Consider the following 55725-nt stretch of genomic DNA (forward strand, 5'->3'; position numbering starts at 1 on the left):
TCCACCACGGTTCGATGGCCACGATCGGCGAAACCTGGGAGCAGTTCATCACATGGATCGAGGCGAACGGCTACGAACTCTCCGGCATCTGCCGCGAGTTCTACCTGGTGTCCGAGCCGCAGCCGCAGGAGAATTGGGTGACCGAACTGCAGCAGCCGGTGGTTCGACGTCAGGACGCCTGAGCGAACTCCACGAGGGCGGTGCACTGGCAACCGCCGGTGACTTCCTCGCATTCGAGCACCAGGAAGTGACGAACGTACTCGAGATCCATGCAGTCCGGCTCCGTGCACTCCGCACCGCCGACCGCGTGGATCACGAGTGTGCCGTTGCAGGTATCGAAGCGTGCGGACATGCGAATCCCTTTCTGTCGTATCTCTCTACCTCCTTGATATCACCGGGCTTCGACAAGTTCGGGAGAAGACGAGCGTGTTCGACGCCTGAGCTGGGTAGCAGCCATGATGGTCAGAGCCGGAATCCAGGCGTATCCAAGCGCGGTCCTGATGACCGTCCGGTCACCCAGCCACGCTCCGACCGACACCAGTACACCCGCCCACACGACTGCGGCCAGCAGGCTGAGCGCCGTGTACTCGCGGTGCCGCAGTGAGGACGTCGCGACCAGCCGGGGCGTGATGGTGCGGATACCCCCGATGAGGTGTCCGACGATGGCGACAGCGCGCGGCCTCGATCGCGCCTGTGTGGTCAGCCCGAGCACGACCCTCATCACCGCGGCAGGCAGCGCCGACTCCGCTCGTCCGAGACCCAACACGGTGCCGGTGCGGCGACTGTGCCAGAACGCCCACTGCGCACCCATGCTCGACGCCACCGCCGCGGTGACGACGGCAGGCAGCCACGGCACCACACCGATTGACGTCAGCACCCCGAGCGTGATCGGCACGCTGTTTCCCGGTGTGAAAAGACCGAGCAACGACGCGGACTCGAATGCCAGCAGTGCGAAGACGACGGCAAAGACGACCCACACGGGCACGGACGACAACCGGTCCACATCGAGGATGTTCAGGTTCATACCTGTCGAATCTCGTCGTCCGGAACGCGGAAAACACCACGATCGACCCACGGACCGACGGTAGGGCTGGCCCTACCTCGGGCCGTGGGTTCACAGTGCCGACAAGCCGACGACACCCGACTTAGGCTGATCCGCATGAACGAGGCACTACCGATTCCCCTGAATCCGCTCAGGGCATGGATCTCGCCGAACTGGTGGCTGGCGGTGGCGTCGCTGCTGGCATCGACGGTCGCCGGGCTCGGCGGCTGGGTGATCCTGGGACTGCTGGTACTGGCGGTGTGCGCATTGCCGTTTGCGCTCAGTGGTGTGCTCGTCTTCGCGCTGACGATAGTGGCGCTCCGGTGGATGGACCGTGCAGCGCGTGCCGGAATCGGTTTCACCGGTGGAATTTCCATCGAGGGCCCAGAACTGACCGTGTACCCGACCAGTTGGCGCAGGTTCGTCTGGTGCCTCCGCGATATCGGATTGTGGAAGTCGTTCTGCTACTGGCTCCTTCGGATTCCGGTCTCGGCCGTTCTGCTGTTCTTGCTGCCGGCGCTGTTCGTGGTCCTGCCGGTTCTGGCGGCGGCACCGGTCGCCTGGATCGTGACGAACCCGGTCGGCAATCAGCTCGAAATCGGAGATCGGGTGGGCTATCCGTTCGTCGCGCTGGTCGGCTTCGCCTCGCTGGTGACCTTCGTCGCGGGGGTTCCACTGCTGCTCACAGCTCTGGCGCGGCTCGACTGGTGGAGTGCCGCAGCCCTTCTCGGCCGATCCGAATCCAGTAGGAGGGTCGACGAATTGACGGTGAGTCGTGCTCGCGTCGTCGACGCTGCCGATGCCGAACGCCGCCGCATCGAACGCGATCTGCACGACGGGGCCCAGCAGCGTTTGGTATCGGTGGCAATGTCACTGGGGCAGGCGAAGTCGCGCGCCTCGGCGACGGACGATGCGGTACTGAAAGGACTGCTCGACGATGCCCACCGGGAGGCCAAGAACGCGATCGGCGAGATCCGCACCCTCACGCGCGGTCTGCATCCGCCGATTCTGACCGACCGCGGTCTCGACGCCGCTCTGTCGTCCGTCGCGGCGTTGTGTGCGGTACCGGTCACTGTTCGTATCGACCCCGCCCTCTCCGGTGATCGACGCCCGGACGCGACGGTCGAGTCGACGGTCTACTTCGTCGTCTCCGAGGCCCTGACCAACGTGAGCAAGCACGCGAAGGCCGCCCACGTCCGAGTCGATGTCTCGAAAGTCGAGTCCGCCGTGCGAGTGACGGTGGTCGACGACGGTTGTGGGGGAGCGCATCCGGCACCGGGGGGCGGTCTGGCCGGGCTCGAGGACAGGCTCAGCGGAATCGACGGAACCATGTCCATCACGTCGCCGTCCGGCGGCCCGACGCGGCTCGAGGTGAGCATCCCGTGCGAGTGATCATCGCCGACGATTCGGTTCTGTTGCGAGAGGGTGTGGCTCGCCTGCTGATCGATACCGGAGCAGACGTGATCGGGAAGGTGTCCGATGCGTCGGAACTGCTCGCGGCCATGTCCGCTGCCGATCCGCTTCCCGACGTGTGCGTGATCGACGTACGCATGCCGCCGACCTTCCTGGACGAAGGTCTGCGCGCAGCGCTGGTCATTCGCCAACGGTGGCCCGCTGTAGGAGTTCTCGTGCTCTCTCAGTACGTGGAGGAACGGTACGCAGCCGAACTCATCCGGCAGAGCACGGACGGCGTCGGATACCTTCTGAAAGACCGGGTGGCCGACGTGGACGAGTTCGCCGATGCCGTGCGGGCCGTTGCGACCGGTGGAACCGTCATCGATCCCGAGGTGGTGCAGCAGATCCTGGCGCGGGCCCCACGGTCGGATCCACTCGATTCGCTGACCCCGCGGGAGCGGGACGTGTTGACCGCCATGGCCGAAGGCAAGTCGAACGCCGGAATCGCCGCTGCATTGGTGGTCGGTCAAGCTGCCGTGGAGAAGCACATCGGAAACATCTTCGCCAAGCTCGGGCTACTCGGAGACAGTGCCGATCACCGCCGCGTCATGGCCGTCCTACGATATCTGGGAGCGATTCAGTGAAGAAGTCATTGTGGCGCAACGTCGTTGCGGTGTCGGTCGCCATAGCTGTCGTGGGCGTGGCGGGTGCGGCGACGACGGCCACGATTGCCTACGGATTCACCATGCCCAAGATGCAGTCGTTCGACTACGCCACCGACGCAGCGATCACCGGAAAGAATCTCTCGCTCACGACCGGTTTCGCCCACGTGTCGGTGTCCATGAGTCCCGACTCGGAGGTGCACGTGCGGGCCGACGGTTCCTATCGAGGCGACACTCCGACCGTCGACATCAGTGACGACGGGTCGAACATCGCTGTGGAATGCTCCTACCGGAAGCGCAGCAGTTGCGACATAGGTCTCGAACTACGGATACCGTCGGGCCTGACACTCGATATCGATGGCACCACAGCCGATGTCGAGCTCGTCGACGTCGACGCGCAGACATCGGTGTCCACCTCGGCGGGTTCGGTGATCTCTCGGGGATCTGCCGGAACCCTGAACATAACAACACGATTCGGTGACGTGGACATCACCGATGCGGCCGTGTCGGCACTGGAGGTGGACACGACGTTCGGTCGGGTCGCCGTTGATTCCAGGCTGCCGCCGGATTCGTTACGTGTGCAGAACATGCAGGGCGACAGCATGATCGAACTCCCGCCGGCCGAGTTGTACGACGTCGAGGCGACGTCGGAGAAGGGAGATGTCGAGATCGACGTCGTCGACGATCCGAGTTCTCCGAGGTCGGTATCGGTCAGCAGTGAAGAAGGCCGGATTTCGGTGCTGCGGAGATAGCTCCGGTCGAGGACCGCCGTTCAATGACTGCGTCGCCACGCGCTGAACGACCGTACCGAGGATGTGGTGGGTCGGAACAGCCACGGCCACGGATGCAACTCGACCGGGGCTATGGCGTCGGCGATGCGGGAGAAGCCGGGAACGGGTGCCCAGGTGGTAGCCAAGGAGCGTCCGGAGAGCTCGTCGGACACTCTGCCGCGACGTACCTCCAACGGGCGGGTCGACGCGATCTCGCCGAGCGTCTCGGCGAGAAAGACCAGCCTCTTGCCGGAGAGCCTGAGTTTCCGCAGGAGTGGCTCGTCGAAGACGAACACCGCGGGTCGATCGGTGTCGGCGGCCAGTGCCGGGTCTGCGGTGCCGAGTGACTCTGCCGTTATCCACACCTGTTCTGCGCCAGTGCCTTCCATGTGGGCGGGGCCGGCGGGAATCGGTGCCTTGTTCAGATCGGGACCGTCGACCGCCGGGCCTAGCTCGTCGTCGGGCCAATTCTCGATGGGGCACGCATCTTTCAATGCGCAGTTGCGGCACAGGGACGGTGCTCGCTTGTTCACCTGCCACCGGCTGAATCCGTAGACCTTGCCGCTTCCGGTACCGACGGTCCACTGCCAGCCGAGGCGGTTGGCTGCGCGGGAGCCGTCGAGTAGATGGGCGAACATCTCGTCTTCGCCGTCGCGCCACGTCGCCCCGGCACGGACTGCCCACTGGGAGGCGAGCCACATGCGGGTTTGGTTGACCAGCCAGCCGTCCTGGTGCAATTCACCCACCACCGAGGACATGCAGTTCATCTCCTCGGGCCACGGCTGCGCGGTCCAGCCCTGGGGTCGCGGCTGCTCACGGCGTAGCGAACGACCGAGATCGGATCCGGTGCGCGCGTAGAGATGACGCGCGTATTCCTGCCACATCAGTTCGTCGCGATAGCGGGAACGGTCGCGTGGGGGAGCGTCGGCGACCGCGTCCCATACCTCCCGCAGCGTCAGCAGCCCGTGTCGGATGTACGGCGACATGCGGCTTGCGCCTCGGCGATTCACCGGTAGAACGGTGCTGCGATCGCGCGCGTATCCGGTGATGTCGAGTCCGGCCAGCGCGGTATCGGCAGCGGACTGCCCGCCGCGAATGCCGCCGGCCGTGATGGCATCCGGACCCTCGCGAGTCAGGTCCCCCAGATGCTCGGCGACCCAGTCGACGACGTCCTCGGTGGTGGAGCCGTCGGCAATCGACGGGGGAGCTGGAAGCGTGGGCATGGCGTCGGACTTCCCTGTCGTAGCGAAAGGGAAACGCGGAGTCGTCAGGGGCGCGGCAGGCGGCGATGCAGTGGATTGGACGTGGTCCTTGTTGCGGATCTGCCGGCCGGAGGTAGAGACGAGACCACGGCAGGTGTATCCGCAGTGGCGCGCGAGGCGTCGTGTGCCTTCATCGCAGCGCTGTTCCCACGTCCGAGAGCAGGCGAGGAGATCTGTCGTGCGGCCGCGTCGCCGCACTCCGGGCACGTCACCTCGGATGGCGCGTCCGCCATGGAGAATCTCTGCTCGACGGGGGCGCATCGTCGCGCGCAACGAAAACTGTAGGTGGGCACGCATCCGAGGGTAGTCGGAGACGAGATATCAGCAACGTTCCGGCACAACGTCATACAAGGTTTACATGCCATATCCGACCGGATGGACCGCGACGGTGCAATGATCGAGGCAGGAGAATCCGCGCAACCGGAGGTGCTTCGTGCCCGAACTGCTGTTTCCGCTCGACTCGACGAAGAGTTTCACCGAGCAGGAGGTCGTCGGCCACAACCGATGGCATCCCGATATCCCGGCGGCGGTCACAGTCAAACCCGGTACGTCCTTTCGTGCCCACTGTCGCGAGTGGTTCGACGGGGCCATCCACAACGACGATTCCGCCGAGGACATCCTGAATGCGCCGCTCAACAACGTGCACACACTGTCAGGGCCTTTCCACATCGAGGGTGCCGAGCCCGGTGACCTGCTGATCGTCGACATCCTGGACGTGGGTCCGATACCGCAGGAGGATTCGGGTCCGCTGGCCGGCCAGGGTTGGGGCTACACGGGGATCTTCGCCAAGCAGAACGGAGGCGGATTTCTCACCGATCGATTCCCCGATGCGTACAAGGCGATCTGGGACTTTTCCGGTCAGACCACCACATCTCGCCACGTGCCGCACGTGAAGTACACCGGCATCACCCATCCCGGGCTGATGGGGACCGCGCCGTCGGCTGCCCTGCTGGCGAAGTGGAACGCCCGTGAAGGTGCGTTGATCGCGACAGATCCCAATCGGGTTCCGCCACTGGCCCTTGCACCCGAGCTCGACGGTGCAATCCTCGGTTCCTTGAGCGGCGACGAATTCACCCGTGTCGCAGGTGAAGCCGCACGTACAGCGCCGCCCCGGGAGAACGGTGGAAATCAGGACATCAAGAACCTCACCAAAGGAACCCGCGTCTTCTATCCGGTGTTCGTGCCGGGCGCGAAGTTGTCCTTCGGTGATCTGCACTTCTCGCAGGGTGACGGGGAGATCACGTTCTGCGGTGCCATCGAGATGGGTGGCTTCATGGACCTGCACGTCGACCTGATCAAGGGCGGTATGGAAACCTACGGGGTGAGCGAGAACGCGATCTTCATGCCCGGAAACACCGCGCCGCAGTACTCGGAATGGATTGCCTTCTCGGGTATTTCGGTGACCGTGGACGGCGAGCAGAAATATCTGGACTCCGACCTGTCCTACCAGAACGCATGTATGCACGCGATCGACTACCTCACCAAGTTCGGCTACAGCCCCGAGCAGGCGTACCTGCTACTGGGATCGGCTCCGATCGAAGGACGCCTGTCCGGGGTGGTGGACATTCCGAACTCCTGTGCCACCGTGTACATCCCCACGGCGATCTTCGATTTCCCGATAGCGCCCTCTGCGAGCGGACCGTTCCAAATCGACCCGGGAATGGGTGCTCCGAGGGCGCAGTTCTCCTGAGGCGCATGGGCGAATGCCGCAACTGTGGATGCTCGAGGACATGGAACCCTGGCCTGACGAACCAGCCGTAGGTGCGGTGTTCTCACCCACGACGTACTGGGCTTCACCAGAGCAGATGGAACTTCCCCCGCAGGTGTGCGCCGAGGTGCCGGCTCGGGTTGAGGCCGTGCATATCGATGGCAGAACGGAGAGGATCGCTCACCCCGGTGACGGCTTTACCGCCATGATGGGTGACGAAGACCCGATAGGTGATGTGTTGTTGCACGGCTGCTTGGTGTGGGACAGATACCTGTGGTTGGACCACAAGACGAGCCCGCGGGGCAACCTTCGAGTGGTCGATCGCGCCGGCTTTCTCGCGCAACGTGAGGCATGGATCGCGACTCGTCACCCAGGCGTGTTCAGTGTGGCACCGTACGGCGCGTTGGAGTACTACCAACGGGGTTCGTTACCTAAGGGATTCGGAGTTCGATGGGACGCATCAGTCGTCGAGACTGTTGCGTTCGATGGGTGAGGTTTCTCGGTCGTCGTGCTGGTCCGCGGTGATGATCTGGTCGACGCGGACCGATCGGGACTCGACGTCGGTGAGTTCGAGGAGGTCCGCAACGGTATCAGTGCTGCCTCCGAGATATGCGCACGGGAAGTCGAAGTGCTGAGCCACGCACCATGCGTGGTCCGCGGGCCACCAGAGATTCGGCGACAACCCACCAAGGGTGTCCGCTGCGCGTGAGACGGGACCTCGAACCAGGAAGTAGTTGTAACCGGCGATATTCGCGGTCGGTGCCGTTTCGCGAATGTCGTCGAGTCCGGTGTTGCCTTCCCAGACCGCGAACCAGCATTCGTTCGGTGTGTTCGTGGTTCGGGCGAGTACCTCGATGATGGAAACCAGCTGAACATGCCAGGCTGCAACGGTTTTCGCCGGCGACAAGGGGTTCGGCCTCCCGTTACGAGCGGGATAGTCGATGAGCGCATAGGCGTCGAACACAGTGGGGACCAGCGAGCCCACGGTGGTTTCGGCGACGACTTTCAGACTGTCATCTACCCTGCCTGCTTCCGAGACATCCTGTTGCAGATCAGCGTTCGACCATTCTGTGCCGGCAGTATTCACTGGCTGTACCAAGGTTGTGGTCTGGCAGGATCGTCGATGACAGTGTCGACTCGAGGGTCCGCGAGAACGTCCTCGATCGCCGCTGAGCTGGCACCGATGGTGGCGAAGTGAGGGTCGACGTCGTTTGCAATGCACCAGGAGCGGTCGCCGGGCCAGACGAACGAGGGAATCGGCAATCCTTCGGGACGCGGGGGATCGAGTGCCTGCTCCCACTGCTGTAAGTCCAGGGCAGGTCCCCTGAACAGAAACGCTTCCCGTTCCGGGAGGGCAATTCGCGCGGCACCATGAACCTCGAGTCCGCCCCAGCCTTCCCATACGCAGAAGTAGCAGTCCTCCGGTTTGGTCGTGTGCTTCGACAGCGTAGCGACGACTGTCGCCAATTGTTCGGTCTCCGAACGCTCGTCGTACGGAGCGTCTGCTTCGCCCTCACGCTGACCGGGGTACGTCGGATCGGGAATGAACCGTAGCCGCGCATAGCTCGGGTACCCCAGCGGACCTCGGACCGCGAGGTCCCACCAATCGCGCTCTGCGTGAACGAGCCAGTCGGCGGCCGAAGGATCGCTGGACGCCCGCACGGTCATTGTGTGTCCTTACTCGTTCCGGTCGATACAGAGCCTCAGCCCGCGAACCGCTCCAATGCATATGTCACCACGCTACCGATCTGCGGTACGGCCATACGGAGAACGTCTGTTCGAAATTTTGTCGGTGGGTCGCGATAGATTCTGTGCATGCTTTCGGGGGACGGCGGATCAGGGGTGGACGGCATCGAGACGGTGCCGCCCGCCCCCGAGGTGTCCGATCCCGAACTGTCGGCACTGGTCGACCGAGTTGAATCCGCGATCGCGGAGTTGGCCGGGCAGGCGTCGGTGTCGTGGACGAACGCGGACCGGCGCGCGGTGATCCAACGGATGGAAACGGCGACCAGGTCGCTGACCGCGTACTCGTACACCTGGCTCAACGAGCTGATCTCTCAGCACGGCCTCGATGTATACCCGGGATCGGTCCCGTCGTCGGTGGCGTGGATGCTGCGGATCACCCCACGAGCAGCCGGAGCACGGGTCCGTCTGGCTGCCGAGTTGGGTGACCGCACCGCCTTCTCCGGGGAAGTCCTGCCGCCGTTGCTGCCGCACACTGCTGCTGCGTTGCGGGCGGGGTTGCTCGATGCCAAGCATGTGCAGATGATCCGCGAATTCTTCCGCCATCTGCCCCGGGATGTCGATCCGCAGACGCGCGAGCTCGCCGACGAGCAACTGGCGGGCTACGCCTCGACCAGGCGACCCGACGATTTCGCACCGTTGGTGGCGCACCTGGATTCGATCCTCAACCCCGACGGCGACCACGACGAGGACGAGGACGAGGACGGAAAGCCGAGGCCACGGAAGCGGCGGGATGCGTTCTTCTACCTCGGTGAGCAGGGTGCCGACGGTATGTCCGAAGGAAAATTCTGCGTCGACCCCGAACTACGGGCCTACCTCGAAGCCCTGTTCTCCAAAGCCGCGAAACCGGGCGTGAACAATCCCGCCGACCCGACGTCCGTCGTCCATGACGAGAGTGAAGGGGACGACAGTGCCACTGCGCCGCAGCCCGAGTCGACGTCCAGCGATGCAGGGTTGTGGGGCAACACCGGCTGTGACGGTGACGGTGACGGCGGATGCGGCGAGAGTTTCGAATGTGGTTGCGGCACAGTGCCAGATGACACGCGCGACCCAGATGACACGCCTGACCCAGATGACACCGCCGACGACGACACTGTTCAACGACACAACGCTGCCGCTGGATCCGATACCGACGATGCAGGTCCGAACACGGCAGCGCAGGACAAGACTGCAGCACGCGACGCTGCCGCCGCGCGGGATATCCGCACCCAACGCGAACGCCAACACGACGCCCTGAAACTGGCGCTCCGTCAGACACTCGCCTCCGGCACCCTCGGCACCCACCGCGGCCTACCCGTCACCGCCATCGTCACCATGACCCTGAAAGACCTCGAAGCCGGCTGCGGCTACGCCATGACCGCCACCGGATCACGGGTGTCGATCCGCGACGCGATCCGCATGGCCTCGCACGCCCACCACTACCTGACGATCTTCGACGATCACGGCCGAGCCCTGTACCTCGGCCGCTCCAAACGCATCGCCTCCGCCGACCAACGGATCGTGCTCATCGCCCGAGACCGCGGCTGCAGCTTCCCCTCCTGCACCCGCCCCGCAACCTGGTGCCAAGCCCACCACGTCACCGACTGGAACACCGGCGGCAACACGGACATCGACGGATTGACCTTCGGCTGCGACATGCACCACGCACTCGTCGGCACCGGACCCGGCAAATGGGCCACCACCAAAACCGGAGCCCGACATCGCTACCCGGGCCGCACCCTGTGGCACCCACCCGCCGGAATGGATCCCACACGCCGAGGCCTGATCAATCACGCACACCACCCAGAAGAAGTCCTCTACCCACCCGACAACCACAACCACAACCACAACGACACCGGCGACGAAGAACCACGACAACCCGCCTGACGGTCCGAACCAGTCTCAGGGCACAGCACTGCCTGGAGCCAGCGCAACGCGCGGCCATGTCGAGCGTGCGCGTACGTCCGGACGGGCGGCGTGCTGTAAGCCGAGAGATCGACCCAGCTCGAGAGGTGGCTCCGGTCGACGCCCAGCCTCGAATCCGTCGCCATCCGAGCAACATTCAGGCCCGGATGCTCGGTGTCGTACGTTGCTTCGGCGGTCCCGCTATGCGGGGAAATCCGCACTACGAGAGAGTGTCTCGTTCGATCGTATGTCGCTCAGGTTCTGTTCCAACGCGTCGATGACGGCGTCGTACCCGCTGTTGCCCAGGATCAGTCGGCGTGGCGGCGGGTCCTGGGTCATCGCTGCGATCACCGCATGGGCACCGCGATGCGGATCTCCCGGTTGCACCCCGTTCATGTCGACGAAGGCGGCCCGCACCTGTTGCACCATGTCGTGGTACTCCGGAATCACCTCCGCGACCGGCTCTTCGGCGAATCCGGCGTACGCGTTCGTGCGGAAAGCCCCTGGTTCGACCGCCAACACGGAGATGCCGTGCTCGGCGACCTCCTGGCGCAGCGCATCGGTGACGGCCTCGATCGCGTATTTCGTGGCGCTGTAGTAGCCGAATCCGACCGCCGCCACGAGTCCGGCCACCGAGGACACGTTGACGATCCACCCGCTTCCGCGGGCGCGCATACCTGGTAGCACTGCGCGGGTCACGGACAGTACGGCGAAGAAATTCAGCTCGAACATCGCCCGTATCGAGGTCTCGCTCATTCCCTCGATCGATCCGTACCAGCCGCGGCCGGCGTTGTTGACCAGCACGTCGATACCGCCGAAGTGCTCTTCGGCTGTTCGTACTGCTCGTGCAACCTGTTCCGCGTCGGTGACATCCATGGGCACGACGAGAACGCGGTCACCGTACTGCTCGGCCCACGACGTCAGTTCCTCCGGGCGCCGGGCGGTGAGTACCACGCGGTCTCCCGCCTCCAGCGCCACCTCGGCGTAGGCCATGCCGAAGCCGCCCGGTGTGCCACCGGTGATGAACCATCGCTTGCTCATGGCTCGATCACCAAGCGGTCGATCAGCGCGCCGTCCAGCGTGAAGCGGTAGTGCAGGTCGACGACTCCCCCGGGGAAGTTGCCTTCCAGGTGCTGCACGACGTCGACCGTCGAGCCGGTCGTGGTCGCCCCGGTGAACTCTGTTGTGTAGGTGTATTCGCTCTCGCTGACCGAGGCGGTCAGCCATGCCTCGATCTCTTCACGGCCGGAGTGGTCGTGGCCCTCATCGGTCACCACGGCGTCCGCGGTGAACACGGTGAGCGCTCGCGCGCCCTGTCGGGCGTCGAGTGCGGTCATGAACGTCTTCACGTTGTCCGGGAGTCCATCCCATTCTGTTGTCATGACCCCACGGTGATGCTTCCCCCAAGGGGAATGTCAACACTGGGTCTGCACCGGTATCCGTGCCCGACACTCGGTCCCGGCTTCCTGTTGACCTTGCCCTAGGGGGAAACTTCACGATGGGCCCAACCGACAACGCGAACGGTGCTACGGACAGGAGGACGCCATGGGCGCACAGGTCTCGATCGGCGACTTCGCAGTGATGACCAGCCTCAGCAGAAAAGCGCTACGCCACTACCACGAGATCGGGATCCTCGAACCGACTCTCGTCGACGCACACACCGGTTACCGCTTCTACGACACCAGCCAAGTCGATCACGCACACATCATTCGCCGATTCCGATCGCTCGGCATGTCCATCCCGGACATCAAGGCGCTGCTGAGTGCAGACGACGCCGCGGCCCGCACCGCGATCCTCACGAGTCATCTCGAACGGATGGAGATGCAGCTACAGCACACTCGCGATACCGTCGGCGCGCTGCGCGAACTACTCTCGCCCGTGCACGCACCCGCCGAGATCGAACTGCGCCTCGAGCCGGCCCTCGCCGTGTGGTCCATCGGCACCACCATCGAGGTCGCCGAGATCGACAGCTGGTTCGCGGTGACGGTCGGGAAACTGCGAGATGCAGTCGCGGCGACAGGCGACGACTCCGAGGTCGTGCCGGGCGGCCTGTACGACCGGGCACTCTTCCTCGAATCCCGGGGCGAAGCAACGCTGTTCGTCGCAGCTCCAGGATCGGCGGACCCTCCGGACGGTATCCGGGCGCAGGCCCTACCCGAGGCCCAGTTCGCGGTCCTCACACACTCCGGCGGTCACGAGGGCATCGACCGCAGCTACGCGGCCCTGGGGACGTACGTGAACGAACGACTGGTGAGCGGCCGAGGACCGATCCGCGAACATTACCTCGGCGCAACGCCATCGGAGCCGTATGCGTTCACCGCAACCGAAATCTGCTGGCCCATCTTCGGTACCGCTCCAACGTCGGAATGATCCTCGCCGAGTCGGGTGGGGACAGGCCCTGGACCGAAAGCCGTTGACTCTGATCAGCGGACGATTTCGTAGCGGGCGAGCCACAGCCCGGGCAGTACCTGAGTGTCCTCGGTGTGCACGAAGCCGAAGGCCTCGTACAACGTGCGTGCCGGTGGATTGTCTCGCCCGGTGGCCACACGCACGCGTTGTGCGACAATCGATTCCAGCATTGTGCCGACCAACGCCCTACCGATGCCTCGCCGATGGGCGTATGGAGCAACGACCAGGCGGTCGATCTCAGCCTCGGACCACGCTGCAGCCCCGAGGATGTCGTGCTGGTCCTGCGCGACGAGCCAGTGGACCTGCGCAGCGCACAGATCGTCCACCGACTCGTGCAGCAGCGGGATTCGCTCGTCGCCGATCAGTCGCGCCTCGACTGCATACGAACTCTTCTGCACCGCGAGAATCCGTTCGGCGAGCCCCCGATCGGCGGCAGGGTCGACGCGGACGATCTCAATAGCGACTACCGGCGGGTGCAGGCAGAGCGTCCAGTGCCGCAAGGTGATCCGGGCTCAAGGTCAGCGTCGCCGCTCCTGCGTTCTCGTCGAGACGCGACGTGCGTCGAGTACCGGGAATCGGCACCACGTGCTCGCCCTGCGCAAGAACCCAGGCCAAGGCCACCTGTGCAGGCGTCGCACCGAGGTCGTCGGCGACACCCGCGATGGCGTCGACGATCACGAGGTTCGCATCGAGGTTGTCCTGGCTGAAGCGTGGCAATCGCGATCGGAAATCGTCTGCGGCAGGGGTGGTTCCGCGGAAGTTGCCGGTGAGGAATCCGCGGCCCAACGGTGAGAACGGGACGAACGCCGCACCGTTGTCCTGCGTCCACTTCAGCGACGTGGCAAGGTGATCGCGTGTCCACAGCGACAACTCCGACTGCACCGCCGAAATCGGATGCACCTGCTGGGCCCGATCCAGCTGCTCGACGCTGAATTCCGAGACCCCCAGTGCACGCACCTTTCCTGCCTGCACGGCCTCGGCCATCGCGCCGATGCTGTCCTCCACGTTCACTTCTGGGTCCGGACGGTGGAGGTAGTACAGATCGATATGGTCGACGCCCAAGCGGCGCAGCGAATCGTCGATGGCCTGCCGAAGGTGATCGGGCTTGCCGTTGGGGCCCGAAATGACGGGTTCACCGGCGTCGCCGACGTGGGAGACGAGACCGCCCTTGGTCGCGAGGATCACCTCGTCACGCCGGTTCCCGATGGCTTTTCCGACAACTTCCTCGTTGGTGAACGGCCCGTACACATCGGCCGTGTCGATGAAGTTCACACCCAGATCGAGGGCATGACCGATCACTCGATCGGGGCTCTGCGTCTGATCGTCGGCCTTGTATGCCCAGGTCATCCCCATGCATCCGAGGCCTATGGCACCGACTTCGGGGCCGTCGTTCCACAGGGTTCGGGTCGGTACGGTGCGTGCGCTCATGCACTCGACGATAGAGAAGAAAAACCGTTGTCGCCCGCATTCGATGGGCGGCTAGCATCGCCACATGGCTCTTCCACACTCGAAGGTGTATTTCGGCGACCGTCTGGTCGACGCGCAGGACGCGACGCTTGGAGTCGCCACTTCGGCCGTTCTGTACGGGCTCAGTGTCTACACCGTCTTCCCGGTGCAGGTGGACGGTGATCGGCGTACCGCGTTCCGGTTGCTCGATCACTATCAACGCCTCGTTGAGTCCTGCAAGATCATCGGCATCGACACCTTCGCGTCGCAGTGGACCTTCGAGAGGTTCGTCCAGGCGACGCGCGACGTGGTCGCCGCCAACGCTCCGACGACCGAGGTCTACGTTCGGGCCACCGTCCACGTGGACGAGTCGATCCCGGGAACGCGCGTGCGTGGCCTGCACACCACCGTGTCCATCTTCCTGTACGACGCCACCCCCATCGTTCCGCAGAACGGAATGCGTCTGAAAACGAGTGTGTGGCGACGCATCCCGGACAACGCAATTCCCTCGCGCGCCAAGGTGAACGGAGCTTACGTCAATTCTGTTCTGGCCAAACAGGATGCGATCGACAGTGGCTTCGACGACTGCATCTTCCTCGACATCAACGGTCACGTCTGCGAGCTCAGTGCCGCGAACATCTTTCTCGTCCGTAATGGAACGCTCATCACCCCTGACGTCACCAGTGACATCCTCGACGGCATCAACCGTCGGACGCTCCTGACGCTCGCGCGCGAAGAGGGGCTGACGGTTCAGGAGCGCACCGTCGACCTCACCGAGCTGTACATCGCCGACGAGGTCTTCGTCTGCGGCACCTCGGCGGGAGTTGCGCCGGTGTACGAAATCGACGGTCGCGCAATAGGAACGAAGGAGTCGGGCCCGGTGACGCTCACCCTGCGAAAGCGTCACCAGGCTGCGCTCACCAGCGACGAAGTGCACGGCTGGGTGAGTGTGCTGTGAGTGCTAAGCCGGACAGGTGGAGGTGAGTCCGGCGATCAATGCTTCGGAGGCAGGCTGTTCGAGTGGATCGGCGGCCGGGTTGGGACCGGCCGTGGTCCAGGCCATCGATACCTGACGCTGACCGTCCGGGCTCGAGAACGCGTAGGTGCGGTAGCCGAAGCCGTTGCCGCGGTTGCCGAACACCAGCTCACCCGAACCCGGGTTGCACGTGTCTCCGCCCAGCAGCAGACCGAGTCCGTACGTCGACGGCGTCACGACCTGCATCTCGTCGATAAGGTTCTGCGGGATCAGTGTGCCGTCGAAGAGTGCTCTGAAGAAGGTGTTCATGTCGCCGACGGTCGAGACCACGGCGGCACCGGATGACCAGATGCCGGCGTCGTAATCGGTGACGTCGGTGTAGGTTCCGTTCTCGAGGACATAGCCGTGCAACGCGTTCTCGTCCAGAGCGGAATCGGTGGGGTACGTCGTGTCGGCCATCTCCAGCGGATCGAAGATCCTGTCCTGCAACGCTTGTCCGATGGACTTGCCGTCCAGTTCGGCGACGATCCGTCCGAGAAGAACATAGTTGGTGTTCGCGTAGCTGAACTCCTGGCCTGGCTCGCTCGTCCAGGGCATGGCCAGAGCCTGCGCGATCAACTCGTCGTCGGCGACGGCGTCGTTCGCACGGGCGGCAATCTGCTCCGCAGAGTCGAATCCGGTGAAGTAGTCCGGAACCCCACTGGTGTGATCGAGCAGTTGGCGGACGGTCACCGGCTTGGGTAGCACCCCGGGAAGCAACTCGTCCACCTGCTGATCGAGCTCGAGTTTCCCCTCGTCGACCAGTTGCAGCACGACGGCCGCAACCATCGCCTTGGTGACGCTGGCGATCCGGACCGGGTCGTCGGCCGACGCCGCCTCGGTGCCGTCGCGCTCGACGAGCCCTGCGGCTCCCGACCACGAACTCTCGCCGTCGCGTACCTGCGCGACCGCGGCGACGGAACCGGCGTCGACCAGTGCGTCCAATGCTGCCTGAACGTCGTCGGTCTCGATGGTTCCGCTCGAGGGTGCGGTGGTGCTCGGCTCGACGGTCGACGGCTGATCGGTCGACGAGCACCCGGCGACCAGCAGGGACGTCGATACTGTGAGGGCGGCGAGGATTCGTAGCTTGCTCATGTCGTCGACGCTAACGACGCCACGCAGATGATTTCAGTGTCAAATGTCAGTGATTTTCGATGAGTCAGCGACTCACCTGGCAGAAGCGGAGGGTGTTCGAGAACGGGTCTATGACCGTCATGGTAGGACCGCCCGGCGCGTCGTGATCGATTCCCGGTCGGCTGCGTGGGTTGTTCTTCTGGAGCAGTTCGGCATTGAAGGACGCGACATCGGTGATCGGTATCCAGACGGAGGTTCCCGGAGTGCCGTCGCCGTAGTGTTGGGACAGATCCAGGGTGCAGTCCCCGCGCGAAAGACGGATGTACAGCGGCAGATCCGGCTCGAATCGATGTTCCCATTGGACCGAAAAGCCCAGATAGTCCAGATAGAACGCACGCGCTTCGACGTCGTCGAAGATGCGCAGAATCGGAACAGCGGGGCCGAATGCCGTCATGGCATCGAGTGTGGCACGTTCGGCGCCGCCTACACCAGGGCTGCGCTACTGCTTACCCGAATCCAGCAGCACCTCGGCCGCAGCCTTTGCTGCAGTGGCAGATTCGGTGAGTTCGGTGATGGCTGCGGTGGTTTGCGCACCTTCGGCGAGCAACGCGATCTGCAGTCCCACCGACGGAGCGCATCCGGCTTCGACGGCCAATCGAGTGACGTAGTCGATGAAGTTCTTCTTGTGCTGCTGTGCCGCGTCGGCGACCTCGGGCATGGTTGTACCCAGTTCACCGAACGAGTTGATGAAGGCGCACCCGCGGAAGTCGTCCTCCCGGAACCAGTGGTCCAGAAAGTCGAAGATCGACAGCAATTTCCGACGAGGTGACTCGTAGGCCGCGGCCTCGGCGTTGATGCCGTCGTTCCACTGCCGAGTACGACCACGAAGAACCTCGGCGACGATGGCGGTTTTCGAGGGAAAGAGCGTGTACAGGCGCTTGAGGGAGATACCGGCCTTGGCGCGCAACTCGTCCATCCCCACCGCCTGGATACCGCGCGCGTAGAACAGTGCGTCCGCGGCGTTCACCACCTGGGCGCGTCCGATTTCCGTACTGGTCATCGCATACCCCTTGCCGAGAGAACCAACGTTCTCTACTGTAGTCCACATACGCAGAGAACGACCGTTCTCCCGCTCGATGATCAGGACACAGGAAGGCAGGATCATGGCGTACATCAACGTCGGAACCGAGAACTCCACCCCCGTCGAGGTCTACTACGAGGATCACGGCTCCGGTCAGCCGGTCGTCCTCATCCACGGCTACCCACTCGACGGCAACTCCTGGGAACGTCAGTCACGGGCGCTGCTCGACGCCGGCTACCGCGTCATCACCTACGACCGCCGCGGCTTCGGCCAATCCAGCAAGCCGACCGTCGGATACGACTACGACACCTTCGCCTCGGACCTGGACAAGGTTCTGACCGAACTGGATCTGCGCGACGTCATCCTGGTCGGATTCTCCATGGGCACAGGCGAACTCGCTCGGTACGCGGCGAAGTACGGCACGGATCGCGTCGCGAAGTTCGCATTTCTCGCCTCACTCGAGCCGTTCCTGCTGCAGACCGACGACAACCCAACCGGAGTTCCGCAGTCGGTGTTCGACGGCATCGACAGTGCCGCGCGGGAGGATCGCTTCGCCTGGTTCGACAATTTCTACAAGGATTTCTACAACCTCGACGAGAACCTCGGGAGCCGTATCAGCGAGGCGACGGTACGTGCGAGCTGGAACACCGCGACCAACAGCGCGCCCGTGGCCGCCTACGCCGTCGTGCCCACGTGGCTCGAGGACTTCCGCGGCGATGTGGAGAAGGTACGCGCATCGGGCAAGCCCACGCTGATTCTGCACGGCACGGCCGACAACATCCTGCCGATCGATTCCACCGGCCGTCAGTTCCACAAGGTGTTCCCGGAGGCCACGTACGTCGAAGTCGACGGCGCACCGCACGGACTGCTGTGGACGCACTTCCAGGAAGTCAACGACGCGCTGCTCGCGTTCGTGAAGTAGAGGCAAACGCAGAAAGGGACGGCGAAATCGCCGTCCCTTTCTGCGTCGGACTAGACCGCGACGACGCCGTCGTGGTCGCTGTAGACGATCTCGCCCGGGGTGAAGGTGACGCCGCCGAAGCTGACCGGCACGTTCTTCTCACCCGAGCCGGTCTGTGTGCTCTTACGCGGATTCGTGCCCAGTGCCTTGACGCCGATGTCGAGCGTGCGCAGGATCGCCGAGTCTCGCACCGCGCCGTTGACGATGACTCCGGCCCAACCGTTGGTGACGCCCCGGCCCGCGATGATGTCGCCGACGAGTGCGGTGTGCACGCTGGCGTCGCCGTCGACCACCAGAACGCCACCGTTACCGGGTTCGCTCAGAGTCTGCTTCACCAGCAGGTTGTCCTGGAAGCAGCGGATGGTGGTGATGGGGCCCGCGAATTCGGTGTGCTTGCCGTACTGGATGAACTGGGTGTCGCAGCTGCGGATGTCGGGACCGATCTCGTCGGCCAGATCAGCTGTTGCCTTGAATTCCACAGGTGAAGTCATGCGGCACAGACTATCGCCCGGACATCAACCGCGGCCGTGACGGCGTTCGTAGTCGTTTCGAGTGCGGTCGGCGCGGCTCTGCGCCTTCGCGTTGATCAACTGCGGATCGAGGCCGTGGATCAACAAGCGATGCCGCCGGTAGACGTTCATCAATGCGATCGCGAAGTAGACGAGCGGAATGAACAGCAAGGCCATCATCGCCAGCGACATCCACAGCGGTCCCGGGATCAACAAGAACAACAACAGCAGCGGGATGACGGGCACCGTGAACCGCGCGATGTAGCGGACCTGCGCTCCGTTGCCCACCAAGTCCTTGCGTACCCACTCCTGCATGGACTCGGGCAGCGTGCGACCGAACGAATACCCCAGAAATTGCAGCGGGCTCGGCTTCGTACGTTCGGTGGTCATCGCGCAATGCTAGTCCGATCTTCGTTGGTACATCTCACCGTTGACTGCGGATTATCTCATATGTGACGATAACGTCAGTTGAGTCGGTGGCATCGAAACGAGGACCTCCACTGTGATCGATCGCAGAACGCTGCTGGGCACTCTCAGTGCCGCGACGATCTCCGGGGTTGCCCTCTCGACCTTGACCTCCGCCATGGCATCGGCGTCCCCCGGCCTCACGTCGGCCGGGCTCGTCGACGTCCACTCGCACATGGTTCCCGACTTCTATCTCCGCGAAGCTCTCGCGTCGGGCATCGTCCTTCCCGACGGCATGCCGAAGTGGCCGTCCTGGTCGGTCGATGAGCACCTGCAGATGATGGACGGCTGCGGCATCGACAGCGCGATCCTGTCCGTCTCCTCGCCCGGTGTCCACCTCGGTGACGACGGAAAAGCGGCCGAACTGGCTCGACGGGTCAACGATTTCGGAGCCGGGGTGGTCGCGAATCGGCCCCGACTCGGGTTCTTCGCGTCCTTGCCACTGCCGAACGTCGTCGATTCGACGGTCGAGGCCATCCGTGCGCTGGACCAGCTGGGGGCCGACGGAGTGACGGTGATGTCGAACGCCGGCGGAATGTATTTGGGCAACGCCGCTTTGACGCCACTGCTGGTGGCGCTCGATGCGCGATCGGCGGTCGTGTTCGTACATCCGACGTCACCGCCGAATTCGGGGGCAGTATCGCTCGGGCGTCCGGCGCCGATGATCGAATTCCTCTTCGACACAGCACGAACCGTCGTCGACCTGATTCTGCTGGGCGTGGTCGATCGATTCCCCAACATTCGCTGGGTGTTCACTCACGGCGGCGGAGTTCTACCACTGCTGGCGGACCGAGTCGATTTCTTCCGAACCCAGGTGGGTCTGGGGACCCCGACCACACCGGATGTGCTGCAGCGCTTGTGGTTCGACCTCGCCGGAACTCCTGTACCGAGGCAGCTGCCCGCCTTGCTGTCCACCGTCGGCCCCGATCGTCTGGTCTACGGCAGCGACTACTGCTTCACGCCGATCGCCGCGGTACAGGACCAACTGCAATCACTCGACGCCGGTGCCGCGAACGGCGGACTGGACAACTGGCGAGGGACCACATCCGGCAACGCTCGCCGACTGCTCGATCGCTGATCCGAAAGAGGTGGACACTGCCGATGAAAGCGCAAGCACTGCAACCGATCGCCGAGCACTGGGACTGGCAGATCGATGCCGCCTGCCGCTCGATGCCGGTCTCGATGTTCTACCCGCCGTTGGGATTGCGAGGATACTCGCTGAAAAGCCTCGAGCGACAGGCGAAGCTCGTGTGCGAACGATGCCCCGTGATCGCACGCTGCCTGCAACACGCGCTCGACTCCGACGAAAAGCACGGAGTCTGGGGAGGATCGACCGCACACGAGCGTTCTGCGATGGTCCGCGTCACCCCTGACGAGCGGCGTTCGCGACAATGACATCACGAAGGTACTGCGCCAAGCCGTCGGCGATGTCGTTGTAGTGCTTGGCGAATCGCTCGTCCGCGATGTACATCTCCGCCAGGTTCACCTGCATCTCGTAGCCGCAGTCGTAGTACCGCTCGATCGACGCCCGGTGACGCTCGGCCAGTTGCCCGGCCTCGGTGGACTCCGGCGACACACCCCGCTGCATCGCGGCAGCGAGATCCGCTTCCAGTAGATCCGTCTCCTCTTTGACGGCCTTCCAATCGTCCTTGGTGAACGACGCCGTCCGCTGCTGCGACTGCTTCCACTCGTCGGTCTCGCCCCAGCGTTGCTCGGCTTCCTCGGCGTACTCCTCGCCAGGCCAGTTGTCGCCGAAGATCTCTCGCTGCTCCTCGGGAGTCAGTTGCATACCCATCTTTTTCGCCTCCATCATCTTGTCCACGGCCGCAGCCATTGCGTGCAAGTGATCGATCCGCTCGTTCAGTAGGTCGCGCTGTCGGCGTAGATGCGCCATGGCATCGACCGTAGGATCGTCGAGCAACGCCGCGATGGCGTCGAGCGGGAACCCGAGTTCGCGGTAGGTCAGAACCTGGTGCAGCCGTTCGACATCGGCGGACGAGTACGTCCGATAGCCCTTCGGCGTTCTGCCCGACGGCACCACCAACGCGATCTCGTCGTAATGATGCAGCGTTCGGACACTGACACCCACCAACTTCGAGACTGCCCCGACCTGCAAGCCGGCCGAACCGTTCGCGGAAGAATCACTCACGAAAGACACTGTGCCGCCTCCCGTGACGTGAGGGTCAAGCTACGAGCCTCGCGGGTCGTTCCGCAGGGGCAACTCCTAGCGGATGACGCGCTCGCACCCGGAGGTCGATTCTCCGGCGAGCCGCTGCCCGAGCCAGTCGTACGCTCCGGGACGGCCGTTGGTCTGCGCCAGAGAATGATCCCCTGGAATCTCTTCGAGCCGGACCGACGCCCCCGCTGCGCACCACTGGTCCTGCACCGCCTCGGCACCCTCCTTGGGAATGAGGAAGTCCTGCAGTCCCTGGTAGATGTAGATCGGTGCGTCGGGCTTGCGCTGGCCCATGCGGTTCTCTTCGACGATCGCCTTGGTGATCGGATGCTCGAACACGTCGGGGACGTTGGAGAGGTTTCGCTGGTCCAGCAGCAGCAGTCCCGTGTAGGACAACACGTCCACGCATTGATCCTTCTGCGCCAGAGCCAGTCGCTTGCCGTTGTCGTTGGCGAGCTGCCGCATCTCCGGGTACTCGCGGGACAGGCCGATCGTCGCCGCAGTGAACAGACCCGATCCGATCTGGCCGTTCAGTGACGTCTGCAGAATCTTGTAGTCGGTCGGCGGGCCACCGAACGCGACGCCGGCAATGTTCAACTCCGGCGCGTATTCCGGAGCCAACTGCGCGGCCCAACCCGAGGCGATGGCACCGCCGGAGTAACCGGTGATGCCGATCGGAGCGTCCGCAGCCACCCCCGCGCTCTGCGATGCGCGCACGCCGTCGAGCACGGTGTGCCCTGAAACGAGACCGGCCGAATAGGCCTGTCGAGGACCCTGATAGTCGGTGACGACCACCGTGTAGCCGCGACCGAGCAGAATTCGAACCTGATCGATCTCCTTGTTGTTGCCCCGCGGCAGTGTGTACGACGGCGCGCACTGATTACCGAGCGAGTCCGTTGCCTCGTTGTATGCGACGACGGGACGATCTCCGGCTCCTGACCACGGCGCGGTGGGCGTCAGGACCGTCGTCGCCGCCGCGATGGGGCGGTTCTTGGAATCGGTCGAACGGAAGAGCAACTGAACGGACGACGCCTCGGTCGTCACCGCGACGTCTCGACGGTTGAGCACCGTGCCCGGCTGCAGGTTCTCGTACCCGGCCGGGGGATCGAACCACGCATCGCCCAGGGGGGTGGGCAGGTACGCAGCGGGGTCCGAAGGGGGAGCGATGAAGTCCTGAACAGGATCGGCTTGAGCCGGGCCTGCCAACGACAGCATCAATGCTGCGGCTCCGGCCAGAACGAGTGCCTTGCGCATGTGATTCCCACCCTGTAGCTCCGTACGCCCCGACGTCCGGTAGACCAGTGACCATCGTGCCATACGGTGGCGCAATTTCGGGTCTGTGAACTGAGCCAGCAAGCAGGTAGGTTGTCTGTTACTCCGAACACTACTCACCAGTAGGGACCCGTCCATGCCAGCACCGTCAGCTGCGACCTTCACCCGGCTCGCCGATCTCATCGCCATCCCCGACGCCGAATCGCGGCCGACGAAGACCATCACCGAGGTGTTCACCGGCAAGGAACTGGCGACCATCCCGGTCGGTACCGCCGCCGATGCGACCGCCGCGATCGCGCGCGTCCGCGCAGCTCAGGCTGCCTGGGTCAAGCGGCCCGTGTCCGAGCGCGCCGAAATCTTCCACCGCTACCGCGACCTGGTGCTCGCCCACCGCGACGAGCTGATGGACATGGCGCAGGCCGAGACCGGCAAGTCCCGCGCCGCCGCTCTCGAAGAGGTTCTCGACATCTCGATGACCGCGCGGCACTACGCGCGCACCGCCGCGAAGCTGCTGGCTCCGAAGAAGGTCACCGGCATGCTGCCCGTGCTGACCAAGACCAGGGTCCGCTACCAGCCGAAGGGCGTCGTCGGAATCATCGCCCCATGGAACTACCCGATGACCCTCGCAGTGTCCGACGCCATCCCGGCACTGCTGGCAGGCAACGGCGTCGTGCTCAAGCCCGACAGTCAGACGCCGTACTGCGCGCTCGCCTGCGTCGAACTGCTCTACAAGGCCGGTCTGCCCCGTGACCTGTTCGCCGTCGTTCCCGGCCCGGGTTCGGTGGTGGGAACCGCCATCGTCGAGAACACCGAGTACGTCATGTTCACTGGCTCCACCGCTACCGGCCAGCTCCTGGCCGAGCAGGCCGGGCGTCGACTCATCGGATTCTCCGCCGAGCTCGGCGGCAAGAACGCGATGATCGTGGCCAAGGGTGCCAACCTCCGGGAAGTGTCCGACGCGGCCGTGCGGGCCTGCTTCTCCAACTCCGGCCAGCTCTGCATCTCCATCGAACGTATCTACGTCGAGAAGTCGATCGCCGCGGAGTTCACCGAGAAGTTCGGTCAGCGGGTACGCAACATGAGCCTCGGAGCCGACTACGAATTCGGCATCGAGATGGGCAGCCTCATCTCCGAGGATCAGATCAAGACCGTCTCGGCCCACGTCGACGACGCCAAGGTCAAGGGCGCGACCGTCGTCGCCGGAGGCAATGCGCGCCCCGACATCGGCCCGCTGTTCTACGAGCCGACGCTGTTGACGAACGTCACCGAGGACATGGAATGCGCGGCAACCGAGACCTTCGGGCCGCTCGTGTCGATCTATCCCGTCGCCGACGTCGACGAGGCCATCGAGAAGGCCAACGACACCGAGTACGGACTCAACGCCAGCGTGTGGGCCAAGACCAAGGCCCAGGGCGAAGCCATTGCGGCACGGCTGCATTCGGGCACCGTGAACGTCGACGAGGGCTACGCACCGACGTGGGGCACCACCGGTGCTCCGATGGGCGGCATGGGCGTATCCGGTGTCGGACGCAGGCACGGTACCGAGGGCCTGCTCAAGTACACCGAGTCGCAGACCATCGCGACGACGCGTCTGCTCAATCTCGGTGGACCGCGCGGACTTCCGCCGAAGCTGTGGGCGAAGATCATGCCGCCCTTCGTCAAGGCGCTGAAGTACATCCCGGGTCGGTAGAACCGGGCCCGGCGACGTCGGGCGACGAGGGACGGTCTAGGTCGTACGCAGGACCGAGATGCTCAGGGCCCTGGTGAAGATCGAGTCGGTGCCGACTCGATCGAACATCGGCCACGACTGCCGATCGATTCCCTCGTCGTCGAACGTCGCCACGGGGATGTCCCACACTGTGGATCCGGTTCCGACGTCGATCCCGCGCAGCACTTCCGGTCCGAACAGAGTGGCGACGTCACCGTCGAGCGCACCGACCTCCGCGAAACCTCCTGATTCGCGACTCCACAGCGTGTTCCCGGTGTCGAGGTCGATTGCGGATTCGGTGGCTGTGTCGTTGTTGCGCAGTAGCGCCACCGAACCCGTGACGGCGTATGCCAGTCCGTTGGTGGACAGGAACGCAGCGGCGGGTCCGGTGATCTCCGGCGCAACAGCCCAGACCAGACTCTCGTCGGTCCACACGGGATCCGGATTCGGCGGCCGATAGCCGCCCGTCCCGAGCAGCAACGGGCTCTGCTCGGCGGGTGCGTCGAACGTCGGCCGCTGCAGGGTCACGGAATCCGTTGCAGCGAGCACGGATCCGTCGGCGTCGACGATCTCCGAACCTGTGACCACGGTGGGATCCGAGCAGTCCGTCCGCACCACCCGCACGTTGCCGTCGCTCGAGGCGGTGCCCGAGCGAGCGCAGTTCGGAGCTGTTCTGGACCACCGGTTCTCCCCGGTGGCGAGGTCGAAGGCGAACACTCCTCGGCCGTCGTCGAACAGCCCGATTCCGTTCTCGGTGTGCAGCGTCGAGGCGAACTGTGTGTTGAGTGAGGACGTGGAATCGAACTGCACCGACCAGTCCGCGTCCACGTCGTCCGCAGTGCCGCGAGACACCGTCGGCCGGACGCCCTCGCGGACCGCCCGAGAGGTGTACACGTGGCCGTCCGTGGTGGTCAGACCGGTGATCGGAAACGCTACGTCCCGAGTACTCGATTCCCCGGATTCAGCGTCGACGGTGAGGATTTCGGATGTCGTGCCTGCGGAGCCGCGGTAGCAGACGACCTGCCCGTCGACCAACTCCTCACCGCAGCCGACGACGTTCTCCGCGGGGGTACGCCACCGCACCGCACCGTCGGCGATGTGCAATCCCACCAGGGTGGCGTCGACGAACTCTCTGCCGTCGAGGCGGCCGACGAGCGTGACGACCGTCGAGCCGTCGGAGATGGAACCGGATTCCGTCGAATCGGTGTCGCTGCCCTGAACGGGATCACGAAACTGACCGCCTTCGACACCCACATCCGAGGGAGTGAGAGTCCAGCCCAGAGTCGGAGCAGGTCCTGTTGCACCGTCGATGGGAGTGCCGGCCGTCGACGCTCGTTCCTCGGTTCCGCACGACGCGCAGGCAAGCGCTGCTACCAGGACCGCGGCGGCGGAGACCCGGAGACGACGTGTCATGAAAGATCCTCCCGCCTGTGCAGAACCGAAAGATGGTGGACGGTTCGGTCTTGGAGCATAGAGAACGAAAAATCCCCGCACTCCCGGTGGGGGTGCGGGGAACTTTCGTCGACGCGCGAGCCTAGTTGACGCTGTGTCCGTTCAGTCCGGCGTGTGCGTAGTGATTGCGACTGTCGGGAATGTGGTTGTCTCCCAACACCCGAGCAATCTGCTGCTCACTGAGTCCGAGGCGACGAAGCCGCTCGCAGACCGCATCGAAATCGAGCATTCTCGCGTCGAGTTCCTGCTGCAGTGCAATCACTTCGGCGCGGATGGTCTCGGCCTCGTCCAGTGCCGCCAGCGTGTCCTTCGGCTCGGGTAGCAGCAGGGCGAGCAGCCGGTCACGTGCGTCGGTGCTCAGCCCCTCGAAGGGGCGCTGCCCCGGCTGCGCCTCGTGACGACCCTCGGCGCGGCCGCCCTCGAAGCGACGGTCGGTGTCGTACTCGGCGGAGACGTAATCCTGGGTGGCACCGAAGGAGGGAATCTCGGCGAGCTGGTCCTGCGGCTCATCCTTGGGTCCCTGGGCAGGGGTCGACGCGATGTCGATCGTCTGGCGCAGTGGGCGATTGGGAATGAAGACGACCGCGATCAGCGTGACGATCGCGACGAACCCGGCGATCATGAAGATGCGACCGGTCGCATCACCGTACGCGGTGCGGATGACTTCGAGGACCGGAGCAGGCAGTGAGGTGAGATCGAGCGATCCACCGCCGCCCGACGAGCTGTCGACGCCGAGCTGGGCCAGGCCGGCTGCGGACTTGTCGGCCACCCGGGTCGCCAGCAGGGAACCGAGAACCGAGACGCCGATCGCGCCGCCGAAGGTGCGGAAGAACGCAACCGTCGACGATGCCGCACCGACGTTCTGCACACTGACCGTGTTCTGCACTGCGAGAACGAGATTCTGCATCAGCATGCCTGTACCGAGGCCGACGATCGTGATGAAGATGCCGACCGTGACCAGGCTGGTGGCGTGATCGATGGTGCCCAGGAGCAGGAATCCGATCACCAGCAGGATGGATCCGGTGACGATGAACGGCTTCCACTTTCCGAACTTGGTGATGAGCTGACCCGAACCGACGGAGGCCACGAGCATGCCGAACACCAGTGGGATGGAGAGCAATCCGGCTTCGGTCGGGGTGTAGCCGCGAGCGGTCTGGAAGTACTGGCCGAGGAAGGTGGTGGCTCCGAAGAGGCCGACACCGACGGCGATGGAGGCGATGATGGCCAGGCCGGTCGTGCGCTCGGTGACGATCTTGAGCGGGATGATCGGCGACTTGTGCCGAGCCTCGACGACGACCGTCAGGATCAGCAGCAGAACTCCGCCGCCCACCAGGTAGGCAGTCTCACGGGAGATCCAGGCGTAGTAGTCCGCCTTGCCTGCGAACGAGACCCAGACGAGGAGAACGGAAACGCCTGCGGTGAGCAGGAGTGCGCCGAGCCAGTCGATGGAGACGTTGTCCTTGCGAACGGTCTTGATGTGCAGGGTCTTCTGCAGCAGTCCGAGGGCGATGACAGCAAGCGGCACGCAGACGAAGAAGCACCAACGCCAGCCGAGGGGGCTGTCGACGATGACGCCGCCCAGGATCGGGCCACCGGACATCGACACGGCCATGACCGCTCCGGTGTAGCCGGAGTAGCGGCCGCGATCACGCGGCGAGACGATGGTGCCGATGATGGCGATGACGAGTGCCGTCAGACCACCCATGCCGATGCCCTGGACGACGCGGGCAGCCAGCAGTACCGGCACGTTGTGTGCGAAGCCGGCGATCAGGGAGCCCGCGACGAAGATGACGATCGCGCTCTGGACCAGCACCTTCTTGTTGAACAGGTCGGCGAGCTTGCCCCAGATGGGAGTGGAGGCGGCGTTGGCCAGCAGGGCTGTGGTGATGACCCAGGCGTACGCGGTCTGCGAACCCTTCAGATCACCGATGATGGTGGGCAGCGCCGTCGAGACGATCGTGGTGCTCAGCAGCGCGGTGAACAGCGCAGCCAGCAGGCCGGTGAGTGCCTCGAGGATCTGGCGGTGCGACATCGCGTCGGGATCGACGACTGCCTGATTGGGCGGAGTTTCCGCAGATGTAGTCATGTTCTATCTCGCAATCGATTCAATGCGGACCACGTCCTGGTGATGGGCGTGGGCGTCTTCGTTGAAGGTGTCGTTCAGTTTGCGGATCGAGTCGAGTGCATCGAGTGCCTCGGACTCGCTCCAGCCGCTCAGCATCTCTGCCAGGCGACGTGCGCGTCTGTCCCAAATTTGTTTCAGTCGAACCTGGCCGACGTCCGACACACAGACCCGGGACGCCCTTCGGTCGTCCGGATCGGGATGCCGATCGATGTAGCCGAGGTCGACGAGGTCCGCGATCTGCCGGCTGAGGGCGGACTGGCTGACGCAGAGCCTGCTGGCCAGGTCGGTCTGTCTGCATTCGCCCTCGGTCGCCAGGATGGCCAACACTCCGGTCAGGGCCTGCGGCAGGGGTGAATCCTCGACTCCGGTGGCCACGGCCCGCTTCAGCGTGCGCCCGAAGAGGAAGACCTCTTCGACCAGCGACTCCGCTGTAGTGGATCGAACTGCCATGAGTGCTCCAACGATGAGTTCCATTTACTTGCTGTCTGCAACCATATATATACATACATGCGCTAAGCAAACATTATTCCTGTCTGGTGGGTCACAGGGTTGGAGCCGGATTGCGGATCGGCTCCTCGGATATGGATCCCGGCCTCCGATCGCAGTCGGAAATCCGAAACTGGGGAGCCGATCCGCGGTCGGGGGTGGGCGATACAGTCCGGGCATGGACGTTGTGCGCGCGATGCCATTGCTCACGGTCACCGATCTCGATGCGGCGCTGGACAGGTACGTCCAGGTCACCGGCATGGAGGTGGTGATGAATCACGGGTGGATCGCCACGCTCGCGCCGTCGGGTGACAGTGCGGCGCAGCTGAGCCTGATCACCATCGATCCCACCGGACCGGTCAACCCGTCGGCGTCGATCGAAGTGGACGACGTGGACGCGGCGTACCGGGCAGCGATGGACGCCGAACTCGAGATCGTCTACGAGATCACCAACGAGGAGTGGGGCGTACGCCGATTCTTCTTTCGCGACTCCGACGGCAACGTGGTGAACGTGCTCTCGCACATGTGAGATCAGGCGGGGTACAACAACTCTCCGCGCCGGATACCGCGCAGAGTGCGGGTGGCCACGGTGAACCAGGCGGCGAGCAGCAAGAGGTACAGGGCAACGGCCAGAGCCTGCACCGCACCGAAATTCAGCGCTTGTCCCAGGGCACTCGCCCCGGTGACGCACGTGCCGACGGGGAAGGTGAACGACCACCACGTCAGCGAGAACCCCAGGTTCCTGCGCGCCGCGTGAACGGTGAGAGCCGTCGCGAGCGCGAACATCAGCACACCGAAGCCGCCCATGATCAGCCCGTAGCCGATGCCGAAGACGTGCAATCCGACGGCGATCGACGACTGTGCACCGGTGAACACCATCGATGCGTCGGTGCCGAGCAGGTTCGCCGCCGTGATCGACTGACCGATCAACCCCAGCGAGATCCACACAGTGGGAGCCGCGTCGACGGGCGGTAGACCGCCGTGCAGCAGCCGCCCGTAGATCAGAGTCAGCGTGATCATCCCGACGATCAGCGACAGTCCGAACATTGCGTAGCACGCGCACAGCAGCGCCAGCCGCCACTGGCCTTCGGGTAGGTGCGGAAGCAGCAACGCCCCGGTCGACGCGGAGACCATCGGCGGAACGACGGGCATCAGCCATGCGGGTAGGGCTGTGACCTGCTCTCGGTGAACGGACGTGATCATGCGATAGGGAACCACGACGCTGGTGAGCAGACCGGCGATCGTTCCGGCGATCCACAGACCGGCGAACAGCGCGGTCGCCGCGGTGGATCCGAGCAGGTCCACTCCGAGGAGGCCTGCTCCCGCGCCGACGGTGAGCAGTGCCATCGGCGGAGCGCCGTAGAACTGCACCATCACCGGGTGCCGGGCATAGGTGACAGCTCGGTCGCGGTGCCCGATCCAGTGCATCGCGAAGGCCGCACCGATCACGATGAGCGCCGTAGCTGCGCAGACCCAGACTGCGACCGCGAACACGTGCAGAGCCGCGGACTGCACCGGCAACGTCGCGGCCGCGGTGGCCACGATGCCGGTCCCCATCACCGCGGCGAACCAGTTGGGGGTGATGTGCTCGAAGGGCTGGCGGCGCACCACGCGGGTAGGAGCTGTCACGGTCATGTCTTCAGCCTGCGGGGTGCCGTGCCGGCTCGGTAGGCACCGGTTCAACACTCAGTCATAACCCAGGGCTATGGCTGCGCCTTCGCAGCCACGGTGAGCAACTCGGCGGCGGGTCCACTCGGCGCGCGGCCGGACGGCCAGATCGCCCGCAGTTCACGATGCAGTGTCAGTCCTGGAATCGGTACGCGGACCAGGGTCCCGGCCGCCAGCTCGGGAGCGACGGCCAGTGAGCTCAGCACGGCTCCGCCGATTCCCGCTCCGACCGCGGACTTGATCGCCGTCGTCGAGGAGACCTCGAGGAGCGGCGAGGCCGGTTGCCCGAGACCCGCTGCTGCCGAGGCGCTTTCGTAGGCCGAGCGCGTCCCAGACCCGGCCTCCCGCGTCACCAGGGCGGTGCCGACGATCTCGGCGGCCGACGGCGCAGTGACGGCCCAGGGGTGGTCCGGTGCCACCACGAGCACCAGTTCGTCGGTGGCAACGGTCCGGTGATCCAGAGCCGTAGGGACACTGGGGCTTTCGATGAAACCGACGTCGGCATTGCCTGCGAGCACCTTCTCGGCGACCACTGTCGAGTTACCCGAGCTCAGCGTCGGCACGATGTGCGGGACAAGCGTGTGCAGCGTGACCAGCCAGCGCGGCAGAAGATACTCTGCGACAGTCTGACTCGCGGCGATCTGCACGTGGCCGATGCGTTCGGCATGCAGTGCGGCGATCGCCGTCGCCAAGTCCTCTGCCGACCGGACGACCGGCGCGGCCCAACTGGCGACGAGCTCGCCGAACTCGGTCAGCACGGTCCCGCGTGCGCCCCGTTTCAGTAGCGGCGCGCCGACACGGCGCTCCAGCGCGCGGATGCGGGCACTGGCCGCGGGCTGAGACATGCCGTGGGCTCTACCCGCTCGCCCGATGCTGCCGAGCTCGGCCACCGACAGCAGCAGATCGATGCTGGTGAGATCGGCGACGTGAGGGGGAAGCGGCACAGGGCGAGCCTACGGCGGCGCGAGTCAGTACTCGCTGAACAGGTCCAACTCGCCGTAGGGCTCGGTGGTGTCCGCGGACTCGATCGCATCTTCCGTGTCTTCGGGATCGTCAGGCTCACTGCGCTCGTGCAGCACCGAACCCACCAGGGCGGTGACGTCGATCGCGGCGGGATCGGGGATGGGATGTCCCTCGACGAAGGCGAGCCGTTCGGCCGACAGGTAGGCCAGGCGCACGGCCTGGACCACCAAGACGCGTCGTAGACCCTCGGAGACCTCGCCACGTTCGCGAGTGACCGCTGCCAATCGCGAGATGGTTTCGGCACGGCGCGCGATACGGATGTCGGGGTGGCCGCGCTCGCGGCGGGTCTGCTCGGAGATCAGCGACCGACGCAGCGACGCGGGGAGTGCGATGGGCTCCGAGACCGGTGGGATCTTCTCGTTCAGGATCGCCTTGTGTCGAGACTTGTCGATGGCCTCGAGGTACGCCGTGTACTCGTGAGCGTTCAGATCACGCTCGGCTGCGCGGAATCGTTCTGCTCCGTCGGACTTCTTGAGATCCTCGTACTGCCACAGCGGCCAGATCTCGATTTCCGCGACCTCGAAGACGTCGAGTACCCGCATCGCGACGGCGTCGGTGCGCTGGTTGGTCAGGTGACGCTGCACCCGAACGCTGAGCTTTTCCTTGGTCTGCCCCACGTAGATCGGCTCGCCGTCGTAATCGTAGAACGCATACACGCCCCACTTGGCCGCCGACCACACCCGGCCCTGATCGTCCCTCTCGCTCAGCACTTCTCGCAGGGCCGCGCGAAAGGACTGCACATCGTCCGCGGGAAGAGTGCTCTTGCGCGGCGCGACGGCAGACGACCGCAGCGAGGACTTACCGTGACTGGACATGCGCCGCAGCTGTATTCGATGCATGCATCGTTCCGCTGACCAGTGGCATCAGGTAGTGCTCCGCGAGCCACGTGACCACGGGAACGCACACCGCATCACCGAAACCGAAGAGCGCCTGGTTGTTTCGTAGACCGTCGAGTGTGTACTCGCCGGCACCCATCAGGCGAGCGTATTCGAGCGGCGTCATCCAACGCACCTGCAACCGGCCGTTGCCCATCTTCACCACCGCCTGCTTCGACGAACCGCCGCGGGCGGTACGAAGGCAGCCGGAGATGTCGTCGGGCCGGGCCTCCCAGACCGCGACGCCGTTGCGGGTGCGACGGTAGGCGGTGCGGTAGCTGACCTTGCGGGACTTCTTCAGAATCTCGATGCGCTGCAACTGAATCGGCGACAACGACTGCACGAACGCCGCGGTACGGGCTGTGTCCCACCACCGATCGTCTCGGTAGTCCATGCGCTCGACCACATCGCCGAGGCCGCTGGTCAACGGAATCGGCGGACTCGGCAACGGAGCCCGGTGGGTCAGCAACGTCGAATCGCCGTACACCGCCTGCAACCAATCCGGCCGCAGCTCACTGTTGGGATCGCGGGCATCCTCAGGGGGATTCTGCGCGCCGATCAGGAACAGGCGTGGACGCGACTGCGGAACGAAGCGTCGAGCATCGATGGTGAGCACATCGACCGAGTAGCCGAGCTCGTTGAGTTCTCGCACCGCTGCGGCCAGATCGTCGCCGCCGTGACTGGTGGCCAGCCCGACGACGTTCTCGAGCGCCACCACCTTCGGCCGAGCGGCACCGAGCTCACTCAACACCCGCGTGAAATGCCGGAACGTCGAGGAGTTCTTGCCCGCCAGACCGGCGCGGCCCCCGGCCAACGACAGGTCGGTGCACGGAAACGACGCCCACGCCAACGACAAATCGTCGGGCAGGTCGTCTCCCCGGGTGTGGGCAACATCGCCGAGTTGAAAATGGCCTGCATCGTCACCGAAGTGCTGGCGATACATGTGGTGCTTGTCGCGCTCGATGTCGTTGGCCCACGAGACCTCGAAACCGGCCTGCTCCAAGCCCATTCGCACCAAGCCGATACCGGCGAAGAACTCTGCGACAGTGTGGATGCGGCCGAGCGCAGGTGCCGAGGATCCACCCGGCACCACAGTCAACTTCGGCATGCACTCAGGCTAGTACAGCGCACCGACACGGTTGTGCCTACCGCCGGCTCACGCGGTGGTCGCCAGCGCCGCGGCCAAGCCGAACGCCACCACCAGCAGGCAGACGTGTGCGGCCGCTCGTCCCACCGAGTGCTCCACCGTGGATCGGTGTGCTGCGACGGTCGGCAACCACGTCCCACGGATCCGGTGAGCCAACGCGACCAGGATCACCGTGGCGAGAACCTTCGCGAGAACGATTCGGCCGTAACCGGTCTCGACCACGGCGCCGAGGCTGTCGAGCTTCAGAATCGCGTCCAGCACCCCGGTGGTGGCCACCCCGACGACGCACCAGAACGCGACCCGCGAATAGACCGGCAACAGAGTCGCCCACGCCGATTTGCTCCGTAGACTCAGCGCCATCGCACCCAGTACACCGAGCCACACCGACGCGCACAGCACATGCACGGCAACGGCGAAGGAGCCGAACGCGAACTGCGACATGTGACCGGTGATCGGCCGCGCCACCAGGGCGAGGGACGCCAGCACGATCACCGGAGTCGGAGACCAGCTCGCCCGCGACCGATACCCGGCCACCCCGACGGCGCACAGAGCGAGCGCGAGGATCACCGTCGCCGAACCCAGACGGCCCACCGAGATCGAGGTGGCGAACGTGGTGAAAGCGCTCGGCGACAACGTCAGTGGCGTACGCCCGGCCGAATCGGCTGCCGCAGCGGCCAGCAGAACGAACTCGGCCACCGCCCACAGCCCCGACAGATAGCCGATCGCGCGCCACATCACCAGCGGGTCGACGGCGGGGCGTCGGGACTCGGAACTGGCGTCCAGGACAGCGAGAACTCCGAACCCCAACACCACCGAGCCCGACGCCACCGCGATCACCCGTAGCCACGACGACCCACCGGGAAAGGTGGGGTACGCCAGCGCGAATGCCGCCGCGACCCCCAGCAACGCCGCAGCTGCGGCGGCGAGCACCAACCGAACGCTTCTCTCGCCCACCGCAGCCACGTCGGTACTACTTCTGGGTCTTCGGCTTGCGCAGGGCGAACCCCAACGCGCCCGCGAAGGCCAGAACCGCGACCACGATCAACACGATGTGTCCGTAGCCGCCGAGGAATCCGCCATCCGACTCCTCCGAGGTGCCCGACGCGTCGGCCGGTGCCCCGGGAGTACCGGAACCTTCCTGCGTCAGCGTGAACGTCGCCGTGCCGCTCACGGGATGACCGTCGGCCGAGGTGATGCGGTACGCGAGGGTGTACTCGCCGATCGGTCCCAATTCACCGACGTCGACGACGACGCTCTGGCCCTCGATGCGTGCGTCGCCCTTCGACCAGATGTTGCCGTCGGGCCCGACGACGTTGAGCGTGGCGAACTGCGACTGCGGCACCTCGTTGAACGACACCGACGCCGTCGCCGGAGACGAGTCGAGGGAGGAGCCGTCGGCCGGGCTGTACCCGGTGACCTGCGAATGCGCCGATGCGATCGGTGCGGCGATCAACAGCACCAGCAGTGCTGCGGCCGAGACGAGCAGTGCCTTCGTGGAAACTACGAGCGATCTCACGAGCGCCGCGCCCTGATCGTCGCGCCGATGCCCAGACCTGCGCCGACGGCTCCGAGTACCAGTCCGACGCCGGCGAGCCAGCGAGCGGTGTTGTCGGAGGACGACGACTCCGCCGATGCCTCGGCTGTTGCGGTGGTCTCGGTGTGGGCGCTGCCGTGCGCATCACCGCCGGCCGCGGCCAGAGTCAGGGTGGGAGCGGGCAATTCGGGCTCGCTACCGTCCTCGGTCATCGGCTCGTTCCAGTTCACGACCTCACCGTCGGTGTAGGTCTGGGTGGCCGGGAACGAGACGGTCTCCTGCTCGGGCAGCGGTCCCGCGGAGAGCAGGAACTGCTGGAACTGGCCCGGGCCGACCTCGGAACCGGGGTTCGCCGTCCACGTCACCGACACGGCCAGATCGGCCGAGTCCTTCTCGACGGTGGACGTCCAGCCCGGGATGGGCTGCGTACGAGCAGAATTCAAGCCAGGCAGGGTCACCTTGACCGAACTGGTCGAGGCAGTATCGGACTCGGTGGGAACGCGGAACGTCAGCACCGAGTAGCCGCCCTGCGCGGCGTCGGGTGCCGAGACGACGACGTGTGCGGACGCTGCGCCTGCGCCGATCAGCAACGCGCCGACGGTGGCTCCTGAGACGAACAGGGCACGGGAAAGAGAGCTCTTCATGGATTGGGTCATTTCTGTGCAGAGATGTGCGGGAAAAGGAATGTCGGTCAGTAGATCGACACCGGGGGCCCGCGACGAGAGATGACCCAGTCGAGCGCAGTGCCGTCCACCGACGGAACCGCGACGGACATGGAGACGCGACCGACGGCGGAACCGTCGGGCAGGGGAGTGAGGAGGGCGAGAACCGCTCGGACGATGGAGGTGATCGGGCCGTAGAGGCGCTCGGCTGCGGCGATCGTGAATCCGGTGACGACCGAGGCGACCGCGTGGAAGGCGATCATGGCTGTGCTGGGAAGCAGGGAGTGTGCGTGCATCTGAGCTGCGCTGCCGAGGCTCAGCGCGATGTGGGCGACGAGTTGGCCGGTCAGCAGAGCCGGGAGCAGCAGAACGGTCGAACGCCTGGGCAGGGCTGTCATGGCACCGACACCGATGCCGACGACGATCAGCAGGGCCAGGGCAGAACCGTCGGGCCAGTCGCCGCCGGCCATGCCGTGTGCGGCCACCGCGAGCGCCGCGGTGACGATACCGACAGCTCCGCCGCGAAGCGGGGCGGCTGAGCTGTCGGTCATCGGTTCGTTCAGGGGTCAGCGCACGCCGAGACGGGCGAGCAGATCGGCCTCGATGCCGTCGAGCTCTGCGGAGATAGCGGCGTGTGCGGTCTTGCGGCGAGCGGGCGGCATCTGCTCGGATGCGCGGACAGCGGTGGTCAGATCGTCGAGACGCTCGCTGATCGCGGCACCGAAGCTCTTGGTCTCGGGATCGGAGTGGCGCGCACCGATGGTGCCGAGCGACTTCTCGGCACCGGCGATCCGTGCGCTGAGCTTGCCGCCGTGGCCGGTGTACTCGCTGAGCTGATCGGGTGCGACACCGAGCTGCTGCGCCTTGCGGCTGTCGAGCTGCGCACGAACGACGGTCGCACCGCGGTAGAGGATGGGGGCCAACACCGGAATCAGCAGCCGGGCAATACCGAGATACTTGCGGATCTGAGCCACGCTCAGTGTTCCCTGCATCGCAGCTTTCTGCTGAGCCTTGAGGGCAGAGACCTGCGCCTTCTCGACGTTCTTCTGCGACTTGGCCTCCACCGCGCTGAGCTTGCGCTGTGCCTTGGCGATCGCCTTCAACTGCTTGCGCTCGTTCTTCGCGCCCAGCTTCGCTTCGAGTGTTGCCTTGTGCTTGAGAGCTTTGGCCTCTGCCTTGCGAGTGGCACGACCCTTACGCTTGCGGAACAAACCCATCGACAAGGCTCCTGACATGTGCTGCTGGGCGGGAAAAGTGCGTTCCACACACCTTATCGGGCGGTGGTGTTCGCAGGCTGACGGGCGGTGATCTGCACCGGCTGTCGGAGGGCTGACCTAATGTCTTGAAGTGTGAACGGTCGACGAGCTCCTGCACCCGTGCTGCTCGATGCCGGATCGTTGACGCGGTGCAGGCACCGGCTCTATCTCGACACCGCGTACGGAACGTTGCTGCGCGGTGAACCCGAGAACCCAGGGGTGCGGCAGCGTCGCGAAGCAGCTCAGGCCCACCGGGAGAACATCCGCGCGCAGCTGGCCGTGGACGATCCGATGCTGTGGACCGAGATCGACGAGCCCACCGCCCGAGACGCTGCCGACGCCACCGTCGCCGCTTGTCGGGACGGAGTGGAACGCATCTGGAACGCGGTACTGCCCCTCGAACGCGACACCGGTCGACGCGGGCGCAGCGAACTGCTCGTCCGCGACGCGTCCGGCGGCTACATCCCGGTGATCGTGGTCAACCACAAGGTCACCGACCCCGGCCGCGGCGCGCGCACCACCCCGCTCGATCGATGGTCTCCGGCGATCGACGAGACCCGCAAGGTGCGCAGCCAACTCCGCGACCAGCTCCGGCTCGCTCACCTGTATCGCATGCTGGCGCACGAGGGCCTGGCCACGGCCACGCCCGTCGGCGGCGCGGTGGGCTACAAGGGCGAATGCATGCTGGTGCACGATCTCACCTCGGTCCTCGACGAATACGACACCCGCTTCGCAGACCGGCTCTCGGTTGCGCAGGGCACCGCGTTCACCGTTCCCTCCCAGGTCAGTGAGTGCCGATCCTGTTCGTGGTGGTTCGACTGCAAGCCGCAACTCGAGGCCGTTCGTGACGTTTCGCTGGTGGCCTCCGGTTCCCGCGCCGATGTGCTGCGCAGCGCGGGCGTGCGCACCATCGACGAGTTGGCGCAGTGGACCGGCCCGGCACCGGAGGAGTGGCCTTTCGGAAACTTCGACGACGCCGTGTCCGCGGCACTGGCCTGGCGAGCCGACGTGCCGTTGCTGCGGCGCTCGGAGACCGTGACGGTGCGCCGCGCCGACGTCGAGGTGGACGTGGACATGGAGAGCTATCAGGAACACGGCGCGTACCTGTGGGGCACGCTGCTCACCGAAGCGGGTGGCCCGCCGCCGACCTATCGCGGCTTCGTCACCTGGGATCCGCTGCCGACCGTGGACGAGGGCCGCTCGTTCGCGGTGTTCTGGAACTGGTTGATGGACACCAGGGCCGATGCGGCCGCGCGCGGCAAAACCTTTGCCGCGTACTGCTATTCACGGCAGGCGGAGGACAAGTGGTTGCTCGATTCGGCCCGCCGCTTCGCCGACGTTCCCGGGGTGCCGACCGAGGCGCAGATCCGCGAGTTCATCGACAGTGAGCAGTGGGTCGATATCTACCAGGCCGTGAGCGATCAGTTCATCTGCCCGAACGGCAAGGGACTGAAGAAGATTGCGCCGGTCGCAGGATTCGCGTGGCGTGACGACGAGGCCGGCGGCGAGGCGTCGATGGGCTGGTATCGGGAAGCCGTCGGATACGACGACGAGCCCGACCACACGCAGCGCGAGCGACTGCTCGTCTACAACGAGGACGACGTTCTGGCCACGAAAGTGTTGCGCGAGTGGATGTCCGACCGTGCGGAGAAGGAGATCCCGACGGTGGCGGACCTGCGCGCTCGCGCGTGACCCCGCGTCGATCGGCGGGGCCACGCGGAGTGGGCAGTGGTCAGCGCGGAGCCATACGGATCGCACCGTCCATGCGGATGGTCTCACCGTTGAGGTAGTCGTGCTCGGCGATCATCTGCACCAGCTGCGCGTACTCGGTGGGCTGAGCCAGGCGCGACGGGAACGGTACCGACGCCTCGAGGCCCTGACGGTATTCCTCGGTGACGCCTGCCAGCATCGGGGTGTCGACGATGCCGGGCGCGATGGTGTTGACGCGGATGCCGACCTGCGCGAGGTCGCGGGCAGCGGTGATGGTCATCGCGTGTACGCCGCCCTTGGAGGCGGTGTAGGCGATCTGGCCGATCTGGCCCTCGAAGGCGGCGACCGATGCGGTGTTGATGACGACGCCGCGCTGGCCCGCATCGTCGACGGTCGACTGTGACTGCATCCGGTTCGCGGCCAGCCGCATCACGTTGAACGTGCCGAGCAGGTTGATGGTGATGACCGTGCGGAACAGCTCGAGATCGTGCGGTCCCTTCTTGGACAGGATGCGGCCCGCCCAGCCAACGCCTGCGCAGTTGACGACGATGCGCAGCGGCACACCGGATGCGACGATCGTGTCCAGGGCGGCCTCGACCTCGGCCTCGCTGGTGACGTCGGCGGGCAGCAGAGTCACCCCGGCCGGGACGCTGTCTCCGGCGCGCTCGATGGACTGCGGCAGATCGAGCCCGAACACGGTGACGCCTGCGGCGGCCAGACGAGCGGCCGTTGCGGCACCGAGGCCCGACGCTCCACCGGTGACAAGTGCTGCTGTTCCTGAAATCTCCACGTCGTACGATCCCCTTCGCTCACGGTGGCGGGCCGCGGCACAGGCAGCGACCTCGTAGTCGCTTGCACCATAACCGGCGGGACACCTCACCCACCTTCAGGCACCCTGGATGGGACCTACTTGATCCCGCTGCGCGCGAATCCGGCGATGAAGTACTTCTGGAAGAACAGGAACAGCAGTGCCATCGGCACGACGTTGATCAGCGCGAACGCCATCGTGGCACCGTAGTCGCTGTTCGCCTGGCCCTGCAGGTACAGCAGGCCGATGGGCAAGGTGAACAACTCGTTCTCCCGCAGCGCGATCAGTGGCCACGCGAAATCGTTCCACGATTGCAGCAGGCTCATGAAGGTGAGGACAGCGATCAGCGGTCCCGACAGGGGCAGCACGACGCGCCGGAAGATCTGCCAATGCCCGGCACCGTCGAGACGCGCCGCCTCGAGCAGCTCACGCGGAATGCCGAGCATGAACTGGCGTGCGAGAAACAGCCCGAACGCCGACGCCGAACTCGGCAGGATCACCGCCCAGTACGTGCCGTACAGGCCGAGGCCGACGACGATGCGGAACAGTGCCACCATGATCACCTGCACGGGCAACACCAACGTGGCCAGCGCGATGAAGAACAGTGGCGTCGAGAACCGAAACCTCAAGTGCGCGAACGCATATCCCGCGAGCAGGCTCGTGACCACGGTGATGATCGTGACCACGACGGCGATGGCGATCGAGTTGCCGAGCCACGTCGCGACCGGGAACGAGTCGAACACGCGAGTGACGTTCTCCCACGTCACCTGGCGCGGCCACAGGCGCAGTTCGCCGCCGCCCAGCAACTCGCCGCGAGTCGAGAACGCCACGGCGAGCATCCAATACAGCGGAGCGACGGTGATCAGGCCGATGACGGCGATGACCACCGTGCGCAGTACCAGTGCCCGGCGAGCGGACGCGTTCCTCGGCCCACTCATTCGACCAGATCCTTCGTTCGGCTCGCGCGCCACTGTGCGGCGGCGAAGACGAGGGCGAACAGGAACAGCACCATGCCGATCGACGCGGCGTAACCCTGATCGCGGGTGACGAACCCCGTCTCGTAGGCGTAGGTGACCAACACCGATGTCGCCCCGCCCGGTCCGCCGCCGGTGAGAACGAAGACCAGATCGAACACCTGGAACGAGTAGATGACGTTGAGCACCAGCAGGAAGAACGACGTCGGACCGAGCAGCGGCACCGTCACGTTCCGGAAGCGTTGGAACGCGTTGGCACCGTCCAACCGGGCCGCCTCGTACAGATCGGGACCGAGACCTTGTAGGCCGGCCAGGTAGATCAGCATGTTCAGCCCGGTGCGCCACCACACGGTGGCGATGACGATCGATGCGAACGCCGGCCCTGGAGACGATTGCCAGTCGATGGCGGGCAGACCGAGGAACCCGATCAGATTGTTGAGCACACCGGAGTTCTGGTCGAACACCAGAATGCCGATCAGGCCGGTCGCCACACCGGAGACGGCCATCGGCAGGATCACCAGCGAGCGCCACAGCGGCCGGGCGGGCAGCGCGGAATTGAGCAGTACGGCCGCGATCAGACCGAACAGCATCGACAGCGGAGTCACCAACGCGGTGAACAGCAGAGTATTGATCAGTGCCCGCCAGAACAGCGGATCCTCCACCAGGCGTGCGTAATTCGCTGCGCCGACGAACTCGCCTGCACCGAATCCGTCCGTCTGCTGCAGGCTGACGACGAACGCGGCGACGAGGGGAACGAGCACGAACACCGCCAACAGTGCGTAGCTGGGGGCGAGAAACCCGGCGGCTGCGAACGCCTCCTTCCTGGCCCCGGCGCGCTTGGTCTCGGCTTCGGGCCCTGGCCCGGTTTTCTGCCCGGCCCCGGTGATCGGTTCGGCTGTCATGCGCCGGTGACCTCGGCTATTCCGCTCTGCAACGCGGAGACGGTGGCAGCGGCATCCTGCGAACCCGCGAACGCGAGATCGAGCTGCTCCTTCAGAACCGGGATGATCGCCGACATCGACGGGGATGCCACCTGCGCTGCATCCTGCGGCTGCACGGTGGTCGCCTGTGCCGCGAAGATCGGAGCCAGTTCCGAGCGAACATCGAACTCGAGGTCGGAGTTGAGCAGGTCGTTGCGCGTCGGCAGCAGTGAGGCGGCCCGGCAGAAGTTCCGCATCTGCTCCTGCTGGGTGACGAACTCCAGGAACGACGCCGCCAGCTCCGGCTGAGAGGTCTGCGACGTCGCCACGAGTGCATTGCCGCCGAAGTCGCCGCCGCCCCGGCGATCTCGCGGCGCATAGGTGGCCGTCCAATCGAAACTGGCCGTGGCATCGGCGTCGGGCAATTGGAACGCACCCGACCAGACCATGGCTACCGACTGCGAGAACCAGGCCTCGCTGGCGTAACTCGACGACGCGATGGTGTTGTTGGCCGGCACATAGCCCTTGGAGAAGAAGGACGACGAGAATTCGACGGCCCGTCGAGCCTCGTCGGAGTCGATCAGTGGCGTCTTCTGGTCCTCGGCCAGGAAGGATCCGCCGGCCTGGAACAGCAGGCTGAGCCAGCGGGTGACACCGTTGCCCTGCCAGTTGTAGGCCCACGGATACTGGTCCGCCGGCAGCGAGGAACGCAGTCGGTCACCGATCGACACCAACTCGTCCCACGTCCAGGCGTCGTCCAGAGTGGTCGGAACCGAGTCGATACCGGCCTGCGACAACAGGTTTCGGTTCACCAGAATTGCCGAGGTATCGGTGTGGTGCGGCAGGCCGTAGGGAATTCCGCCGTTCTGCACCGCAGCCCACGCCGTCGGCGTGAACTGATCACGTGTGTCCGACGCCAACAGCGGCGACAGATCCAGCAGTTGGCCGCGGCCTGCATACGCGCCGAACGTGTAGTACGGCACGCGGAAGATGTCGGGCGGATTGCCCGCCTGGAGTTGGGCGTCGATGTTGGTGAACATCTGCTCGTACGGCACCGCGTTGAGGGTGATCGTCGACCCGGGATTGGCCGCCTCGAACGCGCTGATCGAGGCTCGGAAGCCGGCCAACTCGGCGTCGGTTCCCCACGTGGTGAACGTCAGCGTGCCCTCGGCCTGTTGCGACGGGCTGGACTTGACGAAACCGCACCCCGCCAGCAGCAACGGCACTGCGGCGGCACCGGATCCGATCAGGAAGGATCGACGATCGAGAGGCATTGCTGGGCTCCGTTCATCGGCTGCCGGTGCGGCAGACCAACTGGTCCGCCGCAGGGTAACCACGACGGTCTGCGCCCAAACCCGGCCGTCAGCTTCGGTTGCGCCCGGTGTGGTCGTACTCGACTCGGTGTGCACCGTCGCCCAGGTCGTCGAGCAGAATCGTCGCCGCCACGGGGCGGCCAGGAGGTAGGAGCCGGACCGTCACCGCGCCTGCTTCGGCGGCATCGAGTGCGCTCGACGCGGCGGCCACGATGCGTTCTCGGGCGTCGTCGTCGAGAGCGTTCGGAGATCGGTCGTCGAGCAGCATCACCTCCACCCCGCGGGCCCGCGCAGACCTGGCCGCGCGAGCGAGGTCGGGCCGAACCAGACCGCGGGCGCGCAGGGTGTCGCGAAGTTCGGCTTCGAGCAGCCGACACGCGAGGATCTCCTCGTCGGTGGGATCGGGACCGTCGGCGATGCGCTGCAGCAGCGGACGGGCCAAGGCGTCGAGACTGGCCAGCCGAGCGTCGCGTTCCTCGAGAACTGCCGCCGCGGCAGCCTGGGACGCGATGCGCACCGTCGACTGCCTGCGCAGCTCGAAAATTGCCGCGGCCAGCGGACGGATGGTGAACGCGAAGAACGTCGACATCAACAGCGGCGCGATGTTGATGGCGCTGAACGAAAGTCCGTACAGAAATCCCTGACCCGTCACCACCGCCCATCCGATGGCCACGGACATGGTCAGTGTCAACCCGACCCACGCGGCCAGCGTCCGACCGCGCACGCACATGAAGGTGTAGATCACCAGTGGCATGCCAAGCGGCCACGTCTGCAGGCTCCCGTTCAGCGGTACCGGCACCACTGCGAAGACCAGGGCGGCTGCCACCGGGCCCGATAGGGTCATCAGTACGGTCGACCGCAGGCTCGGCGGGTCACCCGGCGCGCGGAGCAACAGGATGACCGCGGCCGAGAGCGCCAGCACCGCCGCGTATTCGGGCCACACCGCGGACACCCCGGTCAGGGTCGTCGATGCACACACCAGGCACGCGAAGATGAAGAATCCGGCAACCGCATATGCAGCCGCCGACTTCATCGACAGCAGATCGCGAACGTCCTCGCCGTTCATCGCTTCCAGCCCAATCGCACGATGGTGCCTGCGGCGGAGGACACGATGTCGGTAGATCCGCCGTCGAGCTGACGCATCCGGCCCTCGATGCTGACGGCGACGCCGAGTCGGTGGGGCGGCACCGAGCGTCGATCGAAGCCGATGCCGTCGTCCATCACGGTGATCTCCACCGTCGACGGAGCCAGCCGGGCTGTGACCGATCGTTTCGATGCCTGTGCGTGAATCAGACTGTTGCGCAACGCTTCGGCCAGTGCGGCAGCGATGGCTCGTACTGTCTCGACCGGGTACTGCTCCGTGCGCTCCAGCGAGTCGTCTTTCACGGTGAATTCGATCGACTCGTCGACCGTCGTTGCGGCAGAACGGAGCTGAGCCAAAGCCTCGTCGGCCGAGAACGTTTCGAGGACGGTTCCTGTGGTCAGGTCATCCAGATGCATCAGAGCCGAGCGGGCCTGACGCGCCAGGCTGGGCGTGCGGCCGTGGCGAGCCACGGCGAGCAGTGAGGACATGACCTCGTCGTGGATCAGCGCGTCCAACCGTTCGCGCTCGACCTCGCGCGCGGTGGCCGCAGCCGCCCGGGCTGCGTCGTCGTGTGTCGTCGAGATCGTGGCGTCGAGAATGCGTCCGGTACGTACCGCGGCCAGTGTTGCGGCGACGAACACCGTGCAGAACATCATTGCGAAGCAGATCTCCGCGACGATGTTGCTGCGGGGGAACGGTTCTCGCACGGCTTGATTGGAGAGCTGTACGAGAACGACGCTGACGGTCATGTGAACGAACGCCGGGACAGGGTGCCACACCGTCGCAGCGGCAAGTGCCGCCACGCCGGGAAATGCCGCGAGAAACGTTCCCCCCTGATCGAACGTCACGCCGTCCCAGGCAGTCCACCACAGCGCGGCCATGACCGGGAACGCCAGCGCGGCGATGGATCCGGCCGTACGAATCACTCCGATGCTGGGGTGAAATGTGGAGGCCGCGAAGGCGAATCCGGTGCCGAACACGACGGCCACTGTCGTCGGAGTCCACCACCCGGGAACGACGTTTCCGGTGCGTGCGATATCGGGAATCAACAGCAGCAGGTACGCCCCGTAACCGACACCGACGAATCGGCCGGTGATTCTGATCAGCCGATCGGTCGAGTGGTGCGCCGCGTCGGTCGTGCTCACCTGCTGGTCGTCGTCCATGCACCCCTCCCGGGAGAGGAGTGTAAACCAAGGTCAGGCGCGTTCGATGGTGGTCTGCTTCTCCGATTCACGTGCGGCCCGGGTGCGGGAGCGCCGAACGAACACGGCGACGACGACGGCGGACATCACGACAACCGCTGCGGCAGCGATGTACGGGGCTGCGGTGCCCGGCATCAGGCCCTCGAAGAACAGGACGGCACCGAAGACGAAGAACAGGATGGCCGCGCCGTACTGAATGATGCGTTCCGGCAGGTGCTTTCCGAGCACTGCGCCGACCACGATGGCGAGTGCATCTGCCGCGACCATGCCGACCGTCGAGCCGATCCAGACGCCGACCCAGTCGTTGTCGGCGGCGAGAGTGACGGTGGCCAGCATCGTCTTGTCGCCCAGCTCGGCGAGGAAGAACGCCGAGGCGATCGCGAGGAACGCGGATTTGGTGACCCGGGAGGCTTTCGCGCCCTCGTCGTCGGACAGGGAATCGCCGCGCAGCGTCCAGAGTCCGAAGATGACGAACGCGACGCCGCCGACGATGGAGATCAGCTCGGTGGGAATCGACACCCCGAGGAAGTGGCCGACCGCGACCGAGACCAGGTGCACGACGGTGGTGGCGACGGTGATGCCGCCGATGACGACGTACCACTTGTAGCGCAGGGCGAATGTCATGGCCATGAGCTGGGATTTGTCACCCAGCTCGGCGACGAAAATGACAGCGAAACTCAACAGTAATGCGGACAGCACAGAAGACTCCTCGGTCGTCGAACGGACCGAAGGTCTCGCCCACCGGAAGAACCGGTTCAGGTGCCGGGTCGCAGTTTTACGACCAGTATGTCGACACGTTGATTGGGGGCTACTCCCCTTCGCTGTAGACGACTTTAAGTGCCGTTTCGCGAATTGTCCAATGCGCCAATAAGTTTGGGCACCCGAAAAATCGTGTGCGGGGAGCGGTCAGGAGGCGAGGAGCATTGCCAAAACTGCGGTGTCGGGATCGCTGATCGGATCGAGGCCGACCCGACTGACCATCGAGGTCACGGTGCCGTCGGATTCGGCCTCCACCCACGCCGCCCGGTGATCGAGGCCGAGATGCGGAAGACCGGGGAGCAGAACGCAGCCGGACGCCGCGCCCGCACACTCCGGGAGTGTCGGTGTCGTCTCCGACGGTGGATGCAGCATCAGCAATGCGGCGGGTTGCTGCGCGGCGAACCGTCCGGGAGCCAACGCGAAATCTCCGATCACCGGACCCTCGGCGACGACCAAGCCGACCGTCCCCGGCGCGGGGTCGTCGGGCAACTCCTCCCGCACCCCGAACACCGTCGACGTCGCCAACAGGCCCGGCATCGAGGCCACCCGCACGGCGAGGGCCAGAAATTGTGCCCATTCCTTGGTGGTGTCCGGCCAGCGGCCGGAGATCACGAATCCGCGCAGCAGACCGGCGGCGTGAAAAGGCGAGACACCGATGAGATCTCGATCGTCCATTGCGCATTCCTCCCAGACAGGTACAGGGCTCGAAGCCGGGTACACGACGTTGGGTAGGAAGAGAATGACGTGAAAACGGCTGGCACACAAGATGGGGAGAGTGCCAGCCGAGACGTAGCCGCCCCCTGCTCTGCCGGGCATTCGCGATGCTCGACCACGGTATCGCCTCTATTCGGGCGATCCCTGCGGCAGCGAAGGCAAAAGTCGTTCGACGAGACAGGGCCACCGCAATGGATGCGGTGGCCCTGTCTCGCAGTTGTTCGACTGTCGGCGATCTCCTCGGTTACGGGAAGATCAGACCCGGGGTCTTCGACGTCGCGGCCTCGAAACGAGCCTGGACGTCGGCCCAGTTGACGACGTTCCAGAACGCCTTCACGTAATCGGCCTTGACGTTCTTGTACTGCAGGTAGAAGGCGTGCTCCCACATGTCGACCTGGAGCAGCGGGATGATGCCGAGCGGCACGTTGGCCTGCTGATCGTAGAGCTGGAAGGTGAGCAGCTTCTTGCCGAGCGAGTCGTAGCCCAGAACTGCCCAGCCGGAGCCCTGCAGGCCGTTGGCGGCAGCGGTGAACTGTGCGCGGAACTTGTCGAACGAACCGAACTGGTCGTCGATCGCGGCAGCGAGCTCACCCTCGGGCTTGTCGCCACCGTTGGGCGAGAGGTTCTTCCACCAGATGGAGTGGTTGACGTGGCCACCGAGGTGGAACGCGAGGTTCTTCTCCAGCAGGAAAATGGCTGCATGATCGTCGTTGTCACGCGCTGCGGCGAGCTTTTCGACCGCGGTGTTGGCGCCTGCGACATAGGTGGCGTGGTGCTTGGAATGGTGAAGCTCGTTGATCTCGCCCGAGATGTGCGGCTCGAGGGCGGAGTAATCGAAATCAAGGTCGGGCAAGGTGTACTCGGACACGTGGTTCCCTTCTCTAACGACGCCGTACCCATCGTGTGATGCGGGCACGTTCGTCCTACTGCGGATCATTCGTAGGGTTCAACCCAATCTCATTCCTACCCCCAGTGCAACAGTTGTAACCGAGATGCTTTTCTCGGAATAATTTCGCGTGAACGAGACAGTCGAATTGTTCGGCTGTGAATCCGCTCCGAATATCACGAAACAGTTGCGCATCGGCTGCGGATTGGTCCAATACATGAACGGAACCTAAACTCCAGGGTGTGGATGGGGACCGACCGAGCCGAAACACGGTCGACGAGTCCGTCGCCGCACAGCCGGTGATCGCGCCCCGAGTGCAGATGGACGGTGCCGACCTCCTTCGCGTCATCGCCGTCCTCGCGGTGCTCTACTCGCACATCTCGTTCTATCTGCTCGACGACGTCGGCGGCGGCTGGTGGATGATCGACGTCGTCGACACCGTCCTGATCCAGGACGCCGGCCTCAACATGCACCTGTCCTTCGTCGGCGTCAGCATCTTCATGCTGCTCACCGGCCTGCTGATCACCCGGTCCGCCATGCGGCAATCGCGTCGGGACTTCATGGTCGCGCGTCTCGCCCGCCTCGTCCCGGCCCTCTGGTTCGCCATCGCGATGGCCGTCATCCTCGTCAAACTCGGACTCAACGGGATGTTCAGCGGCCAACCCGGCATCACCAACGGAGAGGCATTTCTCAGCTTCTTCCTCGGTGGCTTCTTCCTCCGACCCGAGGTCGCCGTCCTCGGTGTCACCTGGACCCTCGTCGTGCAGATCGTGTTCTACCTCTACTGCATCTCCATGCGCGGAACGCTGCGCACCAGGCCCATCGTGGTGCCACTGGTCGGCGCAGCACTGTGCGCGCTGGTGATCGTCTACAACCTCTACCTCCCGCAGCCGTACACGATCCCGTTCCTGACCAAGGTCGCGGGCGTACTCCCGACCCTGTTCCTCGGCCAGATCATCTACCTCGGATGGGCACGACTGATCACCTGGCGATGGGTCGTCCTCGGCGTCATCGCCCAGATCGAAGTGATCCGACTGGCCATCGAAGTCCACACCTTCTGGATGGGCGGCACCTACCTCTGGACCCTGCTGGTCGTCACCGGCACCGTCCTCGTCCTCGCCCGATACGACGGACCCATCACCCGCTGGCCCGTCGTCAAGTGGATCGGCACCCGCAGCTACGCGATCTACCTGATCCACACCCTCGTGCTCTACCGCATCTACGCAACCGTCGAACCGCACCTGGGCCCCACCGCCGCCGTCCTGGCATTCCTGGCCGGTACCGCCGCACTCGCCGAAATCATCTACCGCTGGATCGAACTGCCAGCCGCACGACACATCAGCGCGCACTACTCACGCCTACGCACCCGATCCGCCGCCTGACCGAGCCCCCCATGGGCACTCAATGTGACATTCAGTGGACTTTTGGGCAGTCGATGTCACGTTGAGTGGACTCGGGCGGGTCGGTTTCTGGTCGGTCAGAGCTGCGGAAGAACCTCGGATGCGACGAGTTCGAGGTGATCGAGATCGGTGAGGTCCATGGTCTGCAGGTATACGCGGGTCGCGCCGATGGCTCCGAAGCTGCCGATTTTGTCGACGAGTTCGGCTGGGCTTCCTGCGGCACCGTTCTCGCGTAGTTCGGACACCTCGCGGCCGATGGCGGCGGCGCGTCGTGCGATTTCTTCTTCGGTGCGGCCGCAGCAGAGGACGAGGGCGTTGGAGTAGACGAGGGAGTCGGGGTCGCGGTCGGCGGCTGTGCAGGCTGCGCGGACGCGACCGAACTGGGTCTCGGTGTCGGCCAGCGAGGCGAAGGGGATGTTGAATTCGTCGGCGTATTTCGCGGCGAGTGCCGGGGTGCGCTTCTTGCCTCCGCCGCCGATGACGATGGGCGGGTGCGGTGTCTGCACCGGCTTGGGCAGCGCGGGGGAGTCGGTGACGGGATAGTGCGTGCCGGCGTGCGAGAAGGTCTCGCCGACGGGTGTGTTCCAGAGTCCGGTGACGACGGCAAGTTGCTCTTCGAGTCGGTCGAAGCGTTCGCCGAGCGGCGGGAACGGAATGCCGTAGGCCTTGTGTTCGTCCTCGAACCAGCCCGCACCGAGCCCGAGGTCGACGCGACCACCGCTCATCGCGTCGACCTGGGCGACGCTGATGGCCAGCGGCCCCGGGTAGCGGAAGGTCGCGGAGGTGACGAGGGTGCCGAGCCGAATCGTCGAGGTCTCGCGGGCGAGCCCGGCCAGGGTGATCCAGGCATCGGTGGGGCCGGGGCCGCCGTCGCCGCTCATCGCGAGGTAGTGGTCGGACCGGAAGAATGCGCCGTAGCCGAACTCCTCGGCAGCTTTCGCGACGCGGAGCAGTTCGTCGTACGTGGCGCCTTGTTGCGGTTCGGTGAAGACGCGCAGCTCTGTGGAAGTCATGTTCGCCAGCCTAAACAGCGGATTATCGGAAGCGCAGACGACGGCTGTGTCAAATCACCATCGATCCACAGGCGGAGTTGGTATTCGGTACACCGCGAGACCGACTCGGAGCTTTGACCTGTGAATAGAAACCGGCACAGGCCCCGATTCTGTGGATCGATCTGTGGATACTGTGGATAACTCATGTGACTTGAGTGACGCAGGTCATAGCGAGACGGCGCTTCGGTCGAAAGGACACGGGTGGCAGGCCCGCGCGGACGCGTGACAAGATCGAGGTGTGTCGCATCCCGAGCAGTCTCCCGCCGTCACCGTCGATCGTCTTCCGGTGCCGTTCCCGACGGCGGCCATCCTGCTCGACGTGCGCGAGGACGACGAGTGGCAAGCCGGACACGCACCCGACGCCGTTCACATCCCGATGGGCGACATCCCATCGCGCGCCGGTGAGATCGACAACCAGTCCGAGGTGTACGTCGTCTGCAAAGCCGGTGGTCGCTCGGCGCGCGTCGTCGAATACCTCAACCGCGTGGGATACGACGCGATCAACGTCGACGGTGGGATGCTCGCCTGGCAGGCCGCTGGTCGACCGATCCAGCGCGACGACGACCACGAAGCGAGAATCATCTAGATGTCGGCACCGCAGGGACGCGCTCAGGCGTTCCAGGTCTGTGCCCGCTGCAGCACTCGTTGGGCTGTCGGCGCACGGCCGGGTACGTGGTGCCCCCGCTGCCACGGAGTACTACTCTCGCCGGTGTCCACCAGGGCGCCCGCGCACGGTGCCCGAAACTTCCGATGGGTAGCCCGACCGGCGATCTCGTCGAGTAGAGCCGAGCGCCGCAGCCGATCCGTATCGCCGACCCCGACGCCGCACTACACCTCGACACCTACCTGGGGCTTGCGCGACGTACCCCGCGACCCCGACGCCGATCGCAGCATCGGTCGCGTCGAGCGATACGCAGCCAACGCTCAGAACCTGGTCCTCGTCACCGCGATGTTGCTGGCGCTCGCCGCGTTCGCCGAAGTGTTCAGGTACGGGATCCTGCTGCACAACCGAGTGCGACTGATTTCGCCGATCACCCTGGCCGTGTCCGACGCCTTGGTGTACTTCGCTCAGGTCGGTGCACTGCTCATCGGTCTGGCGGCGCTGATCACCTCGTCCTGCTGGCTGATCGACCGGCGCAGACGTACCTTCGCTGCCGCCGGCTCCACCGATCCGCGCTCGGTGCGCACGATGTTGCTGATGTCGATGCTGCCGTTCGTCCGCATCGTGATGCCAGGGGTCTACCTGACCGAGGTGGTCCGCCTCAGAGGCGGTGCCGATGCCGACGTGCACCGCGAACTGACACTGGTTCGCATCTGGTGGGCGCTCTGGGCAGCGAGCAATGCGCTGGTGATCGTCCAGCTGTTGTGGAACCTGCGTGATTCCCTTCAGGCCCGCGCCGACGGAGTTCTGTTGTCGGCGTTCGTGGCACTGGTGGCCGCGGTCTCGGCCGTATCGACCCTGGCCGTGATGCGCCGACTGGAAGGCCGCACGCTGCGCGGCTCCGCCGTGTCACGACCGACCCGCTGGGTGCTCGCCAGCGGCACCGAGCAGAAGCCGAAGCAGCCCGAACAGCAGCAGCCCGAAGAAAAGCAGCGCGAAGACAAGGAACCCGAGTACGAATCCGAGGCGGTGACGGCGTCGTGAGTCCCGATCGTCGTGGGCCACTGGTCGTCGCGCATCGAGGTGCGTCCGCGGCCAAGAAGGAACACACTCTCGCCGCCTACGACCTCGCGCTGCGCGAGGGAGCGGACGGCGTCGAATGCGACGTGCGGCTCACCAAGGACGGGCACATCGTGTGCGTGCACGATCGCCGGGTCGATCGAACCTCGAACGGCACCGGCATCGTCAGCGAGATGGATTTCGCCGAACTCGCCCGACTCAACTACGGCGACGCCGACGAACCCGCCGAACTTCTGACCTTGCACGACCTCATCTCGCTCGTCCTGGACTGGACCAGCAAGCCGGTCAAACTCTTCATCGAAACCAAGCACCCCGTGCGGTACGGCTCGCTGATCGAGAGCAAGGTTCTCGCCGAGCTGCACACGTTCGGGATCGGGGCACCCGCGTCGGCCGACCACTCGCGCGCGGTCATCATGTCGTTCGCGCCATCGGCCGTCTGGCGCGTACGGCGGTCGGCTCCGATGCTTCCGACGGTGCTCCTCGGCGACAGCTCGCACTACCTCGGTGGGGGAGCGGCGACGACCGTCGGGGCCACCGCTGTCGGTCCGTCGATAGGTGCGCTACGTGAGCACCCGGCCATCATCGACCGCGCAGCAGCGTCCGGCCGGGCCAGTTACGTGTGGACCGTCGACGAGAAAGAGGACGTGGAGCTGTGCCGCGAGCTCGGTGTCGGCTGGATTGCCACCAACCATCCCGGTCGAACGCGAGCCTGGCTCGAATCGAAGAACGTGTAGGTTTTCGGGCGTGGGTAAGAGCAAAAGAAACAGTGGACCGAAGCAGGACAGCAACCGCGCAGCGAAGCTGGCGCAGCGGGAAGCGGAACGGGCGAGCATCGAATCGGCGTCGACGCGCCCGTTCGAAGGCCTCGCTGCCGAATGCGACCTCGTAGCGCTGCGTGAGTTCGTCCCGTCGGCGACGGCAACCGCGCCGATCACCGTGGACGGTCGCACCATCACACTGGCAACGGTACTGCCCGGAGCCGTCGCGGCACTGGTGCGCGAAGACGGGGGCACCGTCGAGGGATTCGTCGGCCTACAGGTGCAGACGCAATCGAAAGACGTTGCAGCAGATATCAGTAGCGCATTGGGCTGGGTGTCCACCGCGTCCGCGGGCGAGTCGCTCGAAGCCGCGAAGATCACCGACGCCACCCCCGCATTGACCGAGGTGCTCGACGCGTCCGCTCTGCTCGAGATCACCGTCCATCAGGACTTCAACTGGTGGATCCCCGAAAGTGCCACTCCCGCAGCCGATGTGGCTGCCACCGTGGAGCGCGCGAACCAGGCGATCATGCCCTCGGCGCGGATCGAAGCCGACGGCGTCGTCGCGGCGTGGTGGGTGGATGCCGGCGACAAGGCGCACATCCGGTGGGTTCGTCCGGAGAGTGAGGACGACGTGATGCTCGCTCTCGCGCGGCTGCACGCTGCGGGTGATCTCAACCTGGGTGAGGGCTCGCGCTACGCCGGTTCGTTCCGCACACATGGACTGCTGGTGCCGGTGTTCGACCTCGACCCCGAGATGCACCCCACCGAATGGGCCGCGCCCACAAAGGAATTCGGCGAGAAGCTGGCCGAGGCTCTCGCTGTCGACGCTCCGCTCACGGCAGCGCAGCTGCGCTCACGTGACGGCTTGCGCGGTCGTCAGGTCACGTTGCGCTGACGGCTCCCGGCCGGATGTACGGCCGAGAGGAATTGCTCGGAAAAGCACATCGGGTGGCCGCCCGAACAAGAATCCTTGTTCGGGCGGCCACCCGTATGAGCGCGCTACTTGCCCAGACGTGCGGCGGGATCTACAGCGATCCGCCGGCGACGGTGGGTGCGCCCGAGTCGGCCGTCACGCTGGTGTTCATCTCACGGGCGACGAACTGCTCGAGATCGAACAGGTTGTGGCCCGCGCGATCGGCGATGTTGAGCAGCGTCTTCATGCTGGCAACTTCCTCGACCTGCTCCTTGAGGAACCACTGCATGAACTGCTCGCCGAGGTAGTCGCCCTCTTCGCGTGCGGTGCTCGCCAGAGCGATGATCTGCTCGGTGACGGTCTCCTCCTGCGCAAGCGCCAGGGCGATGGCCTCACGGGGATCGGTGAAGACGGACTTCGACGCGTCGACGCCGGTCAGCTCGACCGTGATGTCGCGATCGAGGAAGTACTGCACGATCATCATCGCGTGGTTGCGCTCTTCGACCGACTGCGCGTAGAAGTGCTTGGCCAGCTGCGGCAGATCGACATTCGCGAAGTACACAGCGGTGGCGATGTACTGCTGCGAGGCGTTGAACTCGTTGCGAATCTGGTCGCGGAGAAGTGCATGGAACTTGGTGTGGCTGGTTTCTTTGATGTCTACGCTCATGACGAGGACAATATGCCTGGTCAGAGGCGTTGTCATCCAAGTCGAACCTTATTGAGGCGAACGTAGCCTAATACAGTGAATCCTAAATGTCCGCTCTGAGCAGGGCGCAAACTACGCTCTTCCGGCTTCTTTCGGGGCATTGGTGGCGCGGATCACCGTCGAGCCGATCTCGCGTGCGACGTACTGCTCGATGTCGAACAGGTTGGTTCCGGCCCGGCGAACGATATTGAGCAGACTCTGCATCGCCGCCACCTCCTCGACCTGCTCGGTGAGGAACCAGTGGATGAACTGCTCGCCGATGTAGTCGCCGTCGGCCCGGGCAGCGCGCGCGAGCGCGGTGATCTGCTCGGTCACCGTCGACTCCTGAGTCAGTGCCAGTTCCACCGGTTCGACGACCGACCGGAATGCCGTCACCACGTCGTCGATGCCCGACGCGTCGACCTCGAGCCGATTGTCGATGAGGAAACGGATCATCATCATCGCGTGCCGACGCTCCTCGGCGGATTGAGCGTAGAAACGCGTGGCCAGCTGCGGTAGATCGTTGCGGTCGAACCACACCGCAATGGCGACGTACTGCTGCGAAGCGGTGAACTCGTGCCGGACCTGGGCGCGCAGAAGGTCGTGGAACGACGTACCGGGGGCGGCGGGCTGGGCAGACGGCGATGTCATGGTCCTCAACCTACAACCCAGGGTCGTTCCGCAGGCTCCTCTCCCGCCTACCGCTCCCGCCTGCCGATCAGGGGCCGCCGGTCAGCAGTTCCGGCGGGATCTCGCGATCCTGTGCGATGGCGTCGAAGAATGCCGGCGCGCGAGTGTCGTCCCACAGCAGAACGTTTCCGACGTCGGAGTCCTGGAATCCGCCGACCGGCACCGTCGTGGTCACCGGGCCGCTGCGCATCGCCCAGGCCAGCGCGGCGAGGTTCCAGATGTGATCTCCCTCGTCGACGCTCAACGACGATACGGTGTCGGACACCAGCGGCCACAACCGCAGTGGGTTGAGGAAAGTCGAAGCGCTCGTTGCCTTTTCCAGAAGGGCCGACATGAACGCGCGTTGATTGTTCATGCGGTCGATGTCGGCCAGTGCCGTCGCGCGGGATCGCACGAATCCGAGCGCCTCGGCTCCGGTGAGATCCTGACAACCGGCGGCAATGTTGATGCCCGCCAACGGATCGTCGATTGCATTCTGCACGCACACGTTCACTCCACCGACCGCGTCGACGATCCCGGCGAAGCCACCGAATCCGATCTCGGCGTAATGATCGATGTGCACACCGGTTGCACCCTCGACCGTCTGTACCAGCAGTGGCGGCCCACCGAATGCGAAGGCCGCGTTGAGCTTGTCCTGGCCGTTGCCCGGAATCGACACGTACGAATCGCGCGGCAGGCTGACCATCGTCGGCGCGCCGCTGCCCTCGGGGATGTGAATCAGAATGATCGTGTCGGTGCGGCTCGGGCCCACCTCGCCGCCGGTCGCGAGCGCGGCTTCCTGCTCCGGCGTCAGGCCGGCCCGCGAATCCGACCCGACGAGAAGCCAGTTGGTGCCGGGGGTGTCGCCGATGCGCCCGGGATACGAGGTGAGGGCGTCAACGCGCGTCAACGAACTGTCGACGTAGTAGACGACACCTCCGATACCCAGCACGAGAACCAGCAACACGATCAGGAAGCGTCGTCCCCAGCGTCGGTGCCTGCGCGGCTTCGCCGCTTTCGGTGACCGAGAATCACGTTGCGGCCGAACAGGTTCGGGACGACGTAGCGCCCGCTGCACAGGCGGTTGCCTGCGCTCCTCGGTGAACGGCTCCGGCTGCTGACGCGGCGCGTATCCGGTGCGACCCGGTGGATCGTCCTGCGAACGTGAGTACTGACGCGTCGAATTCGCCGCATCCGCTCGAGCCGGATTCGACTGTGCTGGATACGACTGTGCCGAACGAGGTTCGGGTGCCTGCGACCAGGCCTGCTGAGGGCTGTCGCGTGGAACCGGTGTCGGCCGAGGTGGCCCGTCCGGCCCGGGAATGGGGCGGCCGTCGCGTCGGATGAACTCGGTACCCTCCGGCGGCGGCTGGCCCGGTCGATA

Annotated in this window: 62 protein-coding genes (1 of these 62 running past the window's edge); 19 read left to right on the forward strand and 43 right to left on the reverse strand. The window is 65.1% G+C overall.

The window, feature by feature from the left end; genetic code table 11:
* Positions 1-182, forward strand: partial view of a MerR family transcriptional regulator gene (locus tag CH296_RS10310; RefSeq protein WP_094684648.1) — the 3' portion only. It extends 649 nt beyond the left edge of the window; only the last 182 of its 831 coding nucleotides appear in the window; its start codon lies beyond the left edge, outside the window; the stop codon is at positions 180-182.
* Here CH296_RS10310 and CH296_RS10315 read toward each other — a convergent pair.
* Together CH296_RS10315 and CH296_RS10320 are read right to left on the reverse strand one after the other, a co-directional pair.
* Positions 170-352 (reverse strand): hypothetical protein, encoded by a 183-nt coding sequence (locus tag CH296_RS10315; protein ID WP_179277688.1) that lies wholly within the window; start codon positions 350-352, stop codon positions 170-172. The two genes, CH296_RS10310 and CH296_RS10315, sit on opposite strands and share 13 nt — an antisense overlap.
* Before the next feature lie 39 nt (positions 353-391).
* Positions 392-1024, reverse strand: a complete 633-nt coding sequence (locus CH296_RS10320; RefSeq protein WP_094684650.1) for a DedA family protein — start codon at positions 1022-1024, stop codon at positions 392-394.
* A gap of 135 nt (positions 1025-1159) precedes the next feature.
* Here CH296_RS10320 and CH296_RS10325 point away from each other — a divergent pair, with 135 nt between their 5' ends.
* From CH296_RS10325 to CH296_RS10335, 3 genes are read left to right on the forward strand one after another with little or no spacing between them, the layout of a single operon-like run.
* Positions 1160-2434: a histidine kinase gene (locus CH296_RS10325; protein WP_094684651.1), complete on the forward strand. Its 1275-nt coding sequence runs from the start codon at positions 1160-1162 to the stop codon at positions 2432-2434.
* A complete protein-coding gene (locus CH296_RS10330) occupies positions 2425-3081 on the forward strand; it encodes a response regulator transcription factor (protein WP_094646326.1) in 657 nt (218 codons plus the stop codon). The genes CH296_RS10325 and CH296_RS10330 overlap by 10 nt, the downstream gene beginning before the upstream one ends.
* A complete protein-coding gene (locus CH296_RS10335; protein WP_094684652.1) occupies positions 3078-3851 on the forward strand; it encodes a DUF4097 family beta strand repeat-containing protein in 774 nt (257 codons plus the stop codon). The genes CH296_RS10330 and CH296_RS10335 overlap by 4 nt, the downstream gene beginning before the upstream one ends.
* Before the next feature lie 20 nt (positions 3852-3871).
* Here CH296_RS10335 and CH296_RS10340 read toward each other — a convergent pair whose 3' ends face one another.
* Entirely contained in the window at positions 3872-5092 is a 1221-nt protein-coding gene (locus CH296_RS10340) for an FAD-binding domain-containing protein (protein ID WP_094684653.1), read from the reverse strand.
* A gap of 44 nt (positions 5093-5136) precedes the next feature.
* Entirely contained in the window at positions 5137-5496 is a 360-nt protein-coding gene (locus CH296_RS29870; protein WP_371828382.1) for an FmdB family zinc ribbon protein, read from the reverse strand.
* 68 nt (positions 5497-5564) lie between these two features.
* Here CH296_RS29870 and fmdA point away from each other — a divergent pair, with 68 nt between their 5' ends.
* Positions 5565-6821, forward strand: a complete 1257-nt coding sequence (gene fmdA, locus CH296_RS10350; protein ID WP_032397096.1) for a formamidase — start codon at positions 5565-5567, stop codon at positions 6819-6821.
* A 103-nt stretch (positions 6822-6924) separates the two neighbouring features.
* On the opposite strand, the gene CH296_RS28905 is transcribed toward fmdA, so the two are convergent.
* The 3 genes from CH296_RS28905 to CH296_RS10365 form a co-directional block, all read right to left on the reverse strand.
* On the reverse strand, positions 6925-7086 hold the full coding sequence (locus CH296_RS28905) for a hypothetical protein (RefSeq protein ID WP_179277689.1): 162 nt from the start codon (positions 7084-7086) through the stop codon (positions 6925-6927).
* Positions 7087-7299: 213 nt separating this feature from the next.
* Positions 7300-7824 carry a hypothetical protein gene (locus tag CH296_RS10360; protein ID WP_143546345.1) on the reverse strand — a complete coding sequence of 175 codons (525 nt, stop codon included), beginning with the start codon at positions 7822-7824 and terminating at the stop codon, positions 7300-7302.
* Positions 7825-7922: 98 nt separating this feature from the next.
* A complete protein-coding gene (locus tag CH296_RS10365; RefSeq protein WP_094684656.1) occupies positions 7923-8507 on the reverse strand; it encodes a hypothetical protein in 585 nt (194 codons plus the stop codon).
* 147 nt (positions 8508-8654) lie between these two features.
* Between CH296_RS10365 and CH296_RS10370 the strand changes: the two genes are divergently transcribed.
* Entirely contained in the window at positions 8655-10448 is a 1794-nt protein-coding gene (locus CH296_RS10370; protein WP_094684657.1) for an HNH endonuclease signature motif containing protein, read from the forward strand.
* Between the two features lie 219 nt (positions 10449-10667).
* Here CH296_RS10370 and CH296_RS10375 read toward each other — a convergent pair whose 3' ends face one another.
* Both CH296_RS10375 and CH296_RS10380 read right to left on the reverse strand, forming a co-directional pair.
* Positions 10668-11507, reverse strand: coding sequence for an SDR family NAD(P)-dependent oxidoreductase (locus CH296_RS10375; RefSeq protein WP_094684658.1), 840 nt, complete (start codon positions 11505-11507; stop codon positions 10668-10670).
* A complete protein-coding gene (locus tag CH296_RS10380) occupies positions 11504-11848 on the reverse strand; it encodes a nuclear transport factor 2 family protein (RefSeq protein ID WP_256980403.1) in 345 nt (114 codons plus the stop codon). Before CH296_RS10380 ends, CH296_RS10375 begins: the two co-directional genes overlap by 4 nt.
* Positions 11849-12011: 163 nt before the next feature.
* Between CH296_RS10380 and CH296_RS10385 the strand changes: the two genes are divergently transcribed.
* The gene (locus tag CH296_RS10385) at positions 12012-12836 is read left to right on the forward strand and encodes a MerR family transcriptional regulator (RefSeq protein WP_094684659.1); all 825 of its coding nucleotides are present in this window, start codon (positions 12012-12014) and stop codon (positions 12834-12836) included.
* A 53-nt stretch (positions 12837-12889) separates the two neighbouring features.
* Here the strand turns inward: CH296_RS10385 and CH296_RS10390 are convergent, their stop codons facing one another.
* Positions 12890-13273, reverse strand: a complete 384-nt coding sequence (locus CH296_RS10390; protein WP_179277690.1) for a GNAT family N-acetyltransferase — start codon at positions 13271-13273, stop codon at positions 12890-12892.
* A gap of 55 nt (positions 13274-13328) precedes the next feature.
* Complete coding sequence (locus tag CH296_RS10395; protein WP_094629277.1) at positions 13329-14303, reverse strand: aldo/keto reductase; 975 nt, start codon at positions 14301-14303, stop codon at positions 13329-13331.
* A gap of 64 nt (positions 14304-14367) precedes the next feature.
* Here CH296_RS10395 and CH296_RS10400 point away from each other — a divergent pair, with 64 nt between their 5' ends.
* Complete coding sequence (locus tag CH296_RS10400) at positions 14368-15279, forward strand: aminotransferase class IV (RefSeq protein WP_032397101.1); 912 nt, start codon at positions 14368-14370, stop codon at positions 15277-15279.
* Positions 15280-15282: 3 nt separating this feature from the next.
* Here the strand turns inward: CH296_RS10400 and CH296_RS10405 are convergent, their stop codons facing one another.
* The 3 genes from CH296_RS10405 to CH296_RS10415 form a co-directional block, all read right to left on the reverse strand.
* Positions 15283-16431, reverse strand: a complete 1149-nt coding sequence (locus tag CH296_RS10405; RefSeq protein ID WP_094629278.1) for a serine hydrolase — start codon at positions 16429-16431, stop codon at positions 15283-15285.
* Between the two features lie 64 nt (positions 16432-16495).
* A complete protein-coding gene (locus tag CH296_RS10410) occupies positions 16496-16864 on the reverse strand; it encodes a glyoxalase superfamily protein (protein WP_094684661.1) in 369 nt (122 codons plus the stop codon).
* A gap of 45 nt (positions 16865-16909) precedes the next feature.
* Complete coding sequence (locus CH296_RS10415) at positions 16910-17470, reverse strand: TetR/AcrR family transcriptional regulator (RefSeq protein WP_032397375.1); 561 nt, start codon at positions 17468-17470, stop codon at positions 16910-16912.
* 103 nt (positions 17471-17573) lie between these two features.
* Between CH296_RS10415 and CH296_RS10420 the strand changes: the two genes are divergently transcribed.
* A complete protein-coding gene (locus CH296_RS10420; RefSeq protein ID WP_094684662.1) occupies positions 17574-18413 on the forward strand; it encodes an alpha/beta fold hydrolase in 840 nt (279 codons plus the stop codon).
* A 50-nt stretch (positions 18414-18463) separates the two neighbouring features.
* On the opposite strand, the gene rraA is transcribed toward CH296_RS10420, so the two are convergent.
* A complete protein-coding gene (gene rraA, locus CH296_RS10425) occupies positions 18464-18943 on the reverse strand; it encodes a ribonuclease E activity regulator RraA (protein ID WP_032397105.1) in 480 nt (159 codons plus the stop codon).
* A 24-nt stretch (positions 18944-18967) separates the two neighbouring features.
* Positions 18968-19351, reverse strand: a complete 384-nt coding sequence (locus CH296_RS10430) for a DUF5313 family protein (protein WP_032397106.1) — start codon at positions 19349-19351, stop codon at positions 18968-18970.
* Between the two features lie 112 nt (positions 19352-19463).
* Between CH296_RS10430 and CH296_RS10435 the strand changes: the two genes are divergently transcribed.
* Together CH296_RS10435 and CH296_RS10440 are read left to right on the forward strand one after the other, a co-directional pair.
* A complete protein-coding gene (locus CH296_RS10435) occupies positions 19464-20504 on the forward strand; it encodes an amidohydrolase family protein (protein WP_256980404.1) in 1041 nt (346 codons plus the stop codon).
* Positions 20505-20527: 23 nt separating this feature from the next.
* Complete coding sequence (locus CH296_RS10440; protein ID WP_032397107.1) at positions 20528-20821, forward strand: WhiB family transcriptional regulator; 294 nt, start codon at positions 20528-20530, stop codon at positions 20819-20821.
* Here the strand turns inward: CH296_RS10440 and CH296_RS10445 are convergent.
* Positions 20790-21584: a MerR family transcriptional regulator gene (locus tag CH296_RS10445; protein ID WP_256980405.1), complete on the reverse strand. Its 795-nt coding sequence runs from the start codon at positions 21582-21584 to the stop codon at positions 20790-20792. The genes CH296_RS10440 and CH296_RS10445 overlap by 32 nt on opposite strands.
* A 66-nt stretch (positions 21585-21650) precedes the next feature.
* The gene (locus CH296_RS10450; protein WP_256980406.1) at positions 21651-22856 is read right to left on the reverse strand and encodes a lipase family protein; all 1206 of its coding nucleotides are present in this window, start codon (positions 22854-22856) and stop codon (positions 21651-21653) included.
* 154 nt (positions 22857-23010) lie between these two features.
* Here CH296_RS10450 and CH296_RS10455 point away from each other — a divergent pair, with 154 nt between their 5' ends.
* On the forward strand, positions 23011-24564 hold the full coding sequence (locus tag CH296_RS10455; protein WP_032397109.1) for a succinic semialdehyde dehydrogenase: 1554 nt from the start codon (positions 23011-23013) through the stop codon (positions 24562-24564).
* Positions 24565-24600: 36 nt separating this feature from the next.
* On the opposite strand, the gene CH296_RS10460 is transcribed toward CH296_RS10455, so the two are convergent.
* The 3 genes from CH296_RS10460 to CH296_RS10470 all read right to left on the reverse strand — a co-directional run bounded on the left by CH296_RS10460 (position 24601) and on the right by CH296_RS10470 (position 28609).
* Positions 24601-25995 (reverse strand): PQQ-binding-like beta-propeller repeat protein, encoded by a 1395-nt coding sequence (locus CH296_RS10460; RefSeq protein ID WP_094684664.1) that lies wholly within the window; start codon positions 25993-25995, stop codon positions 24601-24603.
* Between the two features lie 121 nt (positions 25996-26116).
* The gene (locus CH296_RS10465; protein WP_256980407.1) at positions 26117-28120 is read right to left on the reverse strand and encodes an MDR family MFS transporter; all 2004 of its coding nucleotides are present in this window, start codon (positions 28118-28120) and stop codon (positions 26117-26119) included.
* A 3-nt stretch (positions 28121-28123) separates the two neighbouring features.
* Complete coding sequence (locus tag CH296_RS10470; RefSeq protein ID WP_094684692.1) at positions 28124-28609, reverse strand: MarR family winged helix-turn-helix transcriptional regulator; 486 nt, start codon at positions 28607-28609, stop codon at positions 28124-28126.
* Positions 28610-28823: 214 nt separating this feature from the next.
* Here CH296_RS10470 and CH296_RS10475 point away from each other — a divergent pair, with 214 nt between their 5' ends.
* Positions 28824-29174, forward strand: a complete 351-nt coding sequence (locus tag CH296_RS10475) for a VOC family protein (RefSeq protein WP_032397112.1) — start codon at positions 28824-28826, stop codon at positions 29172-29174.
* A 2-nt stretch (positions 29175-29176) separates the two neighbouring features.
* On the opposite strand, the gene CH296_RS10480 is transcribed toward CH296_RS10475, so the two are convergent.
* The 9 genes from CH296_RS10480 to CH296_RS10520 form a co-directional block, all read right to left on the reverse strand.
* The gene (locus tag CH296_RS10480; RefSeq protein ID WP_094684665.1) at positions 29177-30280 is read right to left on the reverse strand and encodes a TDT family transporter; all 1104 of its coding nucleotides are present in this window, start codon (positions 30278-30280) and stop codon (positions 29177-29179) included.
* 68 nt (positions 30281-30348) lie between these two features.
* Positions 30349-31257, reverse strand: coding sequence for a LysR family transcriptional regulator (locus CH296_RS10485; RefSeq protein WP_094684666.1), 909 nt, complete (start codon positions 31255-31257; stop codon positions 30349-30351).
* 24 nt (positions 31258-31281) lie between these two features.
* Positions 31282-32175, reverse strand: coding sequence for a GIY-YIG nuclease family protein (locus tag CH296_RS10490; protein ID WP_218830251.1), 894 nt, complete (start codon positions 32173-32175; stop codon positions 31282-31284).
* A complete protein-coding gene (locus tag CH296_RS10495) occupies positions 32135-33319 on the reverse strand; it encodes a DNA cytosine methyltransferase (protein ID WP_254923916.1) in 1185 nt (394 codons plus the stop codon). The genes CH296_RS10490 and CH296_RS10495 overlap by 41 nt, the downstream gene beginning before the upstream one ends.
* A 48-nt stretch (positions 33320-33367) precedes the next feature.
* On the reverse strand, positions 33368-34321 hold the full coding sequence (locus CH296_RS10500) for a copper resistance D family protein (RefSeq protein ID WP_256980408.1): 954 nt from the start codon (positions 34319-34321) through the stop codon (positions 33368-33370).
* A gap of 7 nt (positions 34322-34328) precedes the next feature.
* Entirely contained in the window at positions 34329-34874 is a 546-nt protein-coding gene (mprA, locus tag CH296_RS10505; RefSeq protein WP_045197945.1) for an MprA protease, GlyGly-CTERM protein-sorting domain-containing form, read from the reverse strand.
* A complete protein-coding gene (locus CH296_RS10510) occupies positions 34871-35536 on the reverse strand; it encodes a YcnI family protein (protein ID WP_094646465.1) in 666 nt (221 codons plus the stop codon). Before CH296_RS10510 ends, mprA begins: the two co-directional genes overlap by 4 nt.
* A 47-nt stretch (positions 35537-35583) precedes the next feature.
* Positions 35584-36105, reverse strand: a complete 522-nt coding sequence (locus CH296_RS10515) for a hypothetical protein (protein ID WP_094684667.1) — start codon at positions 36103-36105, stop codon at positions 35584-35586.
* Between the two features lie 15 nt (positions 36106-36120).
* Entirely contained in the window at positions 36121-36771 is a 651-nt protein-coding gene (locus tag CH296_RS10520; RefSeq protein WP_032397385.1) for a DUF6474 family protein, read from the reverse strand.
* Positions 36772-36933: 162 nt separating this feature from the next.
* On the opposite strand from CH296_RS10520, the gene CH296_RS10525 reads away from it, so the two are divergent.
* The gene (locus tag CH296_RS10525; RefSeq protein WP_094684694.1) at positions 36934-38502 is read left to right on the forward strand and encodes a TM0106 family RecB-like putative nuclease; all 1569 of its coding nucleotides are present in this window, start codon (positions 36934-36936) and stop codon (positions 38500-38502) included.
* A 40-nt stretch (positions 38503-38542) separates the two neighbouring features.
* On the opposite strand, the gene CH296_RS10530 is transcribed toward CH296_RS10525, so the two are convergent.
* The 9 genes from CH296_RS10530 to CH296_RS10570 form a co-directional block, all read right to left on the reverse strand.
* A complete protein-coding gene (locus CH296_RS10530) occupies positions 38543-39310 on the reverse strand; it encodes an SDR family NAD(P)-dependent oxidoreductase (RefSeq protein ID WP_032397116.1) in 768 nt (255 codons plus the stop codon).
* A gap of 116 nt (positions 39311-39426) precedes the next feature.
* A complete protein-coding gene (locus CH296_RS10535) occupies positions 39427-40266 on the reverse strand; it encodes a carbohydrate ABC transporter permease (RefSeq protein ID WP_032397117.1) in 840 nt (279 codons plus the stop codon).
* Entirely contained in the window at positions 40263-41204 is a 942-nt protein-coding gene (locus tag CH296_RS10540) for a carbohydrate ABC transporter permease (protein ID WP_094684668.1), read from the reverse strand. Before CH296_RS10540 ends, CH296_RS10535 begins: the two co-directional genes overlap by 4 nt.
* A complete protein-coding gene (locus tag CH296_RS10545; protein ID WP_094684669.1) occupies positions 41201-42496 on the reverse strand; it encodes an ABC transporter substrate-binding protein in 1296 nt (431 codons plus the stop codon). The genes CH296_RS10540 and CH296_RS10545 overlap by 4 nt, the downstream gene beginning before the upstream one ends.
* A gap of 88 nt (positions 42497-42584) precedes the next feature.
* A complete protein-coding gene (locus tag CH296_RS10550; protein ID WP_094684670.1) occupies positions 42585-43601 on the reverse strand; it encodes a hypothetical protein in 1017 nt (338 codons plus the stop codon).
* On the reverse strand, positions 43598-44782 hold the full coding sequence (locus tag CH296_RS10555) for an ATP-binding protein (protein ID WP_094684671.1): 1185 nt from the start codon (positions 44780-44782) through the stop codon (positions 43598-43600). The genes CH296_RS10550 and CH296_RS10555 overlap by 4 nt, the downstream gene beginning before the upstream one ends.
* Positions 44783-44815: 33 nt before the next feature.
* Positions 44816-45520 (reverse strand): TMEM165/GDT1 family protein, encoded by a 705-nt coding sequence (locus tag CH296_RS10560; RefSeq protein ID WP_032397121.1) that lies wholly within the window; start codon positions 45518-45520, stop codon positions 44816-44818.
* A 207-nt stretch (positions 45521-45727) separates the two neighbouring features.
* The gene (locus tag CH296_RS10565; RefSeq protein WP_032397122.1) at positions 45728-46255 is read right to left on the reverse strand and encodes a hypothetical protein; all 528 of its coding nucleotides are present in this window, start codon (positions 46253-46255) and stop codon (positions 45728-45730) included.
* Positions 46256-46538: 283 nt separating this feature from the next.
* Positions 46539-47162: a superoxide dismutase gene (locus CH296_RS10570; protein ID WP_045197953.1), complete on the reverse strand. Its 624-nt coding sequence runs from the start codon at positions 47160-47162 to the stop codon at positions 46539-46541.
* 338 nt (positions 47163-47500) lie between these two features.
* On the opposite strand from CH296_RS10570, the gene CH296_RS10575 reads away from it, so the two are divergent.
* Entirely contained in the window at positions 47501-48562 is a 1062-nt protein-coding gene (locus CH296_RS10575; protein WP_094638032.1) for an acyltransferase, read from the forward strand.
* A 95-nt stretch (positions 48563-48657) separates the two neighbouring features.
* Here CH296_RS10575 and CH296_RS10580 read toward each other — a convergent pair whose 3' ends face one another.
* Positions 48658-49593, reverse strand: a complete 936-nt coding sequence (locus tag CH296_RS10580) for an LLM class F420-dependent oxidoreductase (RefSeq protein ID WP_032396472.1) — start codon at positions 49591-49593, stop codon at positions 48658-48660.
* A 277-nt stretch (positions 49594-49870) separates the two neighbouring features.
* Here CH296_RS10580 and CH296_RS10585 point away from each other — a divergent pair, with 277 nt between their 5' ends.
* The 4 genes from CH296_RS10585 (at position 49871) to CH296_RS10600 (ending at position 52969) form a co-directional block, all read left to right on the forward strand.
* Entirely contained in the window at positions 49871-50218 is a 348-nt protein-coding gene (locus CH296_RS10585; protein ID WP_032396471.1) for a rhodanese-like domain-containing protein, read from the forward strand.
* Positions 50219-50341: 123 nt separating this feature from the next.
* Complete coding sequence (locus tag CH296_RS10590; protein WP_179277691.1) at positions 50342-51277, forward strand: DUF4328 domain-containing protein; 936 nt, start codon at positions 50342-50344, stop codon at positions 51275-51277.
* Entirely contained in the window at positions 51274-52047 is a 774-nt protein-coding gene (locus CH296_RS10595; protein WP_032396470.1) for a glycerophosphodiester phosphodiesterase, read from the forward strand. The genes CH296_RS10590 and CH296_RS10595 overlap by 4 nt, the downstream gene beginning before the upstream one ends.
* 10 nt (positions 52048-52057) lie before the next feature.
* A complete protein-coding gene (locus tag CH296_RS10600) occupies positions 52058-52969 on the forward strand; it encodes a DUF5926 family protein (protein ID WP_045197954.1) in 912 nt (303 codons plus the stop codon).
* A gap of 130 nt (positions 52970-53099) precedes the next feature.
* On the opposite strand, the gene CH296_RS10605 is transcribed toward CH296_RS10600, so the two are convergent.
* The 3 genes from CH296_RS10605 to CH296_RS10615 all read right to left on the reverse strand — a co-directional run bounded on the left by CH296_RS10605 (position 53100) and on the right by CH296_RS10615 (position 55686).
* The gene (locus CH296_RS10605; protein ID WP_032396487.1) at positions 53100-53654 is read right to left on the reverse strand and encodes a ferritin; all 555 of its coding nucleotides are present in this window, start codon (positions 53652-53654) and stop codon (positions 53100-53102) included.
* Between the two features lie 111 nt (positions 53655-53765).
* Positions 53766-54323, reverse strand: coding sequence for a ferritin (locus CH296_RS10610; RefSeq protein WP_094684673.1), 558 nt, complete (start codon positions 54321-54323; stop codon positions 53766-53768).
* A 67-nt stretch (positions 54324-54390) separates the two neighbouring features.
* Positions 54391-55686 (reverse strand): LCP family protein, encoded by a 1296-nt coding sequence (locus tag CH296_RS10615; RefSeq protein WP_373557278.1) that lies wholly within the window; start codon positions 55684-55686, stop codon positions 54391-54393.
* Positions 55687-55725 lie beyond the last annotated feature (39 nt).

Source organism: Rhodococcus sp. 14-2496-1d (assembly GCF_002259365.1).
Classification (GTDB): Bacteria; Actinomycetota; Actinomycetes; order Mycobacteriales; family Mycobacteriaceae; genus Rhodococcoides.

Bases quoted from the DNA above. Each gene is read 5' to 3' on its own strand.
- CH296_RS10315 (WP_179277688.1), bottom strand. From the start codon at position 352: ATGTCCGCACGCTTCGATACCTGCAACGGCACACTCGTGATCCACGCG.
- CH296_RS10320 (WP_094684650.1), bottom strand. From the start codon at position 1,024: ATGAACCTGAACATCCTCGATGTGGACCGGTTGTCGTCCGTGCCCGTG.
- CH296_RS10325 (WP_094684651.1), top strand. From the start codon at position 1,160: ATGAACGAGGCACTACCGATTCCCCTGAATCCGCTCAGGGCATGGATC.
- CH296_RS10340 (WP_094684653.1), bottom strand. From the start codon at position 5,092: ATGCCCACGCTTCCAGCTCCCCCGTCGATTGCCGACGGCTCCACCACC.
- CH296_RS29870 (WP_371828382.1), bottom strand. From the start codon at position 5,496: ATGGCATGTAAACCTTGTATGACGTTGTGCCGGAACGTTGCTGATATC.
- CH296_RS10365 (WP_094684656.1), bottom strand. From the start codon at position 8,507: ATGACCGTGCGGGCGTCCAGCGATCCTTCGGCCGCCGACTGGCTCGTT.
- CH296_RS10370 (WP_094684657.1), top strand. From the start codon at position 8,655: ATGCTTTCGGGGGACGGCGGATCAGGGGTGGACGGCATCGAGACGGTG.
- CH296_RS10375 (WP_094684658.1), bottom strand. From the start codon at position 11,507: ATGAGCAAGCGATGGTTCATCACCGGTGGCACACCGGGCGGCTTCGGC.
- CH296_RS10380 (WP_256980403.1), bottom strand. From the start codon at position 11,848: ATGACAACAGAATGGGATGGACTCCCGGACAACGTGAAGACGTTCATG.
- CH296_RS10385 (WP_094684659.1), top strand. From the start codon at position 12,012: ATGGGCGCACAGGTCTCGATCGGCGACTTCGCAGTGATGACCAGCCTC.
- CH296_RS10395 (WP_094629277.1), bottom strand. From the start codon at position 14,303: ATGAGCGCACGCACCGTACCGACCCGAACCCTGTGGAACGACGGCCCC.
- CH296_RS10400 (WP_032397101.1), top strand. From the start codon at position 14,368: ATGGCTCTTCCACACTCGAAGGTGTATTTCGGCGACCGTCTGGTCGAC.
- CH296_RS10405 (WP_094629278.1), bottom strand. From the start codon at position 16,431: ATGAGCAAGCTACGAATCCTCGCCGCCCTCACAGTATCGACGTCCCTG.
- CH296_RS10410 (WP_094684661.1), bottom strand. From the start codon at position 16,864: ATGACGGCATTCGGCCCCGCTGTTCCGATTCTGCGCATCTTCGACGAC.
- CH296_RS10415 (WP_032397375.1), bottom strand. From the start codon at position 17,470: ATGACCAGTACGGAAATCGGACGCGCCCAGGTGGTGAACGCCGCGGAC.
- CH296_RS10420 (WP_094684662.1), top strand. From the start codon at position 17,574: ATGGCGTACATCAACGTCGGAACCGAGAACTCCACCCCCGTCGAGGTC.
- rraA (WP_032397105.1), bottom strand. From the start codon at position 18,943: ATGACTTCACCTGTGGAATTCAAGGCAACAGCTGATCTGGCCGACGAG.
- CH296_RS10430 (WP_032397106.1), bottom strand. From the start codon at position 19,351: ATGACCACCGAACGTACGAAGCCGAGCCCGCTGCAATTTCTGGGGTAT.
- CH296_RS10440 (WP_032397107.1), top strand. From the start codon at position 20,528: ATGAAAGCGCAAGCACTGCAACCGATCGCCGAGCACTGGGACTGGCAG.
- CH296_RS10450 (WP_256980406.1), bottom strand. From the start codon at position 22,856: ATGCGCAAGGCACTCGTTCTGGCCGGAGCCGCAGCATTGATGCTGTCG.
- CH296_RS10455 (WP_032397109.1), top strand. From the start codon at position 23,011: ATGCCAGCACCGTCAGCTGCGACCTTCACCCGGCTCGCCGATCTCATC.
- CH296_RS10460 (WP_094684664.1), bottom strand. From the start codon at position 25,995: ATGACACGTCGTCTCCGGGTCTCCGCCGCCGCGGTCCTGGTAGCAGCG.
- CH296_RS10465 (WP_256980407.1), bottom strand. From the start codon at position 28,120: ATGACTACATCTGCGGAAACTCCGCCCAATCAGGCAGTCGTCGATCCC.
- CH296_RS10470 (WP_094684692.1), bottom strand. From the start codon at position 28,609: ATGGCAGTTCGATCCACTACAGCGGAGTCGCTGGTCGAAGAGGTCTTC.
- CH296_RS10475 (WP_032397112.1), top strand. From the start codon at position 28,824: ATGGACGTTGTGCGCGCGATGCCATTGCTCACGGTCACCGATCTCGAT.
- CH296_RS10480 (WP_094684665.1), bottom strand. From the start codon at position 30,280: ATGACCGTGACAGCTCCTACCCGCGTGGTGCGCCGCCAGCCCTTCGAG.
- CH296_RS10490 (WP_218830251.1), bottom strand. From the start codon at position 32,175: ATGCATCGAATACAGCTGCGGCGCATGTCCAGTCACGGTAAGTCCTCG.
- CH296_RS10495 (WP_254923916.1), bottom strand. From the start codon at position 33,319: ATGCCGAAGTTGACTGTGGTGCCGGGTGGATCCTCGGCACCTGCGCTC.
- CH296_RS10510 (WP_094646465.1), bottom strand. From the start codon at position 35,536: ATGAAGAGCTCTCTTTCCCGTGCCCTGTTCGTCTCAGGAGCCACCGTC.
- CH296_RS10515 (WP_094684667.1), bottom strand. From the start codon at position 36,105: ATGACCGACAGCTCAGCCGCCCCGCTTCGCGGCGGAGCTGTCGGTATC.
- CH296_RS10520 (WP_032397385.1), bottom strand. From the start codon at position 36,771: ATGGGTTTGTTCCGCAAGCGTAAGGGTCGTGCCACTCGCAAGGCAGAG.
- CH296_RS10535 (WP_032397117.1), bottom strand. From the start codon at position 40,266: ATGAGTGGGCCGAGGAACGCGTCCGCTCGCCGGGCACTGGTACTGCGC.
- CH296_RS10540 (WP_094684668.1), bottom strand. From the start codon at position 41,204: ATGACAGCCGAACCGATCACCGGGGCCGGGCAGAAAACCGGGCCAGGG.
- CH296_RS10545 (WP_094684669.1), bottom strand. From the start codon at position 42,496: ATGCCTCTCGATCGTCGATCCTTCCTGATCGGATCCGGTGCCGCCGCA.
- CH296_RS10550 (WP_094684670.1), bottom strand. From the start codon at position 43,601: ATGAACGGCGAGGACGTTCGCGATCTGCTGTCGATGAAGTCGGCGGCT.
- CH296_RS10555 (WP_094684671.1), bottom strand. From the start codon at position 44,782: ATGGACGACGACCAGCAGGTGAGCACGACCGACGCGGCGCACCACTCG.
- CH296_RS10565 (WP_032397122.1), bottom strand. From the start codon at position 46,255: ATGGACGATCGAGATCTCATCGGTGTCTCGCCTTTTCACGCCGCCGGT.
- CH296_RS10575 (WP_094638032.1), top strand. From the start codon at position 47,501: ATGGACGGTGCCGACCTCCTTCGCGTCATCGCCGTCCTCGCGGTGCTC.
- CH296_RS10580 (WP_032396472.1), bottom strand. From the start codon at position 49,593: ATGACTTCCACAGAGCTGCGCGTCTTCACCGAACCGCAACAAGGCGCC.
- CH296_RS10605 (WP_032396487.1), bottom strand. From the start codon at position 53,654: ATGAGCGTAGACATCAAAGAAACCAGCCACACCAAGTTCCATGCACTT.
- CH296_RS10610 (WP_094684673.1), bottom strand. From the start codon at position 54,323: ATGACATCGCCGTCTGCCCAGCCCGCCGCCCCCGGTACGTCGTTCCAC.